The organism is Mesorhizobium marinum (genome assembly GCF_040813675.1).
GTDB lineage: Bacteria > Pseudomonadota > Alphaproteobacteria > Rhizobiales > Rhizobiaceae > Mesorhizobium_K > Mesorhizobium_K marinum.
Genome location: NZ_JBFOCI010000005.1, coordinates 220,841 through 276,328, shown reverse-complemented (window position 1 = coordinate 276,328; position 55,488 = coordinate 220,841). Strand labels below are relative to the sequence as shown.

Genomic DNA, 55,488 nt, shown 5'->3' with positions numbered 1-55,488 from the left:
CGAAGCTTCGCGCGCGCGGCTTGCCGGAGGGCGTGGCGAGGTGAGGGTCTTGCCGGTTCGTCATGCTCAGAACAAGGATCCCTGGTTGCCGGGGTCTCGGGTCTTGCCGGCGGGCCGCGGGGATTTGAGCCGCATCCCGCCGCCGGTCGCCTGCGCGGTGCCGTCGGCGAACTTCAGCGTCAGTTCGGCGCCGGGCGATACCTCGGCCGCGCGCTTGATCAGTTCGCCGTCCGCGCCGATCACCAGCGCGTAGCCGCGGTCGAGGATCGCCTGGTCGGACAGCGCCAGCGTGGCGAGCAGCCGGTCGGCATGATCGAGCCGCGTCCGGTTGCGTTCGAGAAGCAGCGCCACCGCCTGGTCGGCGCGGCGTGCGAAATCCTGCAGACGTTCGTGCTGGAGCGCCTGGCGCCGGGCGATCGGCTCGGCTGACAGCCTCGCCCGGGCGCGGTCGAACTTGCCGCGCCGCTCGCGCACGATCGCCAGGAAGGCGCCCCGCGCGCGCTGCAGGTCGCGCGTCGCATTGCGCCTGGCTTCCGCCAGCCGCCGCTCCAGCGGTGCGGGCGTCAGCCGCGCCGCCGATGTCGCAAGATGCCGCCTGTGAGCCGTGATGGTCGCCCGGGCGCATTTCGGCAGCTGCTGCCCGGCGCGGTTGAGATGGCGGCGCGCCTCGCCGAGGCGGCGGGCCAGCACGGCCGGCGTCAGCCGCGCCGCCGTCAGGCGCGCGCGCTTGCGTTCGGTCGAGACTTCGAGCGCGCGTCCGAGCCGGCTGGTCGCCTCGTCGAAGCGGCGGCGCGGCAGCGCCAGCAGTTGGTCGGGCGACGGCAGCGCGCGCGCGGCCGCCCTCAGCGCCGTGCGCTTGCGTTCGACGCTCCGCGACATGCAGGCCTTCAGCCGCGCCGACAGGCCGGCAAGCGTCGCCTCCAGTTCGGCCTTCACCGGCACGGCGAATTCGGCGGCGCCGGTCGGCGTCGGCGCGCGCACGTCAGCGGCGTGGTCGATCAGCGTCCAGTCCGTCTCGTGGCCGACCGCCGAGATGACGGGGATGCCCGACGCCGCCACCGTCCTTGCCAGCGCCTCGTCGTTGAAGCCCCAGAGGTCCTCGAGGCTGCCGCCGCCGCGCGCCACGATGATGATGTCCGGCCGCGCGATGGCGCCGCCCTCGGCAAGCATGTTGAAGCCTGAAACCGCCGCCGCAACCTCGGGGCCGGACGTCTCGCCCTGCACGCGCACGGGCCAGACGATGACGTGCAGCGGAAAGCGGTCCTTGATGCGGTGGATGATATCGCGGATGACCGCGCCGGTCGGCGACGTCACCACGCCGATCGCGCGCGGCATGTAGGGCAGGGGGCGCTTGCGCTCCCGGTCGAACAGGCCCTCCGCCGCCAGCCGCCGCTTGCGCTCCTCCAGGAGCGCCATCAGCGCGCCGGCGCCGGCCGGTTCCAAATTGTCGATGACGATCTGGTAGCTCGACTTGCCGGGATAGGTGGTGAGCTTGCCGGTGGCGATCACCTCCATGCCTTCCTCGGGCCTGAACTTCAGCCGCTGCATGGTGGTGCGCCAAACGACGGCGTCGATCTTCGCCTTGTCGTCCTTCAGGCTGAAATAGGCATGGCCGGACGAATGCGGCCCGCGATAGCCCGACACCTCGCCGCGCACCCGGACATGGCCGAAGGCGTCCTCCACCGTGCGCTTCAGCGCATTGGAGATCTCGCTCACCGTGAATTCGGCGGCGTTGCTCCGTGGCCCGGGGCCGGATGATTCGATCAGATTGTCGCCCATGCCGAATTGGTGGGGTCATGGCGGCGGCCGGTCAAGCCCTGCGGCGCTGAACTCCGAGCCGGTGGCGAAGCCCGGCGCTCAGCGATATGCTGGCTGCCGGCAACGACAGGGGTATGTCACATGGCCTTGGATGTCATCGGCGCCGGCATGGGACGCACCGGCACATACACGCTGAACCTCGCCCTTGAGGCGATCGGTTTCGAACCCTGCCACCACATGGCGGACGTGATGGCCAGCCCGGAGCAGAAGGCGCTATGGCGAGCGGCCGGTCAGGGACAACTCCCGAACTGGGACGAGGCCTATGCCGACTATCGCGCTGCGGTTGACTGGCCTACGGCCCATTTCTGGCGCGAAGTGAGTGATCACTTTCAAGGGGCGAAGGTGATCCTGACCGTTCGCGATCCCGAGGCCTGGTACAAGAGCATGATGCAGACGTTGCGCCTCACCTGGGATCCTGCCACCAATGACCCTCGGTCCTTCGGCATCGCGGTGGTCTGCAACGCGGTCTTCGGCGGCCGCTTCGATGATCGTGATCATGCGATCTCCGTCTACGAGGCGCACAACGCAGCGGTCGAAGCGGCGCTCCCTCCCGAGCGCCTGCTCGTCTACAACGTCTCTGAAGGATGGGGCCCGCTCTGCGACTTCCTCGGCGTAGCGCCGCCTTCCGATCCGTTTCCGCGCTCCAATTCAACTGACGAGTTTCGCGCCCGCATCGGGCGCTGACGTCACCGTCCTCCCCGCGCCATGCCGTGCCCGATCAGCCGGTCGATCGTCTCGGCGTAGGGCACGCCGCTCGCCGCCATCGCCTTGGAGTACATGCTGATGTCGGTGAAGCCGGGGATCGTGTTCAGTTCGTTGACGAGGATGCGCATGTCCCCGGTCAGGAAGAAGTCGACGCGCGCCATCGCGTCGCAGCCAAGCGCGCGGAACGCCCTGGCGGCGAGATCGCGCATCTCGTTCTCGACGGCATCCGGCAACATTGCCGGCACGGTGAGTGCCGCTCCGTCGGCGTCGATATACTTCGCGTCGTAAGTGTAGAAGCCGTGGCTCGCTGCCGGCGCGATCTCGCCCGGCCGCGACACGAACAAGCCGCCCTGCGGGTCCTCCAGAACCGCGAACTCGATCTCGCGTCCCTTGACGAATTCTTCCGCCAGCAGCTTGTCGTCGTGGCGGAACCCTTCGGCCAGCGCCTTCGCGTAGTCCGCCTCGGTCGCGACCTTGCTCACCCCGACCGACGACCCCTGCCGCGCCGGCTTGATGAAAACCGGTAGTCCGAGCGCGCCCGCGACGTCAGCGAAAGCAGGCGCCGCTCCCGGCAGGATGGTCAGCGACCGGGCGGCCGGAATGCCCGCCTCGATGAGCAGCCGCTTGGCCAGGTCCTTGTCGAGCGCGTTCGCCGAACCGGCGATACCGCAGCCGACCAGCGGCACGCGCGCCACTTCGGCCAGTCCCTGCACGGCGCCGTCCTCGCCATGCAGTCCGTGCAGCACGGGGAACAGCGCGTCGATGGCCGGCACTGCGGCGGGCGTCCCGTCGGCCAGCACCGCCAGCATCCGGCCGTGTCCGCCGGGCACCAGGCAGACATCGACGCCGCTGTCGGGCGTCGCCAGCACGCCGCTTTCGAAGCCGGACAGCAGCCAGCGCCCCTCGCGCGTGACGAAGATCGGCACCGCATCGTATTTTTTCGGATCCAGCGCACCCATCACATTGGTCGCCGACAGCACGGACACGTCGTGTTCGGCGGAGCGACCTCCGAAAAGCACGGCGATACGAAGTCTGGTCTGGGGGTCGGGCATGGGGGAATCCGGGCGGTCTTGCGGCGGGAGCGAGTGCCCCTCCCATAGCTGCAACTGGGGGCCGGCACTACCCCCGAGGCGAGGATGCGCGCCGCAGCGGAAAGAGCGGTTTGTCTGGACCTCTCTAACCGCTCGTTAAGCCCCCGGGTGCGAAAGCTTACCGAACGGCAGGATTGGAATAGCGCGTGTCGAAGCCCCGGTATAAACCGCTGACCTCGCAGGTTACGCTGATCGTGTTGGCTCTGGCGGCCTTTACGCTGGCGATGGTGGCCGCATTCGGCACCTTTGCGACGCTTTCGACCGACCGCGGTTCGCTGGATAAGCAGAAGACGTTCGTCGCGACGGGCATCGCCGACGAGATCGCCGAACTGGTGCGCGAGCAGGCGAGCGTCACCGTGTGGGACGCCGCGCTGCTTGCCTCCCGCGAGGGCGACCAACGCTGGCTGGAGGAGAATCTCGGGGCCTGGCTGCACGAGTACTACGGCATTGACCGCGTCTACGTGATCGACGCCGCGGGACGGCCGGTCCATGCCATGCGCGATGGCGAAACGGTCGAGCCGGCCGCGTTCGAGGACGATCGCCTGTCGGTCGCGCCCTGGGTCGCCGATTTGCGCGCGCTCGCGAGGGAACGTGCGGGCGTGACCGAAGCGGAGCCGCCCGTCGTCAGCGGGCTGGTTTCCTTCGACGGCCGGCCCGCCATGCTCTCCGCCCAGCCGATCGTCCCGGACACCGACCGCGTGGCTCTCGAGGCCGGCGAGGACTACGTCCATATCGCCGTCCAGTTCGTCGACGCGACGGTCGTCGATCGCATCGCCGACAAGTACCTGCTCACCGGCGCCCACCTCCTGCCGCAGTCGGCGGCGGGTCTTCCGCAGGCCGCGGTGCCGCTGTCGGACGCCCATGGCGCGATCCTGGGCCATATCGCCTGGGAGGAGGATCGCCCGGGCACCGCGCTGGTGCTCCGGTCCAGTCCGGCGCTCGTCGCCGGCGGGCTGCTCGCCGCTGGCGTGCTCTGGTTCCTGCTGCGGCATCTTCGTCGCGCCGCAGGCGAACTGCAGCGCAGCCAGGACCAGGCGCAGTACCTCGCCTTCCACGACACGCTGACCGGCCTTCCCAACCGCGCGCTGTTCGAGGACCGGCTGAAGCGGGCACTGCAGGCGGTGGCGCGCGACAACCGCAGGGTCGGCCTGATCTACATGGATCTGGACCGCTTCAAGACGATCAACGACACGCTTGGCCATCCGGCCGGGGACGAACTGGTCAGGCAGACCGCGGGGCGCCTCGAAAAGTCGATCCGCCACGTCGACACGGTTGCCAGGCTCGGCGGCGACGAGTTCGCCATCATCGTCTTCGACGTCAAGGACGTCGCCACCGCGCAGGATCTCTGCCAGCGCCTGCTCGCCGAGATCGGCAAGCCGTTCGACCTGCTCGGCGACCAGGTCTTTGTCGGCGCCTCGATCGGCCTGGCGATCTCCAGCGGCGCCGACACCGACCCCGGCGATCTCCTGCGCAAGGCCGACATCGCGCTCTACGAGGCCAAGAAGAACGGCCGCGGCCGCTACGAGGTCTTCGCCGGCGACATGGACGACCTGCTGACCCGCAAGCGCATGATCGAGAGCGACCTGCGCGCCGCCCTCAGCGGCGGCGGCGGAATGAAGCTGGTCTACCAGCCGGTCTTTGGCGCCAACGGCCGCACCATGCTCGGCGTCGAGGCGCTGATCCGCTGGGACCATCCGCTGCACGGCGTGCTGTCGCCGGCGCATTTCGTGTCGATCGCCGACGAGCGCGGCATGACCAATCTGCTCGGCGACTGGGTGCTGGGCGAGGTCGTCGACTTCGCCGCCCGCGCCGACCTGCCATGGGTCGCCGTCAACGTCTCGCCGCTCCAGCTGCGCGACACGGCCTATGTCGAGCGCACGCTCGGCGTATTGTCCGAAGCCGGCGTGTCGCCGCGGCGGATCCAGATGGAGATCGTCGAAAGCGCGCTCATCGAGAACAGCAGCGACACCACGACCGTGCTGTCGGCGCTGCGCGAGGCGGGCATCCGCGTCGCGCTCGACGACTTCGGCACCGGCTATTCCTCGATCGGCTACCTGCAGCGTCGCATGGTCGACAAGCTGAAGATCGATCGCTCCTTCGTGCGCATGCTGGGCGGCAGCGAGGGCAACGCCATCGTCAAGGCGATCATCGACCTTGCCGCCGCGCTCAACGTCACGGTCACGGCCGAGGGCGTGGAGACCGAGCAGCAACGCGACCTCTTGCTGGCGATGGGCTGCGACGAGATGCAGGGCTTCCTGCTGTCGCCGGCGCTGGAGGCCCGCGACCTGGTGCGGCTGCCGCCTACGGCCCGGGGGCCGCTGCGCGACCTGACCGGCTAGGGCTGACGCTTACTGGCTGGCGCCGATCACCGCGCCCGCCGCCGCGCCGCCCAGTCCGCCGACGACCGCGCCCGGCGTTCCGGCGATGGCGGCGCCCGCGACCGCGCCCGTGCCCGCGCCGATCACCGCGCCGCTTGCGGTGCGCGTCGCCTTGGTCGATCCGCAGCCGGCGAGCGTCGCGGCAAGCAGCATTACGGCCAGGGTGCGGGTCATGTCGTCTCTCCATCGGTGGCGATTCCGTCCGAGACTCGCGCCGGCGGGTTAACAATCGCTTTCCGATGTATTGCTGACCCCGGTTCAGGCTCTCGCCTGCGCCACCGGGATGCGTTCACCAGCCGGGCAGGATGTGCCCCGGCTTCAGCCTGCGCCCGCGTTGGGCGGCCAGCGCGGCGAAGTCGAAGCCTGCGGTCTCCTCGGCCAGGGGCACCGAGATGTTGTCGAGGCTTTCCGAGATGTGCCTTGCGATCGCCTCCACGATGTCGGCCCGCGCCGAATGGCCGCGCATGATGCCGATGCGGCAGTCGGGCAGGGCGCCGAACCCGTCGGATTCGGACAGAACCCGCATGCCCGGCCTGAGCGCGCATTCCGGCAGCACCGAGATCGCCAGCCCCGACAGAACGGCTGCCGTGATGACGGTCGCCGAATAGCTCGAGAACAGCACCCGGTAGTCGCGGTTCATCTTGTCGAGCACGTCGCAGGCCGCCCGCCGCCAGATGCAGGTGGGCCGGCCGAACGCCATCGGCAGCACCGGTTCCTCATGCGTCGCGTGGTTTGCCGACGACACCCACAGCAGGGGCTCGCGGCGCACCACTTCCGACTGGGCGCTCGCGTCGTTGTGGGTGACGATGGCGAGGTCGAGATTGCCGCGCTTCAGATGCTCGACCAGCCCCGGCGTCGGCTCGCACACCACCGTCAGCTCGACGCGCGGGTTGGAGCGCGAGAAGCGCGCCATGATCTCGGGCAGGAAACGGTCGGCATAGTCGTCGGGCAGGCCGATGCGCACCGTCCCTTCGAGCGCCCGGTCGTCGAAGGCGGCCAGCGTCTCGCGGTTGAGATGCATCAGCCGGCGCGCGTAGGACAACAGCCGTTCGCCGTCCTCGGTCAGCCGGTTGGTGCGGCCTTCCTTTTCGAACAGCGGCTTGCCGATGCGCTCCTCCAGCCGGCGCATCTGCATCGAGACGGCCGACTGCGTCCGGTGGACCTCGTCGGCGGCCTTGGTGAAGCTGCCCATGTCGGAGATCGTGATGAAGGTCTGCAACTGGTCGAGGTCGAGCGGCGCCATGACATGATCCATCATCGGGGTTGATGCAAAAGATTAAAAACATTCGTTGGATAGATCAATCTAACGGTGGCACTATCCCGACGTCAACTGACAGGGCAACCGTTGTTTCCGGCCGCATCACGCGGCGACGGAGCGCCGTCGTTCGCCCCGCACGCACGGAGAAATGCCATGGCCACGATCCACGCAGCCCCCACGCACCATGCGGCGCGCGCCTCGACGGCGGCGGTGCTGGCCGTCGTGACGGCCGCAGCCGGCTTCCTGCGCGCTTTGAAAAACCGACGCGAAATCTATCGGCTGGGCGAACTTTCCGACACCCAGCTCGCGGACATCGGGCTCACCCGCGCCGATCTCGGCGTGGTCGTCGACCTTCCGTTCGTGCGCGATCCGACGGCGCATCTCGGCGTGCTCGCCGAAGCGCGCCAGCGCGAGGTCGAGGCGCTCGCCCGGCAGGTGGCCTGAGCCGCGACGGCCGAAGCAGATCCCCCCGCGCCGGCTTTCCCCCCAGGCCGACCGCGCGATGACGGCGTCCACCCCGGCGAGGGGTGGTCGCCGTCATGGGGACGTTCCGTTCGCAGCAGGCGGGTCGATCCCGGCCGGCCCTATCGGTAGCGGTCCATACCCCGCGAAAACTGGTCGAAGATCGAGCCGACGTTCTTTTCGTATTCGTCGCGCTGCTTTCGCCCGCTTTCGAACATCTCGCCGAACAGGTCGTCATAGGGGTTCTTCGTCCGCCCGCTCGGGTTGGCGCGGGGCTCTCGCGCCTGCGGTTCGGGCGCCGGCGCGCGTCCGCCCTGGCCACCCGCCTGGGCTCCCTTCAGCATTTCCTCGAAAATCTTGCCGAGCGGATTGTCGCCGAACGGGTTCTCGGGCTGCGGGGCGGCGCGGCCACGCGGTTGCTGCCTGGGCGCCGGCTGCTCGCCGCCCGGCATTCCGGGGACGGCGCCGCCGAACATGTCCTTCAGCACCTTGCCGAACGGGTTGTCGAAGGGGTCAACCTGCTGCCGGGGGTCGGCCTGGGGCTCACGCGCCCGCGGCTGTTCGGCCTGGCCGCCACCCATCTGTCCGCCCTGCCGCATCATCTGCTCGATCAGTTCGCCGAGCGGGTTGCCCGAGCCGCCGAAGCCGGCCGCCGCCTGTCCCGGGAAGGCCTGGCCGGGGCTCAGCTGCCCGGGGCTGAACTGGCCCGGATTGAACTGGTTGATCGACTGCTTGAACAGGCCGCCCATGATCATCGCGGCGATCGCCGGCAGCATCTGCTGCAGCACCTGCTGGCTGATGCCGGTCGCCTGCGCGGCCTGTGCGGCGACCGCGCGCGAAAGCTCCTTCGAGCCGAACAGATGGCCGAGGATGCCGTTGCCTTCCGCCATTCCCTGCGGCGACATGGCGTTCTGCGCGTCCTCGAAATATTTCGCGTGGTTGCCGGTCGCCATCGCGTTGATGAAAGCGCCGACTCCGTAGGGATCGGACGCATTGCGCTTGAGCCCCTGGCTGAACGCCGGCAGCAGCGCCTCGATCGCGGCCTGCGCCTGCTGCTGCGAGAGATTGAACTGCCGGGCGAGCTGGTCCATGCCCTGGCCGTTCTGTGCGTTCGCAAGCATGTCGAACAGGTTCATCGTGGCTCCTCCGTTTCCGCAGGGGGAAGCGTAGTGCCTTTTGCCACTGGAATGAAGTGGTCTTCAGGCTTGGCGCGGGAGGCGGCCGCCAGGCGGCCGCCTCGTCTTTGGCATTCAGAACGCCGTGCTGAAACCCAGCGTGCCCTTGAAGCCGTAGCTGCCCTCGAAGCTGGTCGAGGCGAGCGCCTCGCCGTAGAGCGCGTACTTGCCGTCGGCCCAGCGATAGGTGCCGCCCAACCCGAGTTCCGCGCCGAAGGCGTCCGGCTCGAAGGCGACCTCCGTGCCCGCCACGTCGACCGCCGTTCCGTCCAGGAACTCGTAGGTGAGATTGGCGATGCCGTAGACATGGCTGCGGCCGGCGCCGGCGCCGGCATCGTAGTCCAGCGACGCGCCGATGCGTCCTTTCAGGCTGTCGCCGCTCTCGAGCGAGACGGTCGCGCCGAACGGATCGGTGAAGTTGTCGAAATCGACCGAGGTGTAGGCGAACTGCGCCTGCGGGGTGACCGACCAGTTGCCGCTGACGGGCAGTTTCCGACCGGCCTCGATGCTGAAGGCATAGCCGACGCCGTCATTGCCGTCGGCGAGTTCACCGGTCGCGTCGGCCGAGAGATCGCTCGACAGGCGGGCGATCGCGGCCTGGCCGTCGACATAGATGCCGTCATTGCCGTACCAGGTCAGCGTGGCGCCGACGCCATAGCTGTCGGTCGAATTGTCGCCGTTGCCGAGGTCGGACTCGATGTCGGCGTTGACCCGCCCGTACTGCGCGTTGAAGCCGCCGATGAGCATGCCCGAGGCGTTCTCGGCAAGCAGGCCGTCGATGCCCGCCTGCACGAGGAAGCGGTCGCTGTCGTAGGCGGCGCCGCTTGTCGAATCGCCCTCGACATGACGATGCGCGCCCTCGATCCGGGTCCACAGATTGCGCGGACCCGCATAGCCCGCCGCCGCGTCGGCTCCCGGCCAGTAGCGGTCGCCGACGCGCTGCTGCAGGGTCGGCAGTTCGGTCAGGCCGAGCATCACGACCGGGTAGTTCTCGTAGACCGGAACGGTCGGGGCGAGCGTATCCGTCATGCGCAGGTACCAGTCGCCGTCGGCGGGATCGGCGATGCCGTTCTGGAAAAGGCCGTAGAGATAGGCCCCGCCGATCGCCGGAGCGCCGAGCACGAAGGCGTCGGCGGCGGACGCTCCCGCCACGTCGACGATCTTGATGCCGTCGCCCGTCGTTGCCAGCCCGCCGCTGCCGACATTGGTCACGAAAACCCGCGTCGCGCCGGCGCCGAGGATCGAGTCCCCGGTGATGGCGAGAAGATCGGTGGGGAACGAAGGATCGCCGAAATCGGTCTCGATCCGCAGCGCGCCGCCCGCGCTCGTATAGTTGCCGTCGATGGTCAGCGTGCCGATTCCGTTGCTTCCCGGAGCGATGGCGCCGCCGGCATAGTTCGCGGTGTCGCCGACCGAGCCGGTGCCGGCGAGAATCCCACCCCTGACATCCATGATGCCGCTGAGGGCGCCGTTCACCTCCAGCGTGCCGCCGTAGACGCTGGTCAGGCCGGTGAAGCCCGGCTGGTCGGCGTTGAAGATGGTGCGCCCGGCATACTGGTTGATGGCGCCTGCGCCGTTGATCGGGATGTCGAACACATAGCCGGTTTCGGTGTGGTTGAAATTGATGTCGGCGCTTGCGGCGAGGGTAACCGCCAACGCCTCGAGCGTGCCGGCCGCGACTGCCGCCTCGCCGAGCGCGCCGCCGATGTTCAGCGTGGCGTCGCTGTTTGCGAATGCGCCGCCGAGCACGAGGGCCGATGCGCCTCCGTTGACGACGACCCTGCCGTCATTGGCGATGGTCAGGGTTCCGGCGCGTCTCGTCCCGACGTTCATCGCTGTCGCGGCAAGTTGCGAGCCAGCGCCGGAGACCAGCACGTCGAACTCGGTCGCGACGTTGCTGGTGGTTGTGCCGACGTTGACCGTCGCCGCAGTGACGGCGCCGCCATCGAGGATGGAAAGCGAACCGGTATGCATGGACAGCGTCGTGCCCGTATCCCATCTCGACCCGTTGCCGGAAACCACCGCGGTGACCCGCCCACCGGGGTGGGCGGTGTTTCCGAGGCCGGCCCAATTGGTGGCATTGGTGATGTCCACCACCGCGCCGCCCAGCACATTGATGGAGGTGACGCCGTTGTAGGATCCGAAGCTGTTGGCTTCCAGCGTCGAGCCGTCGCCGAGAATGTTGATCGTCGCGGTGCCGCCGCCCGCGATCTTGTGGGCCGATATGGTTGCGTTCAGGTTGCTATATGCAGCCCCATCCTCGATGGTCAGGGTCGATCGGCTGCCGACGCCGCCGCTGAGGGCGGTCGTGTCGGTGCCCGTGGCGACCAGCCTCGTCCCTGCGCCCGATAGCGTCAGGCTCGCCACCTGGCCCGCTCCGCCTGCTATGTCCAGCTGGGACAACGTGCCGACAGACGTACCAAACGTGACTTCGCTGCCGCCGGTGACGAGCGTGTGCCCGCCATCGAGGCCGATTCTGGTGATGCCGGCGCCGGTCGCACCGTCGATGATGAGTTCGCCCTCGCCGACCTTGCCCAGCGGGCCCGTATTCAGGACGCCGGTTCCCTGGATTTGGCCCGAGATCGTCAGGCTTGCCCCGCTCGCAATGTTGAACAGGGCGCCCGACGCGTATGACAGCGTGTTGGCGCCGGTGTCGATCGTGATCGCCTTCACTGCGATCGCAGGGGGCGGGCCGGCAATCGTGAAACTCGCCGTCAGCGTGATGGTGGATGCCGCATCCGGGTTCGCCTGCGCGTCCGCTATCGCCTGGTAGAACTCGGCCTCGCTGGATGCCACGAAATTTGCGGCCCGCGCCGCCGGGGCCGTGAGGCCAAGAGCGAGGGCGGCTATGCAGGCGCCCCCGAGAAGTTCGTATTTTCTGTTTAGTCTAGTGTCCGATGCGCCCCCGCCTGCGCGTACCTGCATTAATCCAATTCCCTGAATGCACTGCCTGAGATCTGGAACAATGAACTTGATTTCAGATCTTTGACAAGTGCGAATTCAAGGCAATAAATCAAAAATGCTTAATAAAACCCGCAATTACGTACACGATATACTGATTAGATGAGGCTTTATAAGCAATCTTGAAGATTATGAATTGTCGCTTCAGTGCGGGAATAGCCCCATCTCTGGGGTATCCGGCCTAGTAGGCGTATTCGAGGAATACGGGCTCGATCGAGCCGCCCCAGCGGGTGTGGTAGGCGCCGAGCATCTCCTCGGCGCTGGTCGAGCCGCGCGCCACCACTTCGTCGAGCGGGGTCAGGAAGGACGTCTCGTCGTAGCCGTCGCGGTTGAGCTGCGCACGGTTTCTCAGGCCGAGCCTCGACAGCGCGAGAACCTCGCGGGCGAGGTCGCGCAGCGTCCGGCCGCGGAACTCGGCGTTGATGCCCTTGGCCGGGACGGCTTCGCGCATGTCGTTGACCTCGGCAAAGCTCCAGTCGCGGGTCAGCGCCTCGGCCGCGTCGAGCGCTTCGGCGTCGTAGAGCAGCCCGACCCAGAAGGCCGGCAGGGCGCAGATCCTGCGCCAGGGACCGCCGTCGGCGCCGCGCATCTCCAGGAAGCGCTTCAGCCTGACATCGGGGAAGAGCGTCGACAGGTGGTTGGCCCAGTCGCCGATCGTCGGGTCGCATTCTGGCAGCTCGCGCCGCGCCTCGCCGGTCAGGAACTGGCGGAAGGTGTAGCGCGTCATGTCGATATACTGGCCGTCGCGGATGACGAAATACATCGGCACGTCGAGCGCCCAGTCGACATAGTCGAAGAAGCCGAAATCGCCGGCGAAGCAGAATTCCTTGAGGCCGGAGCGCTGGTTGTCGGTGTCGCGCCAGATGTCGCCGCGCCAGGAGACCAGCCCGTTGGGCCGGCCCTCGGTGAAGGGCGAGTTGGCGAACAGCGCGGTCGCCAGCGGCTGCAGCTTCAGCGAGACCTGCATCTTGCGGCGCATGTCCGCCTCGCTCTCGAAGTCGAGATTCACCTGGATCGTGCAGGTGCGGTACATCATGTCCAGGCCCTTGGTCCCGACCTTGGGCATGTAGCGCGTCATGATCTCGTAGCGCGACTTCGGCATCCTGGGCGTCTCGGCGAGCGTCCATTTCGGGCTGCCGCCGAGGCCGAGGAAGCGGATGCCGAGCGGCTCGGCGATTTCGCGCAACTGCGCGAGATGCGCGTTGCCCTCGCGGCAGGTCTGGTGCAGCGTCTCAAGCGGCGCGCCCGAAAGCTCGAACTGCCCGCCGGGCTCAAGGCTGATCGCGCCCTGGCCGGTCGGCTCGACCAGGCCGATGATGCGCCCGGCGTCGAGGATCGGATCCCAGCCGAGCTTCTGCTGCATGCCTTCGAGGATCGCCCGAATGCCGCGCGTCCCGCCATAGGGAACCGGCGCGTTGCCATCGACGAAGAACGGAAACTTCTCGTGTTCCGTGCCGATCCGCCACTTCTGCCGGGGCTTGTTGCCTTCGGCGAGATGCGCGACGAGTTCGTCGATGCTCTCGATCGGCCTGGAATCGGTGGTGTCGCGCGCCATGGTCTGCCCTCAAGCGGACGCCGTTCCGGGCCGCCCGGCGCTTGATGGCCGAAATGTCAGGAGACTATCAAGCAAAAAAAGTTGAGCAGCCGATGAAGCGCGTTGACGTGCCTACCAGTCGCCGACCGTCGCCTGCATGACGGCGAGCGCGGCGACGGCCGCGGTGTCGGCCCTGAGGATGCGCGGACCGAGCGGGATCGCGGTCACGAAGGGCAGGGCGCGCAGTTGCCTGCGCTCGTCGTCGGAAAAGCCGCCTTCCGGCCCGACCAGCAGGGCCAGTTTCGTCTCGCGCACGGCCTGCAGGGCAGGCAGCGGATTGTTGGTGGAGGAATCCTCGTCGCAGAAGACGAGCCGCCGCTCCTTGTCCCAGCCGGCCAGCAGCCTGTCGAACTTCAGCGTCTCGCGAACCTCGGGGATCGCCAGGATGCCGCATTGTTCGGCTGCTTCCACCGCGTTGGCCTGAAGCCGCTCGATGCCGACCCTGGCAAGCTGCGTGTGCTGGGTGATGACCGGCTGCAGCACGCCGGCGCCCATCTCGACCGCCTTCTGGACGAGGTAGTCGAGCCGGCCGACCTTCAGCGGCGCGAAGCAGTAGACGAGGTCGGGCGTCGCCGGCTGCGGCCGTGTCTGCTCGACCGCGTCGAGCCGAAGCGTCTTCTTCCCCCTGGCGGAGATCCGCGCCAGCCACTCGCCGTCGCGGCCGTTGAAGACCAGCAGTTCGCTGCCTTCCGGCATGCGCAGCACGTTCGACAGATAATGACTCTGTTCGGGGCCTGCCTCGAAGGCCGACCCGGCCCGAAGGTCGTCCGGCACGAACAACCGTTGCATCTTGTAATTGGCGCGCATCGACAAGCAATGCTTCAGCGCGTGGCGACCGTCAAGCACGCGACGGCGTTCTAGATATCGGGTCCGATCGCCGCGGCGTTGGCCTCGAAATCCCTCAGCGTCGCGCTCCAGATCGGCCGGTAGCCGGCCCGGATCGCGGCGACCGTCGCCGGCGGAGTCAACAGGGACGTGTCGTCCGTCTCGACGCCCGCGCGGCTGCAGATCCTGCCGTATCCCTGCATGAACCAGGGGACCAGCCAGTCGCCGTGGACCGCGAAAGCCAGGCCGCCCTGCGCCACCATCGCGCCGTCCGGCAGGCTCCAGGCTTCCGCAGGCGTCAGCTTGCGCGGCGTTCCGCCAGACGCGCGGCGTTCCCCGTGCAGGACCCGGTCGACCGCGGGGGCGGCGATCGACGCGAGGCCACGGCCCCGGGCGAAGCAGTCGCAAAACTCCTTCGCTCGCTCGCGCTGGCAGGTGAAACATGGCCGGTGACCCGCCGACAGGGCCGTAACCTCGTCGAGGAAGAACAGTTCGGTCCAGCCGGCGCCGCCGTTCGGCCCGTTGCGGCCCATGACGTCGCGCCGCCGCCCCTTGTAGTCGCAGGTACAGACGATCCACGCCTTCGTCGTCCAGCGGCGCTTCAGGAGCGTCTTGGTCGCGGGGTCGTGGATGATCCCGCGATTGCCGGTGAACAGGCCGCGCGCGTCGGCCGCGTGGATGTCGCCGAACGGGTCGACCCGGTTCTGCAGTGGCATAGACGATGGCCTCTTCTTGGCGTGTCGGGCTCGTGGTATCCGTGCTCCGCTCTTGGCGGATGGAACGGAAATGCGCGTACTGGTGGTCCAGAATTTCGATGATGAGGGGCTTGGTCAACTCGGCACCGCCCTGCACGAGGCGAAGGCGGAGCTGGACCTGCGCCGCCCCTACGACGGCGAAAGCCTGCCGGCGGACGCCGAAGGCCATGATGCGCTGATCGTGCTCGGCGGCGGACAGAACGCCCTCGACGACGCGGGCTGCCCCTATTTCCCCTCGCTGCTTTCGCTGATGCGCGAATTCGCCGACAGCGGCCGCGCGGTGCTCGGTGTCTGCCTCGGCAGCCAGCTGCTCGCCCGCGCCTATGGCGCGGAAAACCTTGTCGGCGCGGCCTCCGAGTTCGGCTGGCACGGCATCGAGCAGACCGCGGAAGGCGCCGGCGACCCGGTGATCGGCGCCCTGCCCGGGACGTTCAGCAGCTTCCAGTGGCACGACGACACCTTTACGCTGCCGCCGGGCGCGGTTCGGCTGGCGACCAATCCGGCCGCTGAGAACCAGGCCTTCCGCATCGGCCGCGCCGCCTACGGCACGCAGTTCCATTTCGAGGCCGACCGCCCCCACGTCGCCCGCTGGAACGCCGTCTTCGCCGACCTGTTGGCCGAACGGCAGCCGGGCTGGGCGATCCGCCACGACGCCGAGGCGGCACGGCACGGCGCTGCCGCCGATGCCGCAGGGCTGGCGCTTGCCCGCGCCTGGGTCGCGGCGATCCCAGCCGGCATGCGGGTTCGGGACAGCGCATCCGCCTGATCTGCAACAGAATTTGCCCGAAAACGAAACAATTCGGCCGCCGAACCGGCATGGTCCGGTCACAATCGGCGCGGATAACGCTCCGATACGATGTCGAGGCTCCGAATCATGGTGCACGAACAAGAGATCGAATGCCGCCTGCGCGCGGCGGACAGGGCAATCCGGCCGGCGGGACGGGTTGTTGCCGGGCCGTTCGACCCGGCAACCAAGGACGCCGCCACGACGTCCCTGTCGGACGCGCTGGTCACCGGGCTGCTCGTCGTCTACCCGGCGGTCGCGACGGTCGTGGCCCTGGTCGTCGGTCTCTCCCTGTCCGGACCCGTGGCGTGACGCCGGCGCGGCGTCGGCTCAGGCCGGACGCCTGAACGCCATCCGAGCCTTCTCGACCTGCGCACGGCAGACGCAGCCTTCGACATGGTCGTTGACCATGCCCATCGCCTGCATGAAGGCGTAGACGGTGGTGGGGCCGACGAAGGTCCAGCCGCGTTTCTTCAGTTCTTTTGAGATGCGCGTCGATGCCGGCGTCGTCGGCATTGCCCTCAACGTCGCCCAGTCGAACGACTTCGGGCGCTCGTCCGGACTCGGCTCGAAGCGCCAGAACCAGGCGGCGAGCGACCCCGCTTCGGCGACGAGTTCCTGCGCGCGGCGGGCATTGTTGATCGTCGAGACGATCTTGCCGCGGTGGCGCACGATGCCGGCGTCGCCGAGCAGGCGCTCGACGTCGGCCCCGGTGAACGCCGCCACCTTGTCGAAGTCAAAGCCGGCGAAGGCGGCGCGGAAATTCTCACGCTTCCTGAGGATGGTCAGCCACGACAGGCCCGACTGGAATCCTTCGAGGCAGATCTTCTCGAACAGCCTGATGTCGTCGGCGACCGGACGGCCCCATTCGCCGTCGTGATAGGCGAGATAATCCGGCAGGTTGCCGTGCCATGCGCAGCGCGTCTTGCCGTCGTCGCCCTCGACCAAACCTGGTGCAGTCATCTCGTCCTCGCGATTTACGCGGCCTTTACCAGATTCCTGAACCCGGCGGTAACCACGCCAAAAGCTTTACTGACATTCGCGCATTTGAAGCATTCCGATTCACCATTCGGTTGCCGCCGGCCGCCAACATGCCGCCGAAGCGGGGTCAAGGCCCCGGTGTCGAGACGTGTCGAGGGCGTGTGTGATGAAGAGAGTGCTGTTGCCTGCCGTCGCGGTTGCGATTGCATCCGTGGTCCCGCCGGCGTTCGCCAACGATCGTTATGCCGAGCGCCCGCCGGTCGTCGTCAGCCCGGACCTCTCCGCGCCATGGGTAATGCAGCTCGGGCAGAAGCCGGGCAAGGTGCTGTTCAAGCAGCGCAAGGCGTTTCCCAACGAGGTCGAGTCGCGCCGCGCCGTGCGCAACCTGATGGGCGGCGCGCAACGGCCGCGCACCGAGCAGGTCCGCACCGTGTCGGTCGCGCCGCAGGAAAAGCGCGCCGTTCGCCGCGAGATGGACCCGATCTACCTGCCGCAGGAGGTCGCCTATGCCGGCCCGGAGCAGCCCGGCACGATCATCATCGACACGACGCAGAACTTCCTGTTCCTGGTCGAAGAAGGCGGCAAGGCGCGCCGCTACGGCGTCGGCACCGGCAAGCCGGGTTTCGAATGGGCCGGCACGCACAAGGTGACGCGCAAGGCCGAATGGCCGGACTGGCGTCCGCCGGCCGAGATGATCGCGCGCGAGCGCCAGAAGGGCCGCGTGTTGCCGGCCTACATGCCGGGCGGCCCGGAAAACCCGCTCGGCGCGCGGGCGCTCTATCTGGGATCGACGCTCTACCGCATCCACGGCACCAACCAGCCCTGGACGATCGGCCAGGCGGTGTCGTCCGGCTGCATCCGCATGCGCAACGAGGACGTCGTCGAACTCTACGAACGCACCGGCGTCGGCGCCAAGGTGGTTGTGCTTTGATCCCTGCGCTTTCGGCCGGGAAGCGTCCCGACAGGAGGTCTGCCGGGGCGCGGTGAGGCCACGCCCAGTGCGGGCAGCCGCCTGGCCTACGAGTATTGTTCGTACTCGATACGCCCCATCATGCCGGCCACCATGTGGTAGAGATGGTGGCAGTGGAACGCCCAGTTGCCGGCATTGTCGGCGTCGAAGGCGATCGTCACCCGGCTCATCGGCGGCACGACGACCGTGTCGCGCACCGCGCCCGACAGCGTCTCGCCGTCGATCTCCGTAACCTGGAAGTGGTGCCCGTGCAGGTGCATGGGATGTGACATCATGCTGGTGTTGGTCATCGCGATCTCGACGCGTTCGCCGGTGCCGACCCTGAACGGGTCGGGCATGGCTTCCAGCGCCCAGCGATATCCCTGCATCGTCCCCGCAAGGGCGATTTCAATCCGCCTGTCGGCGCGGCGCACCGACAGCGGCGCCACGGCGCGCAGCTGGCGTTCGAGCGACAGACCGACGATCGGCCCTGTCGCGTCCCCTTGCACCGGCAGCTTCGCGACCGCTGCTCCAGTTGGCGCAAGCAGCAGTCCGGACCGCTGTGCCGCGCCCTCGCGCAGGGCGAGGATGGGGAAGGCCGCGGTTCCGCGCGGCAGCTGGAGGCGGATGTCGAGCCGCTGCGCGATGCCGAAGGCAAAGCGCCGGCCCCTGAGCGGCACGATCGGCATGCCGTCGACGGCGACGAGGTCGCCCTCGAGCGCGCCGAGGTCGAGCGTGTAGTTGGTCGCGGCGGAGCCGTTGATCAGCCGCAGGCGCACCCGTCCACCCTGTTCCACGCTGATGACCTCCGGGTCGTCCAGCGTGCGGTCGTTGGCGAGATAGGCGTCGAACTCGATGTCGTTGACGTCCATCGTCATGCCGCCGTGGCCCATCGCGGCGTGGTCCGTGGCAGGCTGACCTGTCTCCATCTCCCCCATGTCCATCTGACCCATGGCCATGTGGTTCATCGAGCCGTGGTCCATCGCCCCGTGGTCCATGCCGCCGGAACCGTCGAGCTTGGCCAGCAGTTCCTCGGGCGCCGTGAACGAGAAGTCGTGGAACAGCACCACGACTTCCTGTTCATCGATGCCCTTGTCGGACGGATCGCGGACGATCAGCGGCGCGGCCATCAGCCGCTGCTCCTGGAGCGTGTGGGCGTGCATCCAGTTGGTGCCCGGGCGCGCCAGCGCGAAGTCGTAGGTCGCCTCTTCGCCGCTGGCGAGCAGAGGCGCGGAGATGTCGGGCGTGCCGTCCTGTCGCCAGGGCGGCGTCAGGCCGTGCCAGTGGACGAGCGTCGGCTCGCCGGAACGGTTGGCGAAGCGGACGGCGAAGCGTTCGCCGGCATCGAAGGCGAGGCCGTGGCGGCCGGTCTCGTCACGCAGGCCGAAAACCGTGGCGGCGCGGCCGTTGACGTCGATGACGCGGGTTTCCGCCCGCAACTGCCGCTGCGGCTGGCTTGCGCCCGCGATGCGGGGATGGGTTGTTGTCAGTGCGGCCGCGACCGCGGCGCTTCCGGCGAGGAAGCGGCGTCTGTTCATGCGGGTCATGTTTGTTCACTCCAAATCGGATTGACGTGTTCGTGGCGGGCGGTGCGCCCGCGGCGGATCACGTCGTCGATTTGGGGGGAGGGCCCTCGGCAGGTGGCGCGGTCCCGACACGGGTGTCTGCCGGAGCCGGCGCGAAGCAGTCGCGCTGCCCGGAACCAGCGATCGCGGCAGGCGCCGCGACAACGCAGTTGTGCAACGGACACATGTCGGTGAGGCAGGCTTTCGCGGCGGTTTGCGCGCCGTCGCGCCCGCCAGGGTCCTGATAATGCGCGGCATGCGACGTCGCCATGTCGCTCGCGTGCATGGCGGTCCCGCCGCTTTGCATCGGCGCCGCCCAGGCCGCGTGGAAGAACGGCATCCAGACCGCCGCGACGCCGACAAACAGGATCAGCGCGAGCCAGCGCGTCGCCGCGGGCCGGATACCGGTCCGCCGGAGATATGTCGGACGTGCGGAAAAACGCTTCGTCATCGCCACCGTTCTATCTCATCCGCGCGCGTTTGCCAGCGGTCCGCGCCCGGATGGCTCCGGCGGCTTGGCAACTACGGCCTGAGCCCCGCCGGCCGCTTGCCCCCATAGGCCCAGTCGAGCAGTTCGACCGTGTGCACCACCGGCAGCTTCGCCGCCGAGGCGATCTGCGTGATGCAGCCGATGTTGCCGGTGGCCACCAGCGCGGCGCCCGTCGCCTCGATGTTCTTCACCTTGCGTTCGCGCAGCTTGGCCGAAATCTCCGGCTGCATGATGTTGTAGGTGCCGGCAGACCCGCAGCACAGATGCCCCTCGCGCGGTTCCTTCACGGTGAAGCCTGCCTTCTTGAGCAGGTCCTTCGGCTGGCGGGTGATCTTCTGGCCGTGCTGCATCGAGCAGGCGGAATGATAGGCGACGGTCAGGTCCGGCTTCACCGCCGGCTCCGGCAGGTCCAGGGTAGCCAGGAACTCGGTGACGTCGCGGGCGAGCGACGAGACCCGCGCCGCCTTGTCCGCATAGGCCGGGTCGAGCCGCAGCATGAAGCCGTAGTCCTTGATCGTGGTGCCGCAGCCGGACGCCGTGATGACGATGGCGTCGAGCCCATTTCCCTCGATCTCGCGGGTCCAGGCGTCGACATTCTGCCGGGCCGAGACTAGGGCGGCCTCCTCGCGGCCCATGTGGTGGACCAGGGCGCCGCAGCAGGTTTCGCCCTGCGGCACGACCACTTCGACGCCGAGCCGGGTGAGCAGCGAGATCGTCGCGTCGTTGATGGCGGGGTCGAGCACGGGCTGTGCGCAGCCGGTCAAGAGCGCGACGCGGCTGGTGCGCGCGCCGGCGGCGGCATGGACCCCGGGCGAGGCGTTGCGAGAGCGCCGCGGCGTCGAGGCCGGCGCCAGCCTCAGCATGGCGGCCAGCGGCTTCAGCGCAGGCATGCGATCGAACAGCCCGGCGAATGGCCGCCCGAGCTTGGCGAGTATCAGCGCGGCCCGGAAGCGGCCGGGATAGGGCAGGACGGCGGCGAGCAGCGCGCGCACCGCACGGTCCGAAAACGGCCGCTTGTAGGTCTTCTCGATATGCGCGCGCGCATGGTCGACGAGGTGCATGTAGTTCACGCCGGAGGGGCAAGTCGTCATGCAGGACAGGCAGGACAGGCAGCGGTCGATATGGGTGACGATCTGCTCATCGGCCGCCCGGCCGTTCTCCAGCATGTCCTTGATCAGGTAGATGCGCCCGCGCGGCGAATCCAGTTCGTTGCCGAGCGTCACATAGGTCGGGCAGGTCGCGGTGCAGAAGCCGCAATGCACGCATTTGCGCAGGATCTTTTCCGATTCCTCCACATGCGGATCGGCGAGTTGCTCGGCGGTGAAGGTGGTCTGCACGCGGACGCGGTTCCTTGCGATTGGGGCTTCAGTGCTGCGGAGAATTCAATGGTTCCGCTGCATGCACGGCCGCCTTGCGGCCGCCGCCTCGGTCTGAATTTCGCGCATGCTAGATCAGCCAGCTCTGGGGGTTCTTGATCGGCTCGTTGCGCTGCAGCGCCTGGATGCCGATGATGCAGCGGACGATGAACCAGACGGCGACAGCGAACATCAGTACGAAGCCGACCGCGACGAACATCAGGACCATCGAGACGAGCGCGAAGAGCAGGCCGATCCAGAAGGTGCGGATCTGCCAGGTGTAGTGCGTCTCGACAAAGCCGCCGGCCTTGCCGCGATTGACATAGGCGATGACCAGCCCGACCAGTCCGCTGATGCCGATCACCAGCCCGGCCAGGTAGAGGATGTAGACGACGAGCGCGTTGGTCTGCCCGGGTTCCAGCCAGCGGTCGGTCTGGCGTGGCGCGGCGGGCGGCGGGGTGTCGGTCATGGCGCGGTCTCCTCTGTTGCCGGCGGCACCGTAGCAGAGTTCGCGGCCGCCGACATGCGGCCCGGGTTGAACAATCCCTTGGGGTCGAACTCCGCCTTGACCCTGGCCGAAAGCGCCGCAAGCGGGGCCGGCTCGGGCTCGAACACCGGCACGGCCGCGCGCCAGGCGGGCGCCGCCCGCATCAGGGTCGCATGGCCGCCGCCGAACTGCCGCATCAGCCTGCGCAACGCCTGGTCCTCGGGGTCGGCTTCCATGCGCAGCCAGACCAGACCGCCCTGCCAGTCGTAGAAGGCGTCGGCCCCGGTTTCCATGCGCAAGGCCAGCACCATCTGATGCGCCTGCGACGGGGCCATGGACACGCGCCAGACCGGCCGGTCGCTGCCGTCGGCGAAGGGCGCGCAGTCGCGGATGTCGCGCCACGTCGCCCTTGAGCCGGAGACCTCTTCGATCGGCCCCGCATTCGCAAGCAGGGTCTTGAGCAGGCCGACGCGCGAGGCGACCGACGGCCCGAAGCCCTCGACCCGCAGCAGCGTCGCGGGATCGTTGCCGCGCATGTCGCCGGCGACGCGTTCCGCGAAGCCGTAGGGCAGGTGGGCGGCCCCGGAAACTTCGGCGCTCGATCCCATCGCGAGCGCCATCGCGGCCGCCGCGAGGTCGTCGGACAGGCCGCGGATCGCCAGCGTGGTTTCGGTCTCGGCAGCCGGAAGCACCTTGATGGTCACGTCGGTCAGCACACCGAGCGTTCCCCACGACCCCGTCATCAGCTTGGAGAGGTCGTAGCCGGTGACGTTCTTGACCACGCGCCCGCCCGACTTGAAGGTCTCGCCCCGCCCGGAGACGGCGGTGATGCCGAGAACATGATCGCGCGCCGCGCCCGCCGTCAGCCGTCGCGGCCCCGACAGGTTGGCGGCGATCGCGCCGCCGATCGTGCCGCCCTTGCCGCCGCGCGTGTCGTGGTTGAGCAGGCGCGAGCAGTCCATCGGCTCGAAGGCGAGTTGCTGGCCGTTTTGCGCCAGCAGCCGTTCGATGTCGGCGACGGGCGTGCCCGCCTTGGCCGACAGCACCAATTCCTCGGGTTCGTAGAGGGTGACGCCCGACATGGCCGACAGGTCGATGGCGTGCTCGCATTGCAGGGGGCGTCCGACACCGCGCTTGGAGCCATGCCCGACGATCTCGATAGGCGCATTCTCCGAGATCGCCCACTGCACGGCGGTGGCGACGTCCTGCGCGGTGAAGGGAAGGAACGTGGTCATGATGCTGTCGAACTCCGCAACCGCTCGAGCACGGTGGCGCCGCGCGGCGACAGCCTGTAACCGACATCGAGGCTTTCGGTCAGGCCGAGTTCCTTCAGCTTGCGGACGTCGCGCTTGAACTTCGGCTTATCCATGTTGAAGGTCGCGGCGAGTTCCTGGGCGGCTACGCCGGGCCGTTCCGCGATCGCCGCCAGGATGGCCGGGAAATAGCCGGCCGCTTCCTTCTCCCACCGCGCGAACCGCGCCTCGATGGCCTTCCACTCGGCCGCGGTCGGTTGGGCGTCGACACGCAGCGCGGCGCGGGCGTCCGGCGCAATGCCTTCTAGTTCGATCCGGTAGACCGGGTCGCCATTCTCCGGACCCAGCATGCGGTGAAGGGAATCCAGCGTCGGGAAGCCCGCGGCGGCGGCGTCGCTGGCGGTCAGCGTCGCCGCGTCGATCGTGCCGATCCCGCCGATCCTGACCTCGCCGGCGGCGGTCCGCACCCGTCCGCCGGCCTTCACCGTCGGCCGTTTCCAGCGCCGGAAGGCAAGGGTCACCTTGCCGTCGGCGACACTGTCGAGGGTCGCACGCCGGAACAGCATCAGAACCTCGGAATGCTCGGGAACGGAAGCTTGCCCCCGGAGACATGCATGCGCCCGAGCTCGGCGCAGCGGCGCAGCTGCGGGAACACCTTGCCGGGATTGAGCAGGTGATTGGGGTCGAAGGCGCATTTCACCCGCATCTGCTGGTCGAGGTCGACTTGGCTGAACATCTCGCCCATCAGGTCGCGCTTCTCGACGCCGACCCCGTGCTCGCCGGTCAGCACCCCGCCGACCCTGACGCAGAGCCTGAGGATGTCGGCGCCGAACTGTTCGGCCTTCTCCAGTTCGCCCGGCACGTTGGCGTCGAACAGGATCAGCGGATGGAGGTTTCCGTCGCCGGCGTGGAAGACGTTGGCGACCCTCAGTCCGTACTTTTCCGAGAGCTCGCGCATGCCCGCCAGAACCTTCGGCAGTTCCTTGCGCGGGATGGTGCCGTCCATGCACATATAGTCCGGCGAGATGCGGCCGACCGCCGGGAAGGCGGCCTTGCGCCCGGCCCAGAAGGCGAGCCGCTCGTCCTCGGATCCCGAGATGCGGCAGGTCGTCGAGCCATTGCGGTGGGCGATGGCCTCGACGCGCTCGATCAGGTGATCGACCTCGACGGCGGGCCCGTCCAGCTCGACGATCAAAAGCGCCTCGACGTCGAGCGGATAGCCGACATTGACGAAATCCTCGGCCGCATGAATGGCTGGCCGGTCCATCATCTCCATGCCGCCGGGGATGATGCCGGCGCCGATGATGTCGGCGACGCATTGGCCGCCCTGCTCGCTGGTCGGGAAGCCGATGAGCAGCGCACGCGCCGTGTCCGGCTTCTTCAGGATACGCACGGTGACCTCGGTGACGACGCCGAGCAGGCCCTCCGAGCCGGTCATCACGCCGAGCAGGTCGTAGCCGCCCGAATCGAGGTGCCGGCCGCCGAGCCGCACCACCTCGCCGTCCATCAGCACCATCTCGATGCCGAGCACGTTGTTGGCGGTCAGCCCGTATTTCAGGCAGTGCACGCCGCCGGAGTTCTCCGCCACGTTGCCGCCAATGGAACAGGCGATCTGCGAGGAGGGGTCAGGCGCGTAGTAGAATCCCTCGTCCTCGACGGCGCGCGTGATGCCGAGATTGGTCACGCCCGGCTGCGCCACCACGCAGCGGTTCGGGTAGTCGACCTCGAGGATACGGTTGAACCGGCTCATCACCAGCAAAACGGCGTCTTCCAGCGGCAGCGCGCCGCCCGACAGCGAGGTGCCGGAGCCGCGCGGTACGACGCGGATATTGCGGTCGTTGCAGTATTTCAGAACGTGCGCGACCTGCGCGACCGTTTCGGGCAGCACCACGACCAGCGGCAACTGCCGATAGGCTGTCAGCCCGTCGGTCTCGAAGGCGCGCATCTCGTTGACCGCGTCGACCACGCCTTCGCCCGGCACGATCCGCGCCAGGTCCGCCACGATCTCGTCGCGCCGCCGCATCGTCTCGGCATCGGGCTTGGGCATTGCCAGGCCGGTCATTCTCGCCTCCCGGGGTCGCTGCCCCCAACTGGTCAAAAGGTTTTACCTGTTGTCGTCGCCACGCGCAAATGCCGAGGCAGCGCGTGTCCTCCCGTCGGCCTGACGGAAGCGCCGCATGCGTCAACATGACGCTGCGTGAGGGATGCGTCTACTCGTGGACCTGCCGCGCCTTGCGCACCAGCCACCAGACCACGAGGACGGCGACCGGCACCGACGCGGCGGTGACCAGTTCGGGAGCGACGACCTTGCCGAAGACGCCGCTGCCTTTCGCCAGATAGCCGATCAGGCCGACCACGTAGTAGGAGACCGCCGCCACCGAAAGTCCCTCGACCGTCTGCTGCAGGCGCAATTGCAGCCGGGCCCGGTTGTTCATCGACGCCAGCAGGTCGCGGTTCTGCTTCTCGACCTCGACGTCCACCCAGGTCCGCAGCAACTGCGTCGCCCGGGTCAGTTTGCGCGACAGGTTGGCCTGGCGCTCCTCCACCGAGCGGCAGGTGCGCATGGCCGGCGCCAGGCGGCGCTGCAGGAAGCCGGCCCAGGTGTCGTATCCGGGCACGGCCTCTTCCTCCAGCGCCTCCAGCCGCTCCTTGACGATGCCGTCATAGGCGCGGCTCGCGCCGAAACGGTAGAGGCTCGATGCGGCGTCGGCCTCGAGTTCGGCGGCCAGTTCGGTGAGTTCGGCCAGCAGCGTCTGGTTGTTGCGGCTGCCGGACGCCTTCATCTCGGAGGTGATCGCCGCCAGCCGGTCCTCGATGCGGCGAACGCGCCCGGACAGCGCCTGGGCAAGCGGCAGGCCGAGCAGGGCAAGCGTCCTGTAGGTCTCGATGTCCATCAGCCGCTGGCACAGCGCGCCGGTGCGTTGCGCCGATAGGCCTCGGTCGAGGATCAGGATCCGGGTCAGACCGTCGCCGTCCTGGCGGAAATCGGTGACGATGGCGGCCTTGCCGCCCTCGGCCAGCGAGTAGCACAGACTGGACGGGTCGAAGCCCTGGATCATTTTTTCGGTCGCCGGCGACCATTTGCGGATTTCGAGGCGGATGCCCGAGATCACCGTTCCCGGCGGGCAGAAGCCGTTGCCGAAGGGTGAATCCTTGGCGAGCGGCCCGCCCGCCTCGAGCGGCCCCTCGAACAGATAGGCCGAGAACTCGGTGTGGCGCTCCCAGCGCAGCGTCCGCTGTCCCCAGTTCATCGAATGGTGCCGGGCCAGGCGGTCGGGTGCGGCGACGCCGAGCCGCCGCGACAGTTCCGACAGCACCGCCTCGTCGACGACCGAGCCGCCCTCGGTCATGAATGCGATCTGGAGCAGCAGGCGTGGCTGCTGCACCAGCGGATGTGGCCTCGAATGAACCTCGCCGATCGCGGCCGAGCGGCCCGCATACGCGGGAAAGCCGAGCACACTGCCCGTCAGGGAGGGCGCGAAGCCTTGCTTTGGCGGTTCTGCGGACATCGGGGCGCTCCACGGGCCAGGAGACGACATCACCCTACGTTGCGCGAAATCCCCATGCGCGATGTTGTCGCGCCGGCTGGCGTTGTGCCGTGGCGTGCGCTCCCGTGACTGGATAAAATAATTGACCAGTTGGCCGGATTGGCTCTACCCTGAGGCATATCGCTACCGCCGGGCCGGAACCACCTTGGGCGAAGTCTTTTCCAGGATCGAGCATTCGCGCACCGCCGACGAGGTGGTGCAGCAGATCGAGGCGCTTATCCTCGAGGGCGTGCTGCGCGGCGGCGACCGGCTGCCGGGCGAGCGCGAACTGGCCCGCCAGTTCGACGTGTCGCGGCCGATCCTGCGCGACGCGCTGAAGGCGCTCGACACGCGCGGCCTGCTCACCGCGCGCCACGGCGGCGGCACCTATGTCGCCGACGTTATCGGCCAGGTCTTCGCCAGACCGGTCGCCGAACTGTTCTCGACGCATCGCAAGGCGGCGGCCGACTATCTCGAATACCGCCGCGAGATCGAGGGCGTCGCCGCCGAGTTCGCCGCGCGTCGGGCGACGCCGGACGACCTCGCGCTGCTCGAACGCATCGTCCAGCGCATGCGCGAGGCCCACAGCGGCGGTGACGCCGCGGCGGAGGCGGCGATCGACGTCGAGTTCCACCAGGCGATCGGCGAATGCGCGCACAACATCATGCTGCTGCACACGCTGCGCTCCTGCTACCGGCTGCTGTCCGACGGCGTGCTGCAGAACCGCGCCCTCGTCTACAACCTGCCGGACGCCCGCGCCGCCTTGCTGGACCAGCACCTGGCGATCTACAACGCGGTCCGCGCGGGCGACCCGGCCGCCGCCCGCCGCGCGGCGATGGACCACATCACCTATGTCGAGCAGGCGATGGCCGAGGCGGAACGCACCGGCAACTGGCAACGCGTCGCGCGCCTGCGTCTCAACCAGCGCAGCTAACAGGATCAGACCCATGGCCTCCGCACCACACGGCAAACCACTCAGGGGAACTCCCATGTCCATCCTCGAAATCGATGACCTCAAGAAGATGGCGAGGCGGCGCGTGCCGAAGATGTTCTTCGACTATGCCGACTCCGGCGCTTGGACCGAAGGCACCTACCGAGCCAACGAGGAGGACCTCCGCAAGATCAAGCTGCGCCAGCGCGTGCTGGTCGACATGAGCGACCGTTCGCTGGAATCGACCATGATCGGCGAGAAGGTGGCGATGCCGGTGGCGCTGGCGCCGACCGGCATGACGGGCATGCAGCATCCCGACGGCGAGATCCTTGCCGCCCAGGCCGCCGAGGCGTTCGGCGTGCCCTTCACCCTGTCGACCATGAGCATCTGCTCGATCGAGGACGTCGCCGAGAACACCACCAAGCCGTTCTGGTTCCAGCTCTACGTGCTCAAGGACCGTTCCTTCGTCTACAACCTGATCGACCGCGCCAAGGCGGCGAAATGTTCCGCGCTGGTGCTGACGCTCGACCTGCAGATCCTGGGACAGCGCCACAAGGACCTGCGCAACGGCCTCTCCGCGCCGCCGAAGTTCACGCCCAAGCACGTCTGGCAGGTGGCGACGCGGCCGCGCTGGGCGTTCGGCATGCTCGGCACCCAGCGCCGGACCTTCCGCAACATCGTCGGCCACGCCAAGGGCGTCGGCGACCTCGCCTCGCTTTCGTCCTGGACGACGGAGCAGTTCGACACCAAGCTCTCCTGGAAGGACGTCGAGTGGATCAAGGAGCGCTGGGGCGGCAAGCTGATCCTGAAGGGGATCAACGACGTCGAGGACGCCGAGATGGCGGCCAGGACCGGCGCCGACGCCATCGTCGTCTCCAACCATGGCGGTCGCCAGCTCGACGGCGCGCCGTCCTCCATCTCGATGGTGGAGCCGATCGTCGACGCCGTCGGCGACAGGATCGAGGTCCACATGGACGGCGGCATCCGGTCGGGCCAGGACGTGCTGAAGGCGCTCTGCCTCGGCGCCAAGGGCACCTATATCGGCCGTCCGTTCCTCTACGGGCTGGGCGCGATGGGCAAGGACGGCGTCACCAAGGCGCTGGAGATCATCCGCAAGGAGATGGACACCACGCTGGCGCTCTGCGGCAAGCGGCTGATCACACAGGCCAGCCGCGACATGCTGCACCGCTAGGGCGGGCGGTGGGCGGCCGCCGACTCGTCAAACGCGGCCGCCTCGGCTAGGCAGGGGCATGGCCGCAGTTCACTACCGCGACGCGAAAGGCCCGCAGGACACCGTCGTCTATGCGATCGGCGACGTGCACGGCCGCCTCGACCTCCTGACGGACATGCACTGCAGGATCGACGACGAGATCGCCCGTCGCGGCGGCGACTGGCGCATCGTCCATCTCGGCGACTATGTCGACCGGGGGCCGGAGTCGGCCGGCGTGGTGGAGTTCCTGCGCCGCCGGGCGGCGGCCGACGGCCGCGTGGTCGCGCTGGCGGGCAATCACGACCTCGCCTTTCTCGAATTCTTCAGCGATCCCGATCCCGGCGGACTGTTCGCCCTCTATGGCGGCGTGCAGACCGCGCAGTCATACGGCGTGGCGCTCGATCTTTTCGACCCGTTCGCCTTCCGCGCCGCGCATCGCGCGCTCGACGCGGCGGTGCCGCGCAGCCATCGCGACTATCTGGGCGGGCTGCCGCTGTCGGTGGCGTATGGCGATTTCTTCTTCTGCCACGCGGGCATCCGGCCGGGCGTTCCGCTGGAACGGCAGGAGCGGCGCGACCTGATCTGGATCAGGGGCGAGTTCCACCGCCACCCCGGCCTCTACGAAAAGGTCGTGGTGCACGGCCATACGCCTGTGCCGGAACCGGAAGTGCGCGACAACCGCGTCAACCTGGATACCGGCGCCTTCGCCAGCGGCAGGCTGAGCGCGCTCGTCATCGACGGCGCGCAGAAGCGTCTGCTGGTCGTGGAGGAAGCGGCTTAGCGGGAGGTGGTGACGCCGTAGCCGTCGACGACGGCGTGGCCGCTCGACGCGTCGGCACCGTAGATGCCCAGGCCCCACAGGGAAATTCCGGCAAGCATGGCAAGCGAAAGAAGCGCGGCTTTCACAGGAGTCATCTCGGTCTGTTGCCCTGCCCACATCTGGCACGAATGAAGTTACGAATGCGTTGCGATCCAGATGCATGCACGAGCGGCTGCGATGCCGCCTGTGATACCAAGCCCCTGTATCCCCACCATGTCGCCGACCGGCCCGGACTGGATCAGTTTTGAATCGAAGTCCGCAGCGGAAGCGTCGCCATCTAGACAGGGTTAACGCACGAAGCCAGCGCCAGGCTGACCATCCACAGCAAAAGAAGTCGGCCGTGCCAAATTTGCAACGGAATGGGCATGCGGCGCCGAGAGGGATGAGGCGTGTGCTCCGTCCGACACCCTCGTCGGACCGCGCCGTCGCTTCTCTCGGCTCGGCCAGCTTCGCCGGCAGAGGGAGAAGGGAAGGCACCCGCACCTTGCCGCTAAAGGCTCCATCGGCTAGGACGCGCGCCGGACAACCTCTTTGACAAAGCGACCGAAACGATGGCCGAGAAATCCGAAAAGACCAAGGCGCGGCTGCCGCGCGGCTTTGTCGACCGCTCGGCCGAGGACATTCGCGCCGTCGAGAAGATGACGGCGAAGATCAGGGAGGTGTACGAACTCTGCGGCTTCGAGCCGGTCGAGCAGCCGCTGATCGAATACACCGATGCGCTCGGCAAGTTCCTGCCGGACCAGGACCGCCCGAACGAAGGCGTCTTCTCCTTCCAGGACGACGACGACCAGTGGCTGTCGCTGCGCTACGACCTGACCGCGCCGACCGCGCGCTTCGTGGCGGAAAACTACGAGCGCCTGCCAAAACCCTATCGCAGCTACCGCTCCGGCTGGGTGTTCCGCAACGAAAAGCCGGGTCCGGGGCGTTTCCGCCAGTTCATGCAGTTCGACGCCGACACGATCGGCACGCCCGGCGTCGCCGCCGACGCCGAGATGGCGATGATGATGGCCGACGTGATGGAGGCGCTGGGCATCAAGCGCGGCGACTACGTCATCCGCGTCAACAACCGCAAGGTGCTGGACGGCGTGCTGGAGGCCATCGGTCTGGGCGGCGACGAGAATGCCGGCCGCCGCCTGACCGTGCTGCGCGCCATCGACAAGCTCGACAAGTTCGGCCCGGAAGGCGTTCGCCTGTTGCTCGGCGCCGGCCGCTGGGACGGCGGCAAGGAAGGCGAGGGCGATTTTACCAAGGGCGCCGGGCTGGATACTGCCGGCATCGCCAAGGTCCTGGCCTATGTCGAGACTGGCGAGATCGAGAACAACGAAGGCGTCGAAGAACTCGGTCAGATCAGGGCGCTGTGCGCAGCCGCCGGCTATGACGACGGCCGCGTGAAGATCGATCCGTCCGTCGTCCGTGGTCTCGAATATTACACCGGCCCCGTCTACGAAGCCGAATTGCTCGCTGAAATCCCCAACGAGGAGGGCAAGATTGTCCGCTTCGGTTCGGTCGGCGGCGGCGGGCGCTATGACGGGCTGGTGTCGCGCTTCCGCGGCGAGCCGGTTCCGGCGACCGGCTTCTCCATCGGCGTCTCCCGCCTGACGGCCGCGCTGAAGGCGCTGGGCAAGCTCGACACGTCCGACGTCGTCGCGCCTGTTGTCGTGCTCGTCATGGACAAGGACACGGAAAGCCTCGGACGCTACCAGAAGATGGTTTCTTCCCTTCGCAAGGCCGGCATCCGCGCCGAAATGTATCTCGGCGGCGCCGGCATGAAGGCGCAGATCAAATATGCCGACCGGCGCGGCAGCCCGGCCGTCGTCATCCAGGGCGGCAACGAGCGCGCCGAGGGTGTCGTGCAGATCAAGGATCTCGTCGAGGGCGCCCGCCAGGCCGCTGCGATCGCCGACCACGCCGAATACAAGGAGGCGCGTCCCGGCCAGGTGACGGTGCCGGAGGCCGACCTCGTGGCCGAGGTGCGCAAAATCCTCGACGCGCAGAAGGCGGAGCGCGACCGTGGCTAGCAGAGGTCGCGCTTTGTCGCGCCCCCCTCTGGCCTGCCGGCCATCTCCCCCACGAGGGGGGAGATCAGCTGTCGCCGGCCGTGCCGCATTCCTTGCAACGATTGGCGAAAACGCCAAAGCTGCCAATCTCCCCCCATGTGGGGGAGATGGCCGGCAGGCCAGAGGGGGGCGCCGTAGAGCGCTGCCGCCGACGACGAGGCCCGCCCCATGACCTCCCGCTATCCGACCATCGCCCCCGACCTTCTCGCGCTTTTTTCGGCGCGTGGCGCAAATCCCGTCGACGTGGCGGTGCTGCAGCCGGCCGATCCGTTCCTCGACATGGCGGGCGAGGATCTGCGCCGCCGCATCTTCCTCACCGAAAGCGAGACGGGCGCCAGCCTGTGCCTGCGCCCGGAATTCACCATCCCCGTCTGCCTCGACCACATCGCATCGCAGGCCGGCACGCCGCGCCGCTATTCCTATCTCGGTGAGGTGTTCCGCCAGCGCCGCGAGGGCGGCAACGAGTTCTTCCAGGCCGGCATCGAGGATCTCGGCGACCGCGATGCTCCGGCGGCGGACGCGCGCAGCATCGCCGACGCGCATGCGCTCCTGGCGCTGGCGCTGCCGGGTGTGCCGCTCACGGTGACGCTCGGCGACCAGTCGATCTTCGAGGCGGTACTGGCCGCGCTCGGCCTGCCGCGCGGCTGGCGCATGCGTCTCGCCCGCGCCTTCGGCTCGGCCGACCAGCTTGCCGCAGCGCTTGCCGACCTCGCCAATCCCCCGAAGAACGGCGCGCTGCCGGAGCCGGTGGCGGTGCTCGTCGCCGATGGCGATCTCGACGGGCTCGCCGCCCATATCGCCGCCGGCATGACGGAGGCCGGCCTGTCGCCGACCGCCGGTCGCACGCCGCAGGATATCGCGCGCCGCCTCGTCGAGAAGGCCGAGTTGCGCAGCGTGCGCCTGTCTTCGGAGGCGTTCGAGGCGCTGAAGTCGTTTCTCGCCATCCATGTGCAGCTCGACGCCGCAGCCGCCGCGCTCGAGGGGTTTGCCGGGTCCGCCGGCCTGTCGCTCGGGTCCGCGCTCGCCAATTTTTCCGAGCGCGTCGACGCCGTCGCCGCGCAGGGCCTGTCGCCGGCGGCGATCCGCTACGACGCCGCCTTCGGCCGCCCGCTCGACTACTATACCGGCCTCGTCTTCGAGATTTCGGCGGGCTCCCCTTCGTCCGAGCCGAGCGCGCGCCCGCTCGCCGGCGGCGGCCGCTACGACCGCCTGCTCACGCTGCTCGGCGCGCGCGACAGGATCCCGGGCGTCGGCTTCTCGGTCTGGCTCGACCGCATCGAGGCGCTGAGGGGAGAGGCGGCATGACCATCACGCTCGCCGTTCCCTCCAAGGGCAGGCTCAAGGACCAGTCGCTGGAACTGCTCGCCCGCGCCGGGCTCGCCGTCAGCATGCCCGGCGACGCCAGGAAATACCGCGCCGGCATCGAGGGCCGCGACGACATCGAGATCGCCTTCCTGTCGGCTTCCGAAATCTCCGGCGAGGTCGGCCGCGGTGCGGTCGACCTCGGCATCACCGGCGAGGACCTGCTGCGCGAGAACGTCGCCGACTGGGAGCGCAAGGCGGCGATCGAGGCCCGCCTCGGCTTCGGCCCGGCCGACGTGGTGGTGGCCGTTCCGGAAAGCTGGCTCGACGTCGACACCATGGCCGACCTCGACGACGTCGCCGCCGAATTTCGCCAGCGCCACGGCCGCCGGCTGAGGATTGCGACGAAGTACTGGCGGCTCACCCAGCAGTTCTTTTCGCAAAAGCACGGCATCCAGGTCTACCGCATCGTCGAAAGCCTCGGCGCAACCGAAGGCGCGCCGGCCGCCGGCTCGGCTGACGTCATCGTCGACATCACCACGACGGGCTCGACGCTGCGCGCCAACCGGCTGAAGATCCTGTCCGACGGCGTCATCCTGCGCTCGCAGGCGTGCCTCGTGCGCTCGCAGCGGCAGCGCGCGGCCGCCGACGAGGCGCTCGTCGCCGAAGTCAGTGCCGTAGTCGGCCGGTCGCTTCCCGGATAATCGCCGCCAGCGCGCGGCATTCGTCCGGCCGCGCGCCGTTCTTGCGCCAGGCGAGGCAGATCGTGCGCTCGGGCATCGGTTCGGCGAAGGGCAGGATTTTCAACTCGGGCATGGCGGCGGCCGCATCGGCCGCCATCTCGGGCACCAGGGTCACGCCGAGCCCGTGCGACACCATCTGCAGCAGCGTCGTCAGGCTGGTCGCTCCGAAACTTGCCATCGCCACCGGCTGCACGCTTCCGCAGACCGCCAGCGCCTGGTCGCGCATGCAATGCCCTTCCTCGAGCAGCATCAGCCGCTCCAGCGCCGGGCTTTCCGGCGGCACCGGCGGCGCGGCGAAAGCGGGATCGCCGCTCGGCACCGCCAGGAAGAAGCGATCGGAAAACAGGGTTTCGGTAGCCAGCCCCGCGGCGCCAAGCGGATTGGCGGCGATGAAAGCGTCGAGCCGCCGGCCGGCCGTCTCCTCGATCAGCGTCGCCGTCACGGCTTCGCGCAGTTCGAGCTGGAGGCCGGGGAAGCGCGCGCGGATTTCCGGCAGGATGCGCGGCAGCAGGTAGGGCGCGACCGTCGGAATGATGCCGAGCCGGAAGCGGCCCTCCATCGCGCCGCGTTCGCGCCGGGCGGCCTGCTCGATGTCGCGCATCTCGGCCAGAAGCTTCTCGATGCGCGGCTGCAGCGCGGTCGCCTCGTCGGTCATGCGCACCGACTTGCCGCCGCGCTCGAAGAGCCGGCAGCCGAGCCGCTCCTCCATTTCCGCGATCTGCGACGAGAGCGCCGGCTGGCTGACGCCGGCGAGTTCAGCGGCGCGGCCGAAGTGCAGCGTCTGCGCCAGCGCGTCGAAATATTCCATCTGCCGGACGGTAATCCTGATCATAAGGGAAAATTATCGAGTGAAACGGAAAATGCAATTTGAATTTATCAAGCCGGTCGTCTAGTCTGGAATCGTTCCAGACTGCGCTGCCTCGTGCGAGCGTGTGCACATCGCAAGACCGCTCACCGGCCGAGGAGGCGAACCCTGACGAAGCCCCGCGACAAAACGCGCAGTCACGGGCGTGTCGGACTGGCCTGTTAGGCCTAGGACCCGCCTCAAAGGCAGCTAAGATCAGGCGCCGGACACCGACGAGAATTCCAGCATACGACCGGAGATGAAGATGGACACGAAAACTGAAACCAGCGCCGGCAAGTGCCCGGTCGCGCACAAGCCCACGGGCACCGGCAACCGCGACTGGTGGCCCAACCAGTTGGACCTCGGCGTCCTGCACCAGCATTCCAGCCTGTCTGACCCGATGGGCGAGGACTTCGACTATGCCAAGGCGTTCGAGAGCCTCGACCTCGACGCCGTGATCGCCGACCTCAAGGCGCTGATGACGGATTCGCAGGACTGGTGGCCCGCCGACTTCGGCCATTACGGCCCGCTCTTCATCCGCATGGCCTGGCACAGCGCCGGCACCTACCGCATCGGCGACGGCCGCGGCGGCGCTGGCGCCGGCCAGCAGCGTTTCGCCCCGCTCAACAGCTGGCCGGACAACGTCAACCTCGACAAGGCCCGCCGCCTGCTGTGGCCGATCAAGCAGAAATACGGCCGCAACATCTCCTGGGCCGACCTGATGATCCTGACCGGCAACGTCGCGCTCGAGACGATGGGCTTCAAGACCTTCGGTTTCGCCGGCGGCCGCGCCGACGTGTGGGAGCCCGAGCAGGACATCTACTGGGGCAAGGAAGGCAAGTGGCTGGCCGACGAACGCTACAGCGGCGACCGCGACCTTGAGAACCCGCTGGCCGCCGTGCAGATGGGCCTGATCTACGTCAACCCGGAAGGACCGAACGGCAATCCCGATCCGATCGCCGCGGCGCGCGACATCCGCGATACCTTCGCCCGCATGGCGATGGATGACGAGGAAACCGTCGCGCTGATCGCCGGCGGCCACACCTTCGGCAAGACGCACGGCGCCGGCGATGCCGCCAATGTCGGCGCCGAGCCCGAGGCCGCCGACATCGAGATGCAGGGCCTGGGCTGGCACAACAGCTTCGGCACCGGCAAGGGCGGCGACACGATCGGATCCGGCCTCGAGGTCACCTGGACGACGACACCGACCAAGTGGAGCAACAACTTCTTCTGGAACCTGTTCGGCTACGAGTGGGAGCTGACCAAGAGCCCGGCCGGCGCGCACCAGTGGACGCCGAAGCACAACATGGGCGCCGGCACCGTGCCGGATGCGCATGACGCCACCAAGCGCCACGCGCCGTCGATGCTGACCACCGACCTGTCGCTGCGCTTCGATCCCGAATACGAGAAGATCTCGCGCCGCTTCTTCGAGAACCCGGACCAGTTCGCCGACGCCTTCGCCCGCGCCTGGTTTAAGCTGACCCACCGCGACATGGGCCCCCGGGCGCGCTACCTCGGCCCACTGGTGCCGAAGGAAGAGCTGATCTGGCAGGATCCGGTTCCGGCGCTCGACCACGAACTGGTCAACGACGCCGATATTGCCGCCCTCAAGGCGAAGATCCTCGCTTCGGGCCTGTCGGTGCCTGAACTCGTCTCCACCGCCTGGGCCTCGGCTTCGACCTTCCGCGGCTCGGACATGCGCGGCGGCGCCAACGGCGCGCGCATCCGCCTTGCCCCGCAGAAGGACTGGGCCGTCAACCAGCCGGCCGAACTGGCCAAGGTGCTGGAGAAGCTCGAGGCGATCCAGAAGGAGTTCAACGCCGCGCAGTCCGGCAACAAGAAGGTGTCGCTGGCCGACCTGATCGTGCTCGGCGGCGCCGCTGCGATCGAGAAGGCCGCCAAGGACGCCGGCAACGACGTCAAGGTTGCGTTCTCGCCGGGCCGCACCGACGCCTCGCAGGAGCAGACCGACGTCGCCTCCTTCGCCCCGCTCGAACCCTCGGCTGACGGCTTCCGCAACTACTCCAGCGGCCGCGAGCGCCTGAGCGCCGAGGAGAGCCTGGTCGACCGGGCGCAGTTGCTGAAGCTGACCGCGCCGGAGATGACGGTGCTGGTCGGCGGCCTGCGCGTGCTCGGCGCCAACGCCGGCGGCTCGGCCCACGGCGTCTTCACCGCGCGCCCGGGCACGCTGTCCAACGACTTCTTCGTCAACCTGCTCGACATGGGCACGGAGTGGAAGGCGAACTCCGCGGCCAAGGACGTGTTCGAAGGGCGCGACCGCAAGACCGGCGAGGTCAAGTGGACGGCGACCCGCGTCGACCTGATCTTCGGTTCGCACTCGCAGCTGCGTGCGCTGGCCGAGGTCTACGGCTCGTCGGACGCGAAGGCGACATTCGCCGGCGATTTCGTCGCCGCGTGGAACAAGGTGATGAACGCGGATCGTTTCGATCTCGCCTGATCGCTGTCGCGCGAAACTGAAAGGCACAGGCGCGGGGCCATCCCGCGCCTGTTTTCATTTTGGCCATAACACAGACGTGTTCACGCACGTTCTCGCCGTGGAGAAAGAATTCGTTAACCATAAATTTCTATCGAATCGAATGTCTTTTGAATTTCGGGGGATCGCATGAATATTTCGCGTCGCGGCTTCATTTTTGGACTGCCGCTTTTCGTTGCAGGCTGTTCGACAAATTCCGACCACGCGAACTATTCTGCCCGCCCGGACGAACGCCACCCGCTGCCCGCCCAGCCTCTCGACCGGGTCAAGCCGGAGCTTCGCCGGCAGGAAGTGGCCTATTCCGGCGGTGAACGCGCCGGCACCATCGTCGTCAACACGCCGCAGCGCCGGCTCTACTACGTGCTCGGCGAGGGGCGGGCGATGCGCTACGGCATCGGCGTCGGCAAGGCGGGCCTGGCGCTCGCCGGCGACGCGACGGTCGGCCGCAAGGCCGAGTGGCCGGGCTGGACGCCGACCCAGAGCATGATCCGCCGCGACCCCCGCAACCTGCGTTATGCCGGCGGCGTCCCCGGCGGCCTGCACAACCCGCTCGGCGCCCGCGCGCTCTATCTCTATCGCGGCGGCCGCGACACCATGTTCCGCATCCATGGCACCAACCAGCCGCATACGATCGGCCATGCGGTCTCCAGCGGCTGCGTGCGCATGCTGAACCACGACGTGATCGATCTCTACGGGCGCGCCGGGGTCGGCACGCGGGTGGTCGTCATCCAGGCCTGATCCGCTCCGGCTTGCCAGCGTGGCCGCCTGCCGCTAGTCAGGCTGCCATTCGGGCAACCGGCACTGGAGCGAAGAACATGCGTCTCGGCGGACGGCTGGCGGCAGCCATTGAGGTGCTGGGCGACATCGCCGGGCGCAAGCGGCCGGCGGCGGATGCGCTGAAGGACTGGGGTCTGTCGCACCGTTTCGCCGGGTCGGGCGACCGTGCCGCGATCGGCAACATCGTCTATGATGCGCTTCGCCGCAGGCGGTCCGCCGGATGGCTCTTCGACGCCGACACGCCGCGCGCGCAGGCTTTCGGCGCCCTGATGCTCGAATGGCAGCAGACGCCCGCCAGCCTCAACGCCCAACTCGACGGCGACAGGTTCGCCCCTCCGCCCCTGAGCGACGACGAAATCCACCTCGCGCAATCGCGCCGCCTGGAGGACGCTCCGGCCGAGATCCGGGCCGACCTGCCGGACTGGTGCGTGCCCCTGTTCGAAGAGGTCTTCGGCCAGGACTGGGTGGCTGAAGCGGCCGCGCTGTCGACGCGGCCGCCGCTCGACCTGCGCGTCAACACGCTGAAGGCCGATCGCCCGAAGGTGCTTGCCGAACTTTCTGAGGTCGGGGCAGCGTCGGCGGCTCTCGCGGCCCAGGGTATCCGCATCCCGCCCATCGACGGGTCGGGCCGGCATCCGAACGTCCAGGTCGAGCCCGCCTTCCAGAAGGGCTGGTTCGAGGTGCAGGACGAAGGCTCGCAGATGGTCGCCGCGCTCGCCGCCGCGACGCCGGGCATGCAGGTTCTGGACTATTGCGCCGGCGCCGGCGGCAAGACGCTCGCCCTGTCGGCGGCGATGGAGAACCGGGGGCAGATCTTCGCCCATGATTCCGACAAGGCGCGGCTGGCGCCGATCTTCGACCGGTTGCGCCGCGCCGAGAGCCGCAACGTGCAGGTTCTGTCCAGGCTGCGCGAACTCGAGGCGCTGGAGGGCAAGATGGACCTGGTGCTGGTGGACGCCCCCTGTACGGGTTCCGGCACCTGGCGCCGCCGGCCGGACGCCAAGTGGCGGCTGACCGACCGGCAGCTGGCGACGCGCACCGGGGAGCAGCAGTCGATCCTCGACGCCGCGAAAGCCTATGTTAAGCCGGGCGGCCGTCTGGCCTATGTCACCTGTTCGCTCTTCGCGGCCGAGAATGCACGCCAGATCGACGCCTTTTTGGCGCGCGATCCGGGCTTCGCGCCGCTCGACCATGACCGGCTCTGGAGCGGATGTTTCGGCGGCCACGCGGGCGCCGCCTATGTCGAGCGGGATCGCGGCATCTCGCTGACGCCGGCACGGACCGGAACGGACGGCTTCTTCTTCGCCGCGCTCGTCAGGGCCGACGCCCATTGACATCGCGCTGCCCCGACCCAGCTATGGCCTTCAAGTCATGCTGGCGAGGAAGCTTTCGATGTCGACGCGCACGGCCATCACCCCCTTTGTCCTGCTGGTCGTCGGCGGCGGCCTGCTGATCGGCGCCGTCACGGCGCCTGGACCATGGTACGAAGCGCTGGCAAAGCCATCCTTCAACCCGCCCAACTGGATATTCGGCCCGGTCTGGACGGTGCTCTACGTGCTGATCGCCATCGCCGGCTGGCGCGTCTGGCAGCGCGACCGGTCGGGCGCCGCCATGAAGCTCTGGGGCCTTCAACTCGCCCTCAACTTCCTCTGGTCGCCGGTCTTCTTCTCGCTCCAGCAGGTCGGGCTGGCGCTCGTCGTGATCGTCGCGCTGCTCGCGACCATCCTCGCCTTCATCGCCGCCGCCTGGAGCGTCGACCGCGCCGCCGCCTTGCTGTTCGTGCCCTACGCCCTCTGGGTCTCGTTCGCGACGCTGCTCAATGCGGCGATCCTGACGCTCAACTGACGCCGTTGTTGCGCTGCACAATTGCGTTGCGCCGCGCCGACCCCTTTGCCATAAGCTGCCGGAAAGAAAGGCCGGACCCCATGGCGGCAGCGAAGATCATACCCGACCCGAACTACGAGGAGCGCGTGCGCGCGTCCTTCGCACGCCAGAACGCCATGGCCACGATCGGCGCCGAGCTGACGCTGGTGACGCCCGGCATCATCGAGATCGAGATGCCGTTTTCCGAGAAGCTGACGCAGCAGCACGGCTTCCTGCATGCCGGCGTCATATCGACGGCGCTCGATTCCGCCTGCGGCTATGCCGCGCTTTCGACCATTCCAGACGATGCGTCGGTGCTGACCATCGAGTTCAAGGTCAACCTGCTGGCGCCGGGCAGGGGCGTGCGCTTCCTGTTCCGGGGCTCGGTCACCAAGCCCGGGCGCACCATCGTGGTCGCCGATGGGCAGGCCTACGCGATCGGCGCGGACGACGAAGCCAAGTTGATCGCGACCATGACCGGGACCATGATGGCGGTCACCGGGCGCGAAGGCATCGAGGGCTGATCCGATGGTCGAGGCAACACGGTTCGCCGGACGCGACGTCCTGTTTGTCATGGCGGCCGACGCGGAATACGGAAAGCACCTGAAAGCGCTGTTCAAGCCGCTGATGACCGGCGTCGGCCCGGTCGAGGCCGGCGTCGAACTTGCCGCGGCGCTGGCCGGTCGGGCGGCGGGGCCGGGCCTGCCGGACCTTGTCGTTTCGCTGGGATCGGCCGGCAGCCGAACGCTGGAGCAGACCGGCGTCTACCAGGCGACGGCCGTCTCCTACCGCGACATGGACGCCTCGGCGCTCGGCTTCGCCAAGGGCGCGACGCCGTTTCTCGACCTACCGGCGGTGGTGCCGCTTCCCCTGCGCGTCCCCGGCATTGCCGAGGCGACGCTCTCGACGGGGGCCAACATCGTCAGCGGCGCCGCCTACGATACGGTCGACGCCGACATGGTCGACATGGAGACTTTTGCGGTGCTGCGCGCCTGCCAGAAGTTCGAGGTGCCGCTGGTGGCCCTGCGCGGCATTTCCGACGGGGCGGCGGACCTGAGCCATGTCGGCGACTGGACGGAGTACCTCCACGTCATCGACGAGAAGCTTGCCGCCGCCGTGAAGACGCTCGAGGCGGCGATCGCCGAGGGCGCCGTGGCGCTGTGAAGGACCGCGCCAACCCATTGCGCCGACTCACACTTTTCTTTAAACGCCCGCCATGCAGCACGACGCGCACGACACCATCCTCATCATCGATTTCGGCAGCCAGGTTACGCAGCTGATCGCCCGGCGCATCCGCGAAGCCGGCGTCTATTGCGAGATCCATCCCTTCCAGCACGCGGCTGAAGCCTTCGCGAGGCTGAAGCCGAAGGGCGTGATCTTTTCCGGCGGCCCGGCCTCGGTCACAGCCGAAGGCAGCCCCCGCGCGCCGCAGGCGGTGTTCGATTCCGGCGTTCCGATCCTCGGCATCTGCTACGGCCAGCAGACCCTGGCCGCCCAGCTCGGCGGCACCGTCGAGGGCGGACATGCCGCCGAATTCGGCCGCGCCGACGTCGAGATCAAGGCGTCGAGCCCGCTCTTCGAGGGCTTCTGGGAAGTCGGCCAGCGCTATCCCGTCTGGATGAGCCACGGCGACCGCGTGACAGAACTGCCCCAGGGTTTCCAGGTCATCGCGACGTCGGAGAACGCGCCGTTCGCCATCGCCGCTGACGAGGGCCGCCGATACTATTCGACGATGTTCCATCCCGAGGTGGTGCATACGCCCGACGGCGCCAGGCTGCTGTCGAACTTCGTACACAGGATCGTCGGGCTGAAGTCGGACTGGACGATGTCGGCCTACCGCGCCGAGATGATCCGCAAGATCCGCGAGCAGGTCGGCAGCGAGCGGGTCATCTGCGGCCTCTCCGGCGGCGTCGATTCCTCGGTGGCGGCGGTGCTGATCCACGAGGCGATCGGCGACCAGCTGACCTGCATCTTCGTCGACCACGGCCTGATGCGCCTGAACGAGGCGGACGAGGTCGTGAAGATGTTCCGCGACCACTACAACATCCCGCTGGTCCACGTGGACGCTTCCGACCTGTTCCTGACCGAACTCGCCGGCGTTTCCGACCCGGAGGTGAAGCGCAAGACGATCGGCCGCCTGTTCATCGAGGTGTTCGAGGCGGAAGCCGCCAAGATCGCCGCCGACGGTAAGGGCGCGCCGAAGTTCCTGGCGCAGGGCACCCTCTATCCGGACGTCATCGAAAGCGTGTCGTTCTCCGGCGGCCCTTCGGTCACGATCAAGAGCCACCACAATGTCGGCGGCCTGCCCGAGCGCATGAACATGCAGCTTGTCGAACCGCTGCGCGAACTGTTCAAGGACGAGGTGCGCGCGCTCGGCCGCGAACTCGGCCTGCCCGACAGCTTCATCGGCCGCCACCCCTTCCCGGGGCCGGGCCTTGCCATCCGCTGCCCCGGCGCGGTGACCCGCGAAAAGCTCGACATCCTGCGCAAGGCCGACGCGATCTATCTCGACGAGATCCGCAAGGCCGGCCTCTACGACACGATCTGGCAGGCCTTCGCGGTGCTGCTTCCGGTGCAGACGGTCGGCGTGATGGGCGACTACCGCACCTACGATTTCGTCTGCGCGCTGCGCGCCGTCACCTCGGTCGACGGCATGACGGCCGACTTCTATCCCTACGACATGAATTTCCTCGGCCGCACCGCGACCCGCATCATCAACGAGGTGCGCGGCATCAACCGTGTCGTCTACGACGTGACCAGCAAGCCGCCGGGCACCATCGAGTGGGAATGATTTTGGGCCGTTCGCGGTCTATCGCTTCCGGTCGAGAGTCGCGCGCCCGTTGGGTGCGGTGTTTCAGCCGGTGACGACCGGGACGACGTGGCTTACGAGGCCTCTGCCCTCGTGCCAGAGGTGCATCGAGAACTGCGCCGGTTCGTCCGAGAATCGGTAGGGCTCGCCCTTGCGCAGGTCGAAGGCGAATTGATGCGAGGCCGACGGGCTGACCCGTACGGGTGCGCCGCCGCAGGTTCCGTGAACCGACCTGTGGACATGGCCGCAAAGAATGGCGGCGACCCTCCCGTGTTCGGCCACCAGGCCTGCGAACTCCTCCCTGCCCGACAGGATTCCCATCGAATCGAGGTGGTCGAGACCCGTATCGATCGGTGGATGATGCTGGAAGATCAGGACGTCGCGACCCGCGTGGGACTTCAGCGTTTCCCGCAGCCATGCGAGGCGCGCGGGGCAGATTTCGCCATGGGCGGCGCTGGGCACGATGGTATCCAGTCCCACGACAACGAGCGGGCCAATGTCGCGGGCAACGCAAAGGTGCCCTGCATCGGTCCGCCCGAGCATGTCGGGCAGCGCCTCCCAAAGCGGTTCGCGGGCATCGTGATTCCCGGGCACCGCGAGGACCGGGATTTCGAGACCGCGCAGGCCGGCGCCGACGAAGGCGTATTCCTGCGGAGTGGCGTCCTCTCCGAGATCACCGGAGAACAGGATCAGATCGGGCTTTGTCTCCTGCCGGCGAAGGCTCTCCAGCAGCCGCTCGAAGGCGGCAGCCGTGTCGAAGCGAGCGGCAATCCGGCTTCCCAGCAACACATGGGAATCAGTGATCTGAGTGATGAGCATGCGTGGATTTCCATGTTGATATCACGTCAGGATCGACAATCAACGCCATATCGTCAACGTCGATTCGGCCAAGATCGTATGAAACGCTTGACACATCCTTCCGCAGCGTCATAATTTTTGTGTGGAATATGTTGATTATAGATATTCATTCCAGCATCTTCCTCACTACCTTCTGGAGGGGCAACGGGCAGGAAGGCGGCTCAGTCCGGCGAAATATCAGGGAAAACCTTGAGCTTGTCGAGAATTGAGGAACACCAAAAAAGAACATTCCGCCGCTTCTGTGTTGGTTTCCGAGGTTTTTCTGCGCCTACCGTCAAGATTTCCACATAAATGGGAGAATTCCTATGAAAGCCACAAAGCCTAAGATTTCGCGACGTCGATTGCTGGGGGCGGGGCTGGCCATGCCCTTCGTGAGCATGATGCCGGGCATCATAACCGCGGGGCGGGCAAGTGGCCCGGTCAAGCTCCAGTTCATGTACCCGGTCGGTGTTTCGGGAGACATCAACACGATCGTGACGAACATGATCGCCGACTTCAATTCCAAGCACGATGCGATCGAGGTCGAGGCCGTCTACGCCGGCAGCTACGAAAACACCGAGCAGAAGGTCATCACCTCGCTCGGCGTGGGCGACCCGCCGTCGATGTGGCTGCCGATCAACTCGTCGCTTCAGACCTTCCTCGGCCTCGATGCGCTCGAGGATCTGACGGATGTCGCCAAGTCCGACGACATCTACGACGATTTCATACCGGGCTTCCTGAACACGGCCGTTTCGGACGGTCGCCTGTACGGCCTGTCGTTCCAGCCCTCCACGCCGGTCCTCTACTACAACAAGGACGCTTTCGAGGCTGCCGGCATCGCGAAGGCGCCCGAGGACTGGGACGAACTCCTGGAAGCAGCGAAGGCGCTGGTCGTACGCGAAGGCAACGAGGTCAAGCGCTGGGGTCTGATCATTGGCGGCGGCTGGCACGACTGGATGTTCGAGGCCTTCTGCCGACAGAACGGCCTGCTCCCCTGGGAGAAGGACAAGGTTCTTTTCGACCGCCCCGAGGCGATCGAGGCGCTCGAGCATTGGAAGAAGATGGTCGATGCCGGCGCAATGGCGCCAGCCTCGACCTGGCAGGGTTCGGCCAACGACTTCATGGCCGGCACCACGGCGATGCTCTACCACTCCACCGGCTCTTTGACGAACATGCGGACTTCGTCGCCCTTCAAGGTCGGCGTCGCATTCATGCCCAAGCGCAAGACCTGGGGCGCGGCGCAGGGCGGCGGCCCCATCATGATCGCCAAGAAGCAGTCGGATGCCCAGAAGGAGGCGGCGTGGACCTTTGCGCGCTGGATGACCAGCACCGACGTCCAGGCGGAGTGGGGCAAGGCGACCGGCTATCTCGCGGTGCGCAAGTCGTCGTGGGAGACCGACTCCATGAAGGCCTACCTCGAGAAGGTGCCCGAGGCCAGGACAGCGTTCGACCAGGCTGAGTATTCAGGTGCGTTCATGCAGGTACCTGCCTACTCCCGCGCCCGCGATCTTCTGAAGAGTGCCCTTGATCGCACGATGGCGGGCGAAATCGCGCCCGCCGACGCGCTCAACGGTGCCAACGCGGAAATCAACCGCGAGATCGAGCGCGTCCTGCGTCGCCGCGGCTGACGCCGTCTAGGCGCGGGCCTTCACGCCCGCGCCCCTCTCTTTCGAAAGCAATAGCCGATGTCGCGAAATGTTGAAAAAGCGCGGCGAAACGAGGCGGTGCTGGCCTACTTCCTGCTTGCGCCATCGCTTCTGTTTCTTGCCGCGTTCACCTACTGGCCGATTCTCCGGTCGTTCTGGTTCAGCCTGCATGACGTGCTGCTGGGGGACCCGAGAATGTTCTTTCTGGGCGCCGAGAACTATCAACGTCTCCTCAGCGACGGGCTGTTCTGGAAGACGCTTGGAAATACCGCGTTCTATACGCTGATTACGGTGCCCGTGGCGATTGCCATCGCGCTGCTTCTCGCCGTTGCCCTCGACAGCAAGCTGCGCGGCATGGCGATATACCGGTCGGCCTTCTTCTACCCGGTGATGATCCCGTCAGTCGCGGCCGGCATGGTGTGGGTGTTCCTCTATGCGCCCGGCTACGGTCCGATCAACGAGGCGCTCGCGGCTCTCGGTCTGCCGCAGATCGACTGGCTGAACAAGAGCGGCCTTGCTCTTCCTGCGATCATGCTGATGAGCCTCTGGAAATATTCCGGCTACTTCATGCTGATCCTGCTGGCGGCGCTCAAGCTCGTTCCGTCGGATCTGTACGAGGCCGCGCGGCTGGACGGCGTGAGCGGTTGGGATCAGCTGATACACATCACCGTGCCGCTGATCTCGCCGACGCTTTATTTCGTTGTGATCATCGGTCTGCTCCACAGCTACCAGATCTTCGACTACGTCTATGTCATGACGCAGGGCGGCCCCGCCGACGCGACGAATGTCCTCACCTTCTACATCTACCAGACCGGCTTCCAGTACCAGGATATCGGCTATGCCTCGACGCTGGCCAATACGCTGCTCCTGAGCGTGCTGGCTCTCATCGGGCTGATCGCGGTGACCCTTGGGCGTCGCGTCCACTATCTGGGAGAGCGCTGATGCTGCACAGGCTGTCGAGACGCGCACGAGGCGGCTGGCTGCATTTTGTCATGCTGCCGCTTGCGGTCCTGTGGATGAGTCCGATGATCTGGATCGTCCTGACCTCGCTGAAGACGCGCACGGAGGTTTTCGATCCTGCTGCCGGGCTGCTGCCGGAGGTCCTTGTCTTCACGAACTATCCCGCCACGCTGTCCGTGGCACCCTTCGGCACCTACCTGATCAACTCGATCCTGACGACGGGATCGATCCTGATATGCCAGCTGGTCACCATCACGCTGGCCGCATACGCCTTCGCCCGCCTGGAATTCCGGTTCAAGAACTTCCTGTTTGGCCTGTTCCTGCTCCAGGTGATGTTCCCGATCTATTCGACCTTCCTCGCAAACTTCGTCACGTTGCGCGAGATGGGAATGATCAACACGCTCCCTGCGCTCGTCGTGCCGTTCGTGGCGTCGGGCTACGGCACGTTCATGCTGCGCCAGAGCTTCCGGCAGATACCTTCCGAACTCTCCGATGCCGCCCGTCTCGACGGATGCGGCCATCTGGCCACGCTCTGGTACGTCTGTCTCCCGCTGGTCCAGCCGACACTGATCGCCTTCGGCATCATTTCGGTAGTGACCCACTGGAACGACTACATGTGGCCGCTGCTGGTGACCAATTCGGACTCTGTCCGCACTCTTCCGATCGGTCTCGGCCTGCTCGCGAAGGCGGACAGCGGCGCCGATTGGACACGCCTGATGGCAGGCACGACGATCGTGGTGTCACCGCTGCTGTTGATGTTCATCATCTTCCAGCGCCGTTTCATCGACAGTTTCATGCACACCGGCGTCAAGTGATGTCTGGGAGATAACAATGGCTACCGTAAACCTCTCCAAAATCAACAAGTCCTATGCCGGACGCCCGACCGTTCACGACATCGACCTGACCATCGAGGACCGGGAATTCATGGTGCTTGTCGGGCCTTCCGGCTGTGGCAAGTCGACGACCCTGCGCATGATCGCCGGCCTGGAGGACATCACTTCCGGCGTCCTCACCATCGATGGAAAGGACGTCACCGACGCGCTGCCGCAGAAGCGCGACATCGCGATGGTCTTCCAGTCCTATGCCTTGTATCCGCACATGACGGCATACAAGAACATGGCTTTCGGCCTCCTGAGGACGAGCAGACTCTCCAAGGCGGAAATCGACACCCGCATCCGTGAAGCGGCGGAAATCCTCCACATCACCGATCTGCTCGACCGCAGGCCGAAGGAACTGTCCGGCGGCGAGCGCCAGCGCGTCGCCATCGGCCGCGCGCTTGTGCGCAAGCCCAAGGTGTTCCTGTTCGACGAACCCCTGTCCAACCTCGACGCGAAGCTGCGCAACCGCATGCGTGGCGAACTGAAGCGCCTGCACCAGGAGCTGGCGCTGACCGTCATCTATGTCACGCACGACCAGATCGAGGCGATGACGCTCGGAACCCGCGTGGCGATGATGTCAAAAGGGCACCTGCAGCAGGTCGGCGCGCCGATGGATATCTACATGCATCCATCGAACACGTTCGTCGCAACCTTCATCGGGTCCCCCGAGATGGCGCTGATACCGTGCAAGACGGATGCGGGGGGCCAGATCAGGCACGCATCGTTTGTCTCCGGCCTGGCTATGGGCGAGGGCCTCCCGGCCGGCGTCCTGTTCGGAATACGCCCCGAAGAAGTTCGTCTCGGGGACGAGGGAATGGCCCGCGGCAAGGTGGAACGAACCGAGCTGATCGGCGCGGAGGCGCTGGTGGAGGTGTCTCTGGGCGACGATAGGCTCACGGTGAAGAGTTCGGTCGCCGACGCTCCTTCGCCCGGAACCGATGTAGGCCTGACATTTGATCTGTCCCGTGCAAGGCTGTTTCATGCCGAGACCGGCCGCGCCATTGCAGTTGGCGGTTGACCCTTCGGGAGGGGGACATGGCACCGACGTTGCGTCAGCAGCAGATCCTTGCCGCGCTCGAAATGCGCGGCCAGGCGGCAATCGTCGAACTCGCGGACCTCTTCGATGTGTCGGATGAGACCATCCGGCGCGACGTGAAGGCGCTGTCGGCCGAGGGCATAGTCGAGAAGTTCCACGGGGGGGTGCGCTTGCCGCTGCCGCGCACCGAGCCGTCGTTCGATCGCCGCCTGCGGGAAGCGCCCGTCGCCAAGACAGCGATCGCCGCCCGTGCGGCCAAGTTCATCCGGGAGGGCGCGACCGTCCTGCTCGACAACAGCACCACGGCATGCTTCCTCGCCCGCGAACTCGTCAATCGCGAGTCGATGACCATCGTGACCATCTCGCTCGAGATCGCGCAGATCCTGTCATCCAACAGCCGTCACCGCATTATTCTCCCGGGCGGCGAGTTGCGCTGCCACGACCGGACGCTGACGGGGCGCGGCGTGATAGAATTCATGACCCAGTTCACGCCGAGCTACTTCGTCACGTCGATGGTGGCTGGCTCGGACCGGGGTTGCCAGGACTTCGACTTGTTCGAAGCCGAGTTCAAGCGCGCGATGATCCCATTGGCGGACCAGACCATGGTGCTGATGGATTCCAGCAAGTTCGGCAAGTCGGGGCTTATCCATGTCTGCGACTGGTCGAGCGTGGACGTGCTTGTGACGGACGGTGCGCCCGGAAACGTGCTGTCGCAGATCGACCATGGGCACCTGCTGCTTGTTGAACCGTTGTCCGAAAAAGGCGCGGCATGAACAGTCCCGACCGTTTCGAAAGCGTTGCGATGGAGATGCTGCGCGCTGCGCGGGCTCTCGCTCTCAAGCATTTTCGCACCCGTCTCGAAGTCGAACGCAAGGCCGACCACAGCCCCGTGACCCTCGCCGATCGTGCTGTGGAGAGGGCAATGAAGGAGGTGCTGGCTCAGCATCTGCCCGATCACGGCGTGTTCGGGGAGGAGCATGGCGCGGCCGGGCTGGATGCCCGTTACGTCTGGGTGATCGATCCCATAGACGGTACCAAGAGCTTCATCTCCGGCGTGCCGCTCTTCGGCACGCTGATCGCGCTTCTGGACGGCGGAAAGCCGGTTCTCGGCGTGATCGACATGCCGGCCCTCAAGGAGACTTGGGTGGGCCATGTCGGGGGGGATACGTCCCACAACGGCCATCGTTGCAGGACCTCCGGACAGCAAAGGCTGGAAAACACGATCCTCTTTGCCACATCGCCCGACCAGTTCTCCCAAGAGGAGACACGCACCTTCGAGGCGCTCAGCAAGGCGTGCATGGCGCGTCGCTTCGGCGGCGACTGCTACAGCTATGGGCTGCTGGCTTCGGGCCATGTCGACCTGATCATCGAGGCCGAGCTTCAGCCCTACGACTATCTGCCGGTCGTTCCGGTGGTGAAGGCGGCGGGCGGCGTGATTACCGACTGGGAAGGCCGGGAACTCACGTTGCATTCCAGTGGACAGGTGCTCGCGGCGGCCACGCCGGAGCTTCATCGCGCCGCGCTGGACCGCATCGCCATGGCCGTTGCCTGAACACGTCCTCGATGAGCGGTTTGTGTTCCCGGCTTCTTGGTGCTGTGCCGGCAGTGCACCGCCAATACTTGCACCGATAGATGCCGCGAGAGGAAGGGCGCGGAATTGCGGCCGCATCGCGTGCGCAATAGGGAGTCAACGACTCCGATACAGGAGCCGTGACCGCCTACTCGGCGGCGTGATCGCGCTGGCGTCCGATCGGGATGTGGTGGGCCTCCCTGAAATAGTCGCGGAAGGCATTCATCGCAGGGGTGAAGGCGACGGTCGGGTTCCAGGCGACGCCCAGGTCCATGGCCGGGACCGGATCGGCGATGTCGATCGTCTCGATACGGCGCCCTTCGAGCGACCACGGCCGGTGCACCATGTCCGAGAGGATGGCGACGCCCTGGCCGTTGGCGACCAGCGATCGCGTCGCCTCGACGGACGATGTGCGAAGGCGCACCGACGGCCGGTACGGGGTGTTGCTCCAGTATTTCAGCGATGTGTGGGCCGCCTCGTCGACCGTCAGCATGATGTACGGCTCCTCGGCGATCTCCTTGAGGCCAACCGAGGGGAGAGACAGCAGCCGATGCCGAGCCGGCACCCACAGCCGCCGCTTCGATGACAGATGCGTCTCCTTGGACAGATAGGGGTTGTTGGTGTTGGCGGTCAGGATGACGGCGAGATCGTAGCGGTTTTCCAGCAGCCCTTCCTCGATCGCCTCGCGGGTCAGTTCGAACAGCTGGATCTCGAGGTTGGGAAAGCTGCGCTGCAGGCGCCCGAGATGATGCGGCAGATAATATCCGATGACCGTGTAGGACGCCGCCACCCGCAGCACGCCTTCGAGGTTGCTGCCGGGCAGATTGATCGCCGTCATCTCGTCGACCTTGGCCAGGACCTCATAGGCATGGAACAGCAGCGCGCGCCCGGCAGCCGTCAGTTCCATGCCTTGCGGCGAGCGCGTGAAAAGCGTGGCGCCGAGCTCGACTTCGAGATCCTTGATCGCCGTTGTGATCGCCGACTGCGAAATCGACAGCGCCACGGCCGCCTGCGACACCTGTCCGCTCTCGGCGGTCGACACGAAATAGCGGATTTGCTTGAAACTGATGGCCATGCCGCGATCAAATACGAAAATTTCGATAGTGAACAGGCTAAAAATCGAATTTACAGATACCTGGCTTTGGCATGAATGCCGGCAGTTTCATGCAAGTATCAAATGCTGGATTAAGACAATTTTCGGCCGAACTATCCGCTCGCCGAGTTGATTGGCGATCCACCGGAAGTGACCACCTGCAAAACGCGGATTTTGCACCCGATAGTGATACGGTCGTTGATTGTGGATGTGGGCAATCGAAAAAAATGACCATGCAATCCTGTCTTTTCACAACATCCCTGCAGTTGATCGGACCGATTCCGCTCTGGGATGGGCAGCGCCTGCTTGCCTTTCGAGAACGGCGCTGCCCCTGGCGTCCACGTCGTTCGTCCACTCGTGCGGTAGTCATGTCGCGCAGCCCCGGTTCGACCCGTTAAGGGCGTTTCAGCGACCGAGTATGCCTTGACCAGCCGCCATGCGGGGACTGCGCAGCGACGGTTGAAGCCCGGCGCCGCGTTTCATGGGCATTGCGGCATTCACGTTCCGCCGACGCCGCGGCGCGCGCAACTGGCAGATGGCGCCGCAACCGACGCCAACCCGGACCTCGTCCGCTAGGCTATCTGATTTTTTGAAATCGCATTTCGGATAATAGAATTTTTCAAGCCCGGCAGCTGTCACTAACGTTCCCTCCAATTGGGGAATTCGTGGCGCCCAAGCGCCGCCGGACGGGAGGATGACAGTTCATGCAACTGTCTGCAGTCGATCTCAATTGCGATATGGGCGAGGGCTTCGGGCGCTGGAGCATCGCCGACGCCGACGATGTCAGCATCATGGGGCTGATCAGCTCCGCCAACATCGCGACCGGCTTTCATGCCGGCGATCCTTCCCTCATGGACCGGACGGTGAAGCTTGCGATGCAGCACGGCGTCGGCGTCGGCGCGCATCCCGGCTACCGGGACCTGCAGGGGTTCGGCCGCCGCAAGATCGCGGGCAGCGCCGAGGAAATCGTCAACGACGTCATCTATCAGGTCGGGGCGCTGCGCGAGTTCGCCCGCAAGCACGGCACCAACCTGCAGCACGTAAAGCCGCACGGAGCGCTCTACATGGAGATCGCGGTCAGCGCCGATCTGTCGCGCGGCTTCGTCGACTTCATGCGCCGTGCGGCGCCGGACGCCTACATCTTCTGCATGGGACAATCGCTGACCTACCAGATCGCCGTCGAGATGGGGCAGCCGGTGGTTCGCGAGTTCTATGCGGACCGGGACTACGACGCGAGCGGCTCGATCGTCTTCGCTAGGCAGGTCGGCCGCACGGACCCGGCACGCGTCGCCGAGAAGGTGGTCCGCGCGTGCCGCGAGGGCAAGGTCCGGACTGTCGACGGCGCGGACATCGACATCGAGTTCGAATCCATCTGTTTCCATTCCGACACGCCGGGGTGCGTCGAAATGGCAGTCGCCATTCGCGATGCTCTGATCGCGAGCGGTGTACGCATCGCGCCGGTATCCGAGATCGTACGTCGGGCCGAAACCGTTTCGAGGAGGGCTATATGAGCAAGCAGGAAATCAGGTCGCCGCTTCCGGGCATCTTCTATCGCAAGCCGTCGCCCGACAGCCCCGCCTTCAAGAATGATGGCGATGCGGTCGGCCCCGACGATGTCGTGGGTCTGATCGAGGTCATGAAGTCGTTCCACGAGGTCAGGGCCGGCGTTTCCGGGAAGAACATCCGCTTCGTCGTCGACAGCGAAGACGCGATCATGGCCGGCGATCTCATAGCGGAGGTCGACGAATGACCATACGCTCGGTCCTGATCGCCAATCGCGGCGAGATCGCCGTCCGCATCAACCGCGCCGCAAAGGCGCTGGGCCTGCGCACCATCCAGGTGTACAGCGCCGCGGATGCGGATTCGCTGGCCGTGCGGCTGGCCGACGAGGCGGTGCTGATCGGGCCGGCTGCGGCGAAGAAGTCCTACCTCAACATCGAGGCTATCCTCGAAGCGGCGAAGGCCGCTCAGGCCGACGCGGTCCATCCCGGCTACGGATTCCTGGCCGAGAACGGCGACTTCGCCGACGCGGTGGTCGCCGCAGGCATGCGCTTCGTCGGCCCTTCCGGCGACGCCATCCGTCTGCTCGGCGACAAGGTGGCGGCGCGCGAGGCCGCCCGGAAAGCCGGCGTGCCGACCGTTCCGGGCAGCGATGGCCGCGTCGCCGATGCAGCGGCAGCGGCGGTCATCGCCGACGGGATCGGCTTCCCGGTGATGATCAAGGCGGCGGCCGGCGGTGGCGGACGCGGCATCCGCATCATCCAGAACGCATCCGAGTTCGAGAGCCAGTTCGTCCAGGCGTCGGCCGAAGCCGCGGCTGCCTTCGGCGACGGCGGCCTCTACATCGAGAAGGTCATCTCGGCGGCCCGTCACATCGAGGTGCAGATCCTCGGCGACGGCGAGAACTTCATCCATTGCTTCGAGCGCGAATGCTCGCTGCAGAGACGTCGCCAGAAGGTCTGGGAGGAAGCGCCGGCGTTCCACCTGCCGCAGGAGGTGCGCGAGCGTCTGTGCGCCAGCGCCGTCGACCTGGTCCGCTCGGTCCGCTACAGCGGCGCCGGCACGGTCGAATACCTCTACGACGACGCGACGCGCAACTTCTACTTCATCGAGGTCAACACGCGCATCCAGGTCGAGCATCCGGTCACCGAGATGATCACCGGCATCGACCTCGTGCAGGAGATGCTGAAGATCGCCGGCGGCGCGAAGCTGGCGATCCGGCAGGACGACGTGTCGATCGCCGGCCATGCCATCGAATGCCGCATCAATGCCGAGGATCCCTTCAAGGATTTCCAGCCCTGGCCCGGCAAGATCGAGTCGCTCGCCGTTCCCGCGGGCGAGCATGTCCGCTTCGATACCTTGGCGTTCGACGGCTACACGGTGCCGCCGTTCTATGATTCGCTCATCGGCAAGCTGATCGTCCACGGCGACACCCGCGAGCAGTGCCTGCTGCGGCTGTCCAAGGCGCTGGCGTCGCTCGACATCAGGGGCATTCCGACCACGGTTCCCCTGCATCGCGCGCTTTCGATCGATCCCGGCGTGGTTGCCGGTGACGTGAACACCCGGTTCCTCGAGGGTTGGCTGCAAACGGAGTTCGCCGGCAACGGCGGCGGGAAGGCGGTGGGGTTATGAAAAATCGCTACAGTTTCGGAGGCGACGAGCATCTGTTCGTCGAGTGCGACGAGAGCATGTCGCTGGAGGCCTTCTTCAAGAGCCTTTCGATGACCAATGCGGTGCGCGACAGCGGCATTCGCGGCGTCACCGAGATCTGCCCGGCCAACGCGTCGTTCCAGATCAAGTTCAATCCCGACGTGATCAGGCCCGACGACATTCTGCGCGAGGTGCAGGCCATCGAGGCGCAGGCCGAGAAGGCCGAGCCGGTGATCAAGACGCGCATCATCGAAATCCCCGTCTACTACCAGGACCCTTGGACGCATGAGACGCTGATGCGGTTTCGCGAGCGCCATCAGGATCCCAAGGCGACCGATCTGGAGTATGCGGCGCGCATCAACAACTTCGCGACCGTCGACGATTTCATCGCCGCGCATTCGGGCGCGCCGTGGTTCGTCTCCATGGTAGGCTTCGTCGCCGGTCTGCCCTTCATGTACCAGATGGTCGACAGGCCGCGGCAGTTGCAGGTGCCGAAGTACCTGCGCCCGCGCACCGACACGCCGAAGCTGACGGTCGGCTATGGCGGTTGCTTCACGGCGATCTACTCCGTCCGCGGCGCCGGCGGCTACCAGATGTTCGGCATCACGCCCGTTCCGATCTACGACCCGGAGCAGAAGGTCAGCTACCTCAGGGATTTCATGGTGCTTTTCCGTCCGGGCGACATCGTGAAGTTCAAGTCCGTCGGTCGCGAAGAGTACGACCAGACGGTCGCGGATGTGGATGCCGGTCGCTTTGCCCCCGCGATGAGCGAGGTGACGTTCGACCTGACGCAGTTCCGCGCTGACGTCGACGGCTACAACGCCAAGCTGGAGGGTGCGATCCATGGGCGCTAGGATTGTCAAACCCGGTCTCGCCACGACCGTTCAGGACCTTGGGCGTCCGGGCTACTTCCACCTCGGCATTCCGCTCGGCGGCGCGATGGACCGCCTGGCGCTGCGCGCGGCCAACCTGCTCGTCGGCAATCCGGAAGACGCGGCCGGCCTGGAAGCGGTGTTCGTCGGTCCGGAAATCCAGTTCACATCCGATACCGTCATCGCCGTCACCGGCGGCGACATGCCGATCAAGATCGACGGCGAGGAGCAGCCCGGCTGGACCTCGATCGCCGTTCGGGCGGGACAGACGCTCTCCTTCGGCTTTCTGAAGACGGGCGCGCGCATCTACATCGCCTTTGCCGGCGGCATCGACGTGCCGCTCGCGCTCGGCAGCCGGTCAACCTACGTGATCGGCGCGCTGGGCGGTCTGAACGGTCGCGCGCTACGCGCCGACGACGAGCTTCCGATCGGTTCCCCCGCGGTGGCGGCGCACGTGCATCGCAGCCTGCCCGAGCCGCTGCGGCGAGGACCCGGCAGGTCGGCGACCCTCCGGGTTCTGCCGGGCCTCTACTGGCACCGCATCAACGAAGCATCGCAGGCAAGCTTCTTCGAGGACGACTGGAAGGTCGCCCCGGAAGCCGACCGCATGGGCTACCGCTTCCGCGGCGGTCGCCCGCTCGGCTTCGTCGAGCGTGAGCAGCCGTTCGGCGCAGGCTCCGATCCTTCGAACATCGTCGACAGCTGCTATCCGTACGGGTCGATCCAGGTGCCGGGCGGAACCGAGCCCATCATCCTGCACCGGGATGCGGTCTCGGGCGGCGGCTACTTCATGATCGGAACAGTGATCTCCGCCGACATGGATCTGATCGGGCAGATGCAGCCCAACACGCCGACACGTTTCGTCAAGGTCACGATGGAGGAAGCGCTCGCGGCGCGCCGGGAACGCGCCGGCCTGCTCGAACAGATACGCAGCGCACTGAACTGAATACGGGCGAACCGCCGCCACCAAGCCCGGCGGCACAAACAGGGGAACTGCAATGAAGAAGCTAACCGGACTATTGCTTGCCTCGGCCGTCTCGGCGGCCACATTCTCCCAGGCCTTCGCGGCGGACTGGTATCCGTATGACGCCGCCAAGATCGAGCCGCCCTTCGCCGAGGACGGCAAGTCGGTGGACGTGTCCTACGTTCCGCTGGAAAAGGCGTCCAAGGCCTGGAACATCTG

The 55,488-nt window shown here is 67.0% G+C and carries 54 protein-coding genes (2 of these 54 only partly in view); 31 read left to right on the top strand and 23 right to left on the bottom strand.

Annotation, left to right across the window (positions count from 1 at the left end; genetic code table 11):
• Positions 1–64: the 5' portion of a DmpA family aminopeptidase gene (locus ABUE31_RS17215; RefSeq protein WP_367724916.1), read on the bottom strand. Its footprint begins 1,082 nt before the window's first position; the window shows 64 of its 1,146 coding nt (coding positions 1–64); the start codon lies at positions 62–64; its stop codon lies beyond the left edge, outside the window.
• Positions 65–66: 2 nt separating this feature from the next.
• Positions 67–1,779: an exodeoxyribonuclease VII large subunit gene (gene xseA, locus ABUE31_RS17210; protein ID WP_367724915.1), complete on the bottom strand. Its 1,713-nt coding sequence runs from the start codon at positions 1,777–1,779 to the stop codon at positions 67–69.
• A 120-nt stretch (positions 1,780–1,899) separates the two neighbouring features.
• Here xseA and ABUE31_RS17205 point away from each other — a divergent pair, with 120 nt between their 5' ends.
• On the top strand, positions 1,900–2,502 hold the full coding sequence (locus ABUE31_RS17205) for a sulfotransferase family protein (RefSeq protein ID WP_367724914.1): 603 nt from the start codon (positions 1,900–1,902) through the stop codon (positions 2,500–2,502).
• Between the two features lie 2 nt (positions 2,503–2,504).
• On the opposite strand, the gene ABUE31_RS17200 is transcribed toward ABUE31_RS17205, so the two are convergent.
• Positions 2,505–3,575 (bottom strand): D-alanine--D-alanine ligase family protein, encoded by a 1,071-nt coding sequence (locus ABUE31_RS17200; protein WP_367724913.1) that lies wholly within the window; start codon positions 3,573–3,575, stop codon positions 2,505–2,507.
• 185 nt (positions 3,576–3,760) lie between these two features.
• Between ABUE31_RS17200 and ABUE31_RS17195 the strand changes: the two genes are divergently transcribed.
• Positions 3,761–5,953 (top strand): putative bifunctional diguanylate cyclase/phosphodiesterase, encoded by a 2,193-nt coding sequence (locus ABUE31_RS17195; RefSeq protein ID WP_367724912.1) that lies wholly within the window; start codon positions 3,761–3,763, stop codon positions 5,951–5,953.
• 9 nt (positions 5,954–5,962) lie between these two features.
• Here the strand turns inward: ABUE31_RS17195 and ABUE31_RS17190 are convergent, their stop codons facing one another.
• On the bottom strand, positions 5,963–6,166 hold the full coding sequence (locus tag ABUE31_RS17190; RefSeq protein WP_367724911.1) for a YMGG-like glycine zipper-containing protein: 204 nt from the start codon (positions 6,164–6,166) through the stop codon (positions 5,963–5,965).
• Between the two features lie 115 nt (positions 6,167–6,281).
• Complete coding sequence (locus ABUE31_RS17185) at positions 6,282–7,235, bottom strand: LysR substrate-binding domain-containing protein (protein WP_367724910.1); 954 nt, start codon at positions 7,233–7,235, stop codon at positions 6,282–6,284.
• A 168-nt stretch (positions 7,236–7,403) separates the two neighbouring features.
• On the opposite strand from ABUE31_RS17185, the gene ABUE31_RS17180 reads away from it, so the two are divergent.
• Positions 7,404–7,694 (top strand): YjiS-like domain-containing protein, encoded by a 291-nt coding sequence (locus ABUE31_RS17180; protein WP_367724909.1) that lies wholly within the window; start codon positions 7,404–7,406, stop codon positions 7,692–7,694.
• A 140-nt stretch (positions 7,695–7,834) separates the two neighbouring features.
• Here the strand turns inward: ABUE31_RS17180 and ABUE31_RS17175 are convergent, their stop codons facing one another.
• The 5 genes from ABUE31_RS17175 to ABUE31_RS17155 all read right to left on the bottom strand — a co-directional run bounded on the left by ABUE31_RS17175 (position 7,835) and on the right by ABUE31_RS17155 (position 14,983).
• Complete coding sequence (locus tag ABUE31_RS17175; RefSeq protein ID WP_367724907.1) at positions 7,835–8,848, bottom strand: DUF937 domain-containing protein; 1,014 nt, start codon at positions 8,846–8,848, stop codon at positions 7,835–7,837.
• A 114-nt stretch (positions 8,849–8,962) separates the two neighbouring features.
• The gene (locus tag ABUE31_RS17170) at positions 8,963–11,683 is read right to left on the bottom strand and encodes an autotransporter family protein (protein WP_367724906.1); all 2,721 of its coding nucleotides are present in this window, start codon (positions 11,681–11,683) and stop codon (positions 8,963–8,965) included.
• Positions 11,684–12,029: 346 nt separating this feature from the next.
• Entirely contained in the window at positions 12,030–13,403 is a 1,374-nt protein-coding gene (locus ABUE31_RS17165; RefSeq protein ID WP_367724905.1) for a glutamate--cysteine ligase, read from the bottom strand.
• Between the two features lie 111 nt (positions 13,404–13,514).
• Positions 13,515–14,249 (bottom strand): 16S rRNA (uracil(1498)-N(3))-methyltransferase, encoded by a 735-nt coding sequence (locus ABUE31_RS17160; RefSeq protein ID WP_367724904.1) that lies wholly within the window; start codon positions 14,247–14,249, stop codon positions 13,515–13,517.
• 50 nt (positions 14,250–14,299) lie between these two features.
• Positions 14,300–14,983, bottom strand: coding sequence for a hypothetical protein (locus ABUE31_RS17155; RefSeq protein ID WP_367724903.1), 684 nt, complete (start codon positions 14,981–14,983; stop codon positions 14,300–14,302).
• A 70-nt stretch (positions 14,984–15,053) separates the two neighbouring features.
• Between ABUE31_RS17155 and ABUE31_RS17150 the strand changes: the two genes are divergently transcribed.
• Positions 15,054–15,788, top strand: a complete 735-nt coding sequence (locus tag ABUE31_RS17150; RefSeq protein ID WP_367724902.1) for a type 1 glutamine amidotransferase — start codon at positions 15,054–15,056, stop codon at positions 15,786–15,788.
• A 108-nt stretch (positions 15,789–15,896) separates the two neighbouring features.
• Complete coding sequence (locus ABUE31_RS17145) at positions 15,897–16,118, top strand: hypothetical protein (protein ID WP_367724901.1); 222 nt, start codon at positions 15,897–15,899, stop codon at positions 16,116–16,118.
• 18 nt (positions 16,119–16,136) lie between these two features.
• Here the strand turns inward: ABUE31_RS17145 and ABUE31_RS17140 are convergent, their stop codons facing one another.
• The gene (locus tag ABUE31_RS17140; RefSeq protein WP_367724900.1) at positions 16,137–16,769 is read right to left on the bottom strand and encodes a DNA-3-methyladenine glycosylase I; all 633 of its coding nucleotides are present in this window, start codon (positions 16,767–16,769) and stop codon (positions 16,137–16,139) included.
• Between the two features lie 184 nt (positions 16,770–16,953).
• On the opposite strand from ABUE31_RS17140, the gene ABUE31_RS17135 reads away from it, so the two are divergent.
• On the top strand, positions 16,954–17,718 hold the full coding sequence (locus tag ABUE31_RS17135; protein ID WP_367724899.1) for a L,D-transpeptidase: 765 nt from the start codon (positions 16,954–16,956) through the stop codon (positions 17,716–17,718).
• Between the two features lie 86 nt (positions 17,719–17,804).
• Here ABUE31_RS17135 and ABUE31_RS17130 read toward each other — a convergent pair whose 3' ends face one another.
• The 8 genes from ABUE31_RS17130 to ABUE31_RS17095 form a co-directional block, all read right to left on the bottom strand.
• The gene (locus ABUE31_RS17130) at positions 17,805–19,283 is read right to left on the bottom strand and encodes a multicopper oxidase family protein (protein WP_367724898.1); all 1,479 of its coding nucleotides are present in this window, start codon (positions 19,281–19,283) and stop codon (positions 17,805–17,807) included.
• A 58-nt stretch (positions 19,284–19,341) separates the two neighbouring features.
• Complete coding sequence (locus tag ABUE31_RS17125) at positions 19,342–19,758, bottom strand: hypothetical protein (RefSeq protein WP_367724897.1); 417 nt, start codon at positions 19,756–19,758, stop codon at positions 19,342–19,344.
• Between the two features lie 65 nt (positions 19,759–19,823).
• Positions 19,824–21,128 (bottom strand): glycolate oxidase subunit GlcF, encoded by a 1,305-nt coding sequence (gene glcF / locus ABUE31_RS17120; RefSeq protein WP_367724896.1) that lies wholly within the window; start codon positions 21,126–21,128, stop codon positions 19,824–19,826.
• A gap of 109 nt (positions 21,129–21,237) precedes the next feature.
• Complete coding sequence (locus ABUE31_RS17115; RefSeq protein ID WP_367724895.1) at positions 21,238–21,615, bottom strand: DUF4870 family protein; 378 nt, start codon at positions 21,613–21,615, stop codon at positions 21,238–21,240.
• Complete coding sequence (glcE, locus tag ABUE31_RS17110) at positions 21,612–22,868, bottom strand: glycolate oxidase subunit GlcE (RefSeq protein ID WP_367724894.1); 1,257 nt, start codon at positions 22,866–22,868, stop codon at positions 21,612–21,614. The genes ABUE31_RS17115 and glcE overlap by 4 nt, the downstream gene beginning before the upstream one ends.
• Positions 22,865–23,452: an ASCH domain-containing protein gene (locus tag ABUE31_RS17105; protein ID WP_367724893.1), complete on the bottom strand. Its 588-nt coding sequence runs from the start codon at positions 23,450–23,452 to the stop codon at positions 22,865–22,867. Before ABUE31_RS17105 ends, glcE begins: the two co-directional genes overlap by 4 nt.
• The gene (locus tag ABUE31_RS17100) at positions 23,452–24,948 is read right to left on the bottom strand and encodes an FAD-linked oxidase C-terminal domain-containing protein (RefSeq protein WP_367724892.1); all 1,497 of its coding nucleotides are present in this window, start codon (positions 24,946–24,948) and stop codon (positions 23,452–23,454) included. The genes ABUE31_RS17105 and ABUE31_RS17100 overlap by 1 nt, the downstream gene beginning before the upstream one ends.
• A gap of 148 nt (positions 24,949–25,096) precedes the next feature.
• The gene (locus ABUE31_RS17095) at positions 25,097–26,395 is read right to left on the bottom strand and encodes a DUF3422 family protein (RefSeq protein WP_367724891.1); all 1,299 of its coding nucleotides are present in this window, start codon (positions 26,393–26,395) and stop codon (positions 25,097–25,099) included.
• A gap of 184 nt (positions 26,396–26,579) precedes the next feature.
• Between ABUE31_RS17095 and ABUE31_RS17090 the strand changes: the two genes are divergently transcribed.
• Genes ABUE31_RS17090 through ABUE31_RS17080 form a run of 3 tightly spaced genes read left to right on the top strand, consistent with a single transcriptional unit; the run spans position 26,580 to position 29,335 of the window.
• Positions 26,580–27,347: an FCD domain-containing protein gene (locus ABUE31_RS17090; RefSeq protein ID WP_367724890.1), complete on the top strand. Its 768-nt coding sequence runs from the start codon at positions 26,580–26,582 to the stop codon at positions 27,345–27,347.
• Between the two features lie 55 nt (positions 27,348–27,402).
• Positions 27,403–28,536, top strand: a complete 1,134-nt coding sequence (locus ABUE31_RS17085; protein ID WP_367724889.1) for an alpha-hydroxy acid oxidase — start codon at positions 27,403–27,405, stop codon at positions 28,534–28,536.
• A gap of 58 nt (positions 28,537–28,594) precedes the next feature.
• Entirely contained in the window at positions 28,595–29,335 is a 741-nt protein-coding gene (locus tag ABUE31_RS17080) for a metallophosphoesterase (protein WP_367724888.1), read from the top strand.
• Here the strand turns inward: ABUE31_RS17080 and ABUE31_RS17075 are convergent.
• The gene (locus tag ABUE31_RS17075; RefSeq protein WP_367724887.1) at positions 29,332–29,469 is read right to left on the bottom strand and encodes a hypothetical protein; all 138 of its coding nucleotides are present in this window, start codon (positions 29,467–29,469) and stop codon (positions 29,332–29,334) included. The genes ABUE31_RS17080 and ABUE31_RS17075 overlap by 4 nt on opposite strands.
• 456 nt (positions 29,470–29,925) lie before the next feature.
• On the opposite strand from ABUE31_RS17075, the gene hisS reads away from it, so the two are divergent.
• The 3 genes from hisS to hisG all read left to right on the top strand — a co-directional run bounded on the left by hisS (position 29,926) and on the right by hisG (position 33,437).
• On the top strand, positions 29,926–31,392 hold the full coding sequence (gene hisS / locus ABUE31_RS17070) for a histidine--tRNA ligase (RefSeq protein ID WP_367724886.1): 1,467 nt from the start codon (positions 29,926–29,928) through the stop codon (positions 31,390–31,392).
• 207 nt (positions 31,393–31,599) lie between these two features.
• Positions 31,600–32,736, top strand: coding sequence for an ATP phosphoribosyltransferase regulatory subunit (locus ABUE31_RS17065; protein WP_367724885.1), 1,137 nt, complete (start codon positions 31,600–31,602; stop codon positions 32,734–32,736).
• Positions 32,733–33,437: an ATP phosphoribosyltransferase gene (gene hisG / locus ABUE31_RS17060; protein ID WP_367724884.1), complete on the top strand. Its 705-nt coding sequence runs from the start codon at positions 32,733–32,735 to the stop codon at positions 33,435–33,437. The genes ABUE31_RS17065 and hisG overlap by 4 nt, the downstream gene beginning before the upstream one ends.
• Here hisG and ABUE31_RS17055 read toward each other — a convergent pair.
• Positions 33,403–34,308, bottom strand: coding sequence for a hydrogen peroxide-inducible genes activator (locus ABUE31_RS17055; RefSeq protein ID WP_367724883.1), 906 nt, complete (start codon positions 34,306–34,308; stop codon positions 33,403–33,405). The two genes, hisG and ABUE31_RS17055, sit on opposite strands and share 35 nt — an antisense overlap.
• Before the next feature lie 277 nt (positions 34,309–34,585).
• Here ABUE31_RS17055 and katG point away from each other — a divergent pair, with 277 nt between their 5' ends.
• From katG to guaA, 7 genes are all read left to right on the top strand, one after another.
• Entirely contained in the window at positions 34,586–36,778 is a 2,193-nt protein-coding gene (gene katG / locus ABUE31_RS17050; protein WP_367724882.1) for a catalase/peroxidase HPI, read from the top strand.
• A 165-nt stretch (positions 36,779–36,943) separates the two neighbouring features.
• Positions 36,944–37,552, top strand: coding sequence for a L,D-transpeptidase (locus ABUE31_RS17045; RefSeq protein WP_367724881.1), 609 nt, complete (start codon positions 36,944–36,946; stop codon positions 37,550–37,552).
• Positions 37,553–37,629: 77 nt separating this feature from the next.
• On the top strand, positions 37,630–38,925 hold the full coding sequence (locus ABUE31_RS17040) for an RsmB/NOP family class I SAM-dependent RNA methyltransferase (RefSeq protein WP_367724880.1): 1,296 nt from the start codon (positions 37,630–37,632) through the stop codon (positions 38,923–38,925).
• Between the two features lie 58 nt (positions 38,926–38,983).
• Positions 38,984–39,436 carry a TspO/MBR family protein gene (locus tag ABUE31_RS17035; RefSeq protein WP_367724879.1) on the top strand — a complete coding sequence of 151 codons (453 nt, stop codon included), beginning with the start codon at positions 38,984–38,986 and terminating at the stop codon, positions 39,434–39,436.
• Positions 39,437–39,516: 80 nt separating this feature from the next.
• Positions 39,517–39,978, top strand: coding sequence for a PaaI family thioesterase (locus ABUE31_RS17030; RefSeq protein ID WP_367724878.1), 462 nt, complete (start codon positions 39,517–39,519; stop codon positions 39,976–39,978).
• A 4-nt stretch (positions 39,979–39,982) separates the two neighbouring features.
• Positions 39,983–40,618: a 5'-methylthioadenosine/S-adenosylhomocysteine nucleosidase gene (locus tag ABUE31_RS17025; RefSeq protein ID WP_367724877.1), complete on the top strand. Its 636-nt coding sequence runs from the start codon at positions 39,983–39,985 to the stop codon at positions 40,616–40,618.
• Between the two features lie 52 nt (positions 40,619–40,670).
• Entirely contained in the window at positions 40,671–42,245 is a 1,575-nt protein-coding gene (gene guaA, locus ABUE31_RS17020) for a glutamine-hydrolyzing GMP synthase (RefSeq protein ID WP_367724876.1), read from the top strand.
• 63 nt (positions 42,246–42,308) lie between these two features.
• On the opposite strand, the gene ABUE31_RS17015 is transcribed toward guaA, so the two are convergent.
• Positions 42,309–43,082, bottom strand: a complete 774-nt coding sequence (locus tag ABUE31_RS17015; RefSeq protein ID WP_367724875.1) for a phosphodiesterase — start codon at positions 43,080–43,082, stop codon at positions 42,309–42,311.
• 401 nt (positions 43,083–43,483) lie between these two features.
• On the opposite strand from ABUE31_RS17015, the gene ABUE31_RS17010 reads away from it, so the two are divergent.
• From ABUE31_RS17010 to hisN, 6 genes are read left to right on the top strand one after another with little or no spacing between them, the layout of a single operon-like run.
• The gene (locus ABUE31_RS17010; protein WP_367724874.1) at positions 43,484–44,728 is read left to right on the top strand and encodes an ABC transporter substrate-binding protein; all 1,245 of its coding nucleotides are present in this window, start codon (positions 43,484–43,486) and stop codon (positions 44,726–44,728) included.
• A 57-nt stretch (positions 44,729–44,785) separates the two neighbouring features.
• On the top strand, positions 44,786–45,688 hold the full coding sequence (locus ABUE31_RS17005) for a carbohydrate ABC transporter permease (protein WP_367724873.1): 903 nt from the start codon (positions 44,786–44,788) through the stop codon (positions 45,686–45,688).
• A complete protein-coding gene (locus ABUE31_RS17000) occupies positions 45,688–46,521 on the top strand; it encodes a carbohydrate ABC transporter permease (RefSeq protein WP_367724872.1) in 834 nt (277 codons plus the stop codon). The genes ABUE31_RS17005 and ABUE31_RS17000 overlap by 1 nt, the downstream gene beginning before the upstream one ends.
• A 16-nt stretch (positions 46,522–46,537) precedes the next feature.
• Complete coding sequence (locus ABUE31_RS16995) at positions 46,538–47,602, top strand: ABC transporter ATP-binding protein (RefSeq protein WP_367724871.1); 1,065 nt, start codon at positions 46,538–46,540, stop codon at positions 47,600–47,602.
• Positions 47,599–48,393 carry a DeoR/GlpR family DNA-binding transcription regulator gene (locus ABUE31_RS16990; protein WP_367724870.1) on the top strand — a complete coding sequence of 265 codons (795 nt, stop codon included), beginning with the start codon at positions 47,599–47,601 and terminating at the stop codon, positions 48,391–48,393. Before ABUE31_RS16995 ends, ABUE31_RS16990 begins: the two co-directional genes overlap by 4 nt.
• On the top strand, positions 48,390–49,172 hold the full coding sequence (hisN, locus tag ABUE31_RS16985) for a histidinol-phosphatase (protein WP_367724869.1): 783 nt from the start codon (positions 48,390–48,392) through the stop codon (positions 49,170–49,172). Before ABUE31_RS16990 ends, hisN begins: the two co-directional genes overlap by 4 nt.
• Positions 49,173–49,338: 166 nt before the next feature.
• On the opposite strand, the gene ABUE31_RS16980 is transcribed toward hisN, so the two are convergent.
• Entirely contained in the window at positions 49,339–50,265 is a 927-nt protein-coding gene (locus ABUE31_RS16980; RefSeq protein ID WP_367724868.1) for a LysR family transcriptional regulator, read from the bottom strand.
• A 722-nt stretch (positions 50,266–50,987) separates the two neighbouring features.
• On the opposite strand from ABUE31_RS16980, the gene ABUE31_RS16975 reads away from it, so the two are divergent.
• The 6 genes in view from ABUE31_RS16975 to torT are tightly spaced (at most 52 nt apart) and all read left to right on the top strand, a layout consistent with a single transcriptional unit that may run on beyond the window.
• Positions 50,988–51,794 carry a 5-oxoprolinase subunit PxpA gene (locus ABUE31_RS16975; RefSeq protein ID WP_367724867.1) on the top strand — a complete coding sequence of 269 codons (807 nt, stop codon included), beginning with the start codon at positions 50,988–50,990 and terminating at the stop codon, positions 51,792–51,794.
• Complete coding sequence (locus ABUE31_RS16970) at positions 51,791–52,033, top strand: acetyl-CoA carboxylase (RefSeq protein ID WP_367724866.1); 243 nt, start codon at positions 51,791–51,793, stop codon at positions 52,031–52,033. Before ABUE31_RS16975 ends, ABUE31_RS16970 begins: the two co-directional genes overlap by 4 nt.
• Complete coding sequence (locus tag ABUE31_RS16965; protein ID WP_367724865.1) at positions 52,030–53,415, top strand: acetyl-CoA carboxylase biotin carboxylase subunit; 1,386 nt, start codon at positions 52,030–52,032, stop codon at positions 53,413–53,415. The genes ABUE31_RS16970 and ABUE31_RS16965 overlap by 4 nt, the downstream gene beginning before the upstream one ends.
• On the top strand, positions 53,412–54,287 hold the full coding sequence (locus ABUE31_RS16960) for a 5-oxoprolinase subunit B family protein (RefSeq protein ID WP_367724864.1): 876 nt from the start codon (positions 53,412–53,414) through the stop codon (positions 54,285–54,287). Before ABUE31_RS16965 ends, ABUE31_RS16960 begins: the two co-directional genes overlap by 4 nt.
• Entirely contained in the window at positions 54,277–55,251 is a 975-nt protein-coding gene (locus ABUE31_RS16955; protein ID WP_367724863.1) for a 5-oxoprolinase subunit C family protein, read from the top strand. The genes ABUE31_RS16960 and ABUE31_RS16955 overlap by 11 nt, the downstream gene beginning before the upstream one ends.
• 52 nt (positions 55,252–55,303) lie before the next feature.
• On the top strand, positions 55,304–55,488 hold the start of the coding sequence (torT, locus tag ABUE31_RS16950; RefSeq protein WP_367724862.1) for a TMAO reductase system periplasmic protein TorT. Its footprint extends 886 nt past the window's final position; 185 of the gene's 1,071 nt are visible here — the first part of the coding sequence; the start codon lies at positions 55,304–55,306; the stop codon falls past the right edge of the window.

Excerpts from the sequence above, each read along its gene's own strand:
- ABUE31_RS16980 (WP_367724868.1), bottom strand. The coding sequence starts at position 50,265 with ATGGCCATCAGTTTCAAGCAAATCCGCTATTTCGTGTCGACCGCCGAG.
- ABUE31_RS17205 (WP_367724914.1), top strand. The coding sequence starts at position 1,900 with ATGGCCTTGGATGTCATCGGCGCCGGCATGGGACGCACCGGCACATAC.
- ABUE31_RS17155 (WP_367724903.1), bottom strand. The coding sequence starts at position 14,983 with ATGCCACTGCAGAACCGGGTCGACCCGTTCGGCGACATCCACGCGGCC.
- ABUE31_RS17075 (WP_367724887.1), bottom strand. The coding sequence starts at position 29,469 with ATGACTCCTGTGAAAGCCGCGCTTCTTTCGCTTGCCATGCTTGCCGGA.
- hisG (WP_367724884.1), top strand. The coding sequence starts at position 32,733 with ATGACCATCACGCTCGCCGTTCCCTCCAAGGGCAGGCTCAAGGACCAG.
- ABUE31_RS17035 (WP_367724879.1), top strand. The coding sequence starts at position 38,984 with ATGTCGACGCGCACGGCCATCACCCCCTTTGTCCTGCTGGTCGTCGGC.
- ABUE31_RS17145 (WP_367724901.1), top strand. The coding sequence starts at position 15,897 with ATGGTGCACGAACAAGAGATCGAATGCCGCCTGCGCGCGGCGGACAGG.
- ABUE31_RS17000 (WP_367724872.1), top strand. The coding sequence starts at position 45,688 with ATGCTGCACAGGCTGTCGAGACGCGCACGAGGCGGCTGGCTGCATTTT.
- hisS (WP_367724886.1), top strand. The coding sequence starts at position 29,926 with ATGGCCGAGAAATCCGAAAAGACCAAGGCGCGGCTGCCGCGCGGCTTT.
- ABUE31_RS17015 (WP_367724875.1), bottom strand. The coding sequence starts at position 43,082 with ATGCTCATCACTCAGATCACTGATTCCCATGTGTTGCTGGGAAGCCGG.
- glcE (WP_367724894.1), bottom strand. The coding sequence starts at position 22,868 with ATGACCACGTTCCTTCCCTTCACCGCGCAGGACGTCGCCACCGCCGTG.
- ABUE31_RS17130 (WP_367724898.1), bottom strand. The coding sequence starts at position 19,283 with ATGACCCGCATGAACAGACGCCGCTTCCTCGCCGGAAGCGCCGCGGTC.
- ABUE31_RS17140 (WP_367724900.1), bottom strand. The coding sequence starts at position 16,769 with ATGACTGCACCAGGTTTGGTCGAGGGCGACGACGGCAAGACGCGCTGC.
- ABUE31_RS17045 (WP_367724881.1), top strand. The coding sequence starts at position 36,944 with ATGAATATTTCGCGTCGCGGCTTCATTTTTGGACTGCCGCTTTTCGTT.
- ABUE31_RS17160 (WP_367724904.1), bottom strand. The coding sequence starts at position 14,249 with ATGCGCGCCAATTACAAGATGCAACGGTTGTTCGTGCCGGACGACCTT.
- xseA (WP_367724915.1), bottom strand. The coding sequence starts at position 1,779 with ATGGGCGACAATCTGATCGAATCATCCGGCCCCGGGCCACGGAGCAAC.
- ABUE31_RS16960 (WP_367724864.1), top strand. The coding sequence starts at position 53,412 with ATGAAAAATCGCTACAGTTTCGGAGGCGACGAGCATCTGTTCGTCGAG.
- katG (WP_367724882.1), top strand. The coding sequence starts at position 34,586 with ATGGACACGAAAACTGAAACCAGCGCCGGCAAGTGCCCGGTCGCGCAC.
- hisN (WP_367724869.1), top strand. The coding sequence starts at position 48,390 with ATGAACAGTCCCGACCGTTTCGAAAGCGTTGCGATGGAGATGCTGCGC.
- ABUE31_RS16975 (WP_367724867.1), top strand. The coding sequence starts at position 50,988 with ATGCAACTGTCTGCAGTCGATCTCAATTGCGATATGGGCGAGGGCTTC.
- ABUE31_RS17065 (WP_367724885.1), top strand. The coding sequence starts at position 31,600 with ATGACCTCCCGCTATCCGACCATCGCCCCCGACCTTCTCGCGCTTTTT.
- ABUE31_RS16965 (WP_367724865.1), top strand. The coding sequence starts at position 52,030 with ATGACCATACGCTCGGTCCTGATCGCCAATCGCGGCGAGATCGCCGTC.
- ABUE31_RS16970 (WP_367724866.1), top strand. The coding sequence starts at position 51,791 with ATGAGCAAGCAGGAAATCAGGTCGCCGCTTCCGGGCATCTTCTATCGC.
- ABUE31_RS17105 (WP_367724893.1), bottom strand. The coding sequence starts at position 23,452 with ATGCTGTTCCGGCGTGCGACCCTCGACAGTGTCGCCGACGGCAAGGTG.
- ABUE31_RS17040 (WP_367724880.1), top strand. The coding sequence starts at position 37,630 with ATGCGTCTCGGCGGACGGCTGGCGGCAGCCATTGAGGTGCTGGGCGAC.
- ABUE31_RS17080 (WP_367724888.1), top strand. The coding sequence starts at position 28,595 with ATGGCCGCAGTTCACTACCGCGACGCGAAAGGCCCGCAGGACACCGTC.
- ABUE31_RS17185 (WP_367724910.1), bottom strand. The coding sequence starts at position 7,235 with ATGGCGCCGCTCGACCTCGACCAGTTGCAGACCTTCATCACGATCTCC.
- ABUE31_RS17055 (WP_367724883.1), bottom strand. The coding sequence starts at position 34,308 with ATGATCAGGATTACCGTCCGGCAGATGGAATATTTCGACGCGCTGGCG.
- ABUE31_RS17180 (WP_367724909.1), top strand. The coding sequence starts at position 7,404 with ATGGCCACGATCCACGCAGCCCCCACGCACCATGCGGCGCGCGCCTCG.
- ABUE31_RS16955 (WP_367724863.1), top strand. The coding sequence starts at position 54,277 with ATGGGCGCTAGGATTGTCAAACCCGGTCTCGCCACGACCGTTCAGGAC.
- ABUE31_RS16995 (WP_367724871.1), top strand. The coding sequence starts at position 46,538 with ATGGCTACCGTAAACCTCTCCAAAATCAACAAGTCCTATGCCGGACGC.
- ABUE31_RS17135 (WP_367724899.1), top strand. The coding sequence starts at position 16,954 with ATGAAGAGAGTGCTGTTGCCTGCCGTCGCGGTTGCGATTGCATCCGTG.
- ABUE31_RS17175 (WP_367724907.1), bottom strand. The coding sequence starts at position 8,848 with ATGAACCTGTTCGACATGCTTGCGAACGCACAGAACGGCCAGGGCATG.
- ABUE31_RS17005 (WP_367724873.1), top strand. The coding sequence starts at position 44,786 with ATGTCGCGAAATGTTGAAAAAGCGCGGCGAAACGAGGCGGTGCTGGCC.
- ABUE31_RS17190 (WP_367724911.1), bottom strand. The coding sequence starts at position 6,166 with ATGACCCGCACCCTGGCCGTAATGCTGCTTGCCGCGACGCTCGCCGGC.
- ABUE31_RS17030 (WP_367724878.1), top strand. The coding sequence starts at position 39,517 with ATGGCGGCAGCGAAGATCATACCCGACCCGAACTACGAGGAGCGCGTG.
- ABUE31_RS17010 (WP_367724874.1), top strand. The coding sequence starts at position 43,484 with ATGCCCTTCGTGAGCATGATGCCGGGCATCATAACCGCGGGGCGGGCA.
- ABUE31_RS17085 (WP_367724889.1), top strand. The coding sequence starts at position 27,403 with ATGTCCATCCTCGAAATCGATGACCTCAAGAAGATGGCGAGGCGGCGC.
- ABUE31_RS17115 (WP_367724895.1), bottom strand. The coding sequence starts at position 21,615 with ATGACCGACACCCCGCCGCCCGCCGCGCCACGCCAGACCGACCGCTGG.
- ABUE31_RS17200 (WP_367724913.1), bottom strand. The coding sequence starts at position 3,575 with ATGCCCGACCCCCAGACCAGACTTCGTATCGCCGTGCTTTTCGGAGGT.
- ABUE31_RS17095 (WP_367724891.1), bottom strand. The coding sequence starts at position 26,395 with ATGTCCGCAGAACCGCCAAAGCAAGGCTTCGCGCCCTCCCTGACGGGC.
- ABUE31_RS17100 (WP_367724892.1), bottom strand. The coding sequence starts at position 24,948 with ATGACCGGCCTGGCAATGCCCAAGCCCGATGCCGAGACGATGCGGCGG.
- guaA (WP_367724876.1), top strand. The coding sequence starts at position 40,671 with ATGCAGCACGACGCGCACGACACCATCCTCATCATCGATTTCGGCAGC.
- ABUE31_RS17150 (WP_367724902.1), top strand. The coding sequence starts at position 15,054 with ATGCGCGTACTGGTGGTCCAGAATTTCGATGATGAGGGGCTTGGTCAA.
- ABUE31_RS17165 (WP_367724905.1), bottom strand. The coding sequence starts at position 13,403 with ATGGCGCGCGACACCACCGATTCCAGGCCGATCGAGAGCATCGACGAA.
- ABUE31_RS17025 (WP_367724877.1), top strand. The coding sequence starts at position 39,983 with ATGGTCGAGGCAACACGGTTCGCCGGACGCGACGTCCTGTTTGTCATG.